Genomic DNA, 46,755 nt, shown 5'->3' on the forward strand with positions numbered 1-46,755 from the left:
TATGTGAGATCTTCTACTTCTATATCGATGAAATCGAGTGAACTAAATCCAGGTGTATCCGCCACAAGCCCACTCCCTACTTCAATTAATTCTACATGTCTTGTCGTATGCTTACCTCGTCCTAAATGAGCTGAAATCTCATTCGTTTTTAGCGCCAAATCTGGACGTAATACATTTAAAAGCGAAGATTTCCCTACACCAGATTGACCTGCTACAACGGAAACACACCCTTCTAAAAACGGCTTTAACACTTCTATACTTTCTGATGTTGTCGTTGAAGTGAATACAACATCATATCCAATTGCCATGTAATCTTTTGCATATACCTCAATCATTTCACGTGTTTTCGCATCTACTAAATCCATCTTACTAATACATATAATCGGCTTAATATTATGAAACTCAATTAAAACTAAAAACCGATCTAATAGTAATGGATTGAATTCTGGCTCAACAGCTGAAAACACAAGAAGTGCTTGATCAATATTCGCAATCGGCGGACGCACAAGCTCATTTTTTCGTTCTAATATTTCTAGAACATATCCTTCACTCGGATTATCAGCTTGAAATACAACTTGATCACCAACAAGCGGTGTAATCTTATGCTTACGAAATACACCACGTCCTCGGCACTGTGTGATTCCTTCTTCATGCTGCACATAGTAGAACCCACTTAAAGCTTTTATAATTTTCCCTTCTGGCATACATTCTCTCCTTTATTTATCTTGTTCTAAAAGACATAAAAATAGCTATTCATAATAGACTTTAGAACGAGATTCGTTCAACTCACCATTTATCATTATTTTTAATAGGAATTTCACTTTATTGCGTTGGGTACAAAACTTCTTTTTCAATTAAGGTCGTTCCATCACGAACAATTTTGTAACGCCCTTTTTTTCCTTCTTGAATAATAAACTCAAGAGAGACTGTCGTTGACTCCGTTATTGTTCTCGCTTCAAACGGTTTATCCATAGTGGTTTGCATATCTTCTTTATATATTTCAATCTTTTGCGGTGTTTTCTCTCCAGTTGCTGGCCCTTGATACTGAATTGGAATATTGTCAACTTTTACAATTTTTGTTGGTTTTTCTTTCTGTCCTTCAGAGACAGTAATTGTTACTTTTGCGCCTTCTTTTAAATTCGTCTCTGGCTTTGGTGATTGTGAAATAACAAGCCCCTTATCCACTGTATTGGAATACTCTCTCTTTATTTCTGGCACAAGCTTTTTCTCACTTAAATAGCTGTTCACGCTACTTTCTGTCCAACCAGTAAAATCAGCGAGTCGAATTTGTTTCGGCCCTTTACTAATCCACACCTTTACCTCTTGCTCTTCTTCTACAATAGATTGTCCTTCTTCTGGACTTTGTACTACAATTTCATCTTGCGGCTTTTCACTTTCAATATAATAAGGAACAACCCCTTTATATGGAGTCAATTCGTCTTTAATCTTTTCATAATCTTTCCCTATTAAATTGGGCATTTTTTTCTTTTGCTTTCCACCTGATTGAAAAATCGTAATTTTTGTATTTTCTCGTACAACTCGCCCTGCTGCTGGACTTGTTTTAATAACCTTACCTTCTTCCACTTCATTTGTATATATAACTTGCGGCGGCGATGTCAATTCGAATCCTTTATTCACGAGCGTATTCACTGCTTTTTCATATGTCATACCAGACACATCTGGCACTTTGACTTCCTTTGGAATAAAGAAACCTGGAATAACCGTCACTGCCAGTATTCCACAAACAACTAAAAATAGGAAGGTCGTCAACAAAATTTTAAGCCAACGATTACTTTTTTTCTTTTTTTGTTCTTTTTCTGATTCGTCCTGCTGCTTTTTTTCTTTCGACTTTCCAGATAAAATAATTGTTTCTTCAGTATTTGTATTTAATAACTGTTCCTGCTGAATGATAGGAATCGCTTTTGTCGCTTCCATATCTTCTGGTATATGAAAAGGTTGTTCATTTATTCGCTCTGGATATAATGCAGTTTCAATATCACGTCTCATTGCATTTACAGACTGATAACGATGAAACGGATCTTTCGCTGTTGCTTTTAAAATAATATTTTCTACACTTTGCGGAATATCAGGATTCCACCTTTTTGGAGATGGTGTTTCATTTTGTAAATGTTTAAGTGCAATAGAAACAGCAGATTCTCCGGAAAATGGCGGCCTTCCAGTTAATAGTTCAAACATTACAATTCCAAGAGAATAAATGTCTGATTGTTTATTTGCAACACCACCTCTTGCCTGTTCAGGAGATAAATAATGAACAGAACCAAGAACAGAATTTGTGTGTGTTATAGTGGTTGCACTTGTCGCAGTTGCGATTCCAAAATCTGTAACCTTTACAACACCATCATTTCGAATTAAAATATTGTGAGGCTTAATATCACGGTGGACAATTTCAAAATGATGCGCATGAGCCATCGCAGCAGTTAACTGTTCCATAATAGCAATCGCTTCTTCTACAGGAAGAAGCCCTCGCTGTTGTATGTATTGTTTTAACGTTTGACCTGGTACATATTCCATAACAAGATAATAGATTCCATCTTCTTCTCCAACATCATACATATTCACAATATTTGGATGCGATAACGTTGTAACCGACTGTGCTTCTCGATGGAAACGCTTAATAAATTCCTCATTATTTGAATAGTCAAGCCGCAACATTTTTACAGCTACATCGCGATCGAGTATGTCATCATGCGCCAAATATACATTGGCCATTCCCCCGCCGCCAATCATTTTAAGTAGCTTGTAACGGTCATTTAGGCGTCTTCCAATCATCACGTTGTCATTCACCTACTTTCGTTCGCCGAGTCCGCATAATCAATAATGACAAGAGTAATATTGTCTTCTCCTCCAAAATCATTTGCAAGCTGCACAAGTTGTTGACTTTTTGTTTGCAAAGACTCATCAGCTTGTAAAATTTCTTGCATATTACTCATTGCAACTTTATTAGATAACCCATCCGAACAGAGCAACAACTGATCTCCCTCTTCTAATACTAAGGTTTTCACATCTAATATAACGGTTTTTTCCGTTCCAAGCGCTCTAAGTAAAACATTTTTTCTTGGATGATATTCAGCGTCTTCTTTGGAAATTTCCCCATGCCGAACGAGTTCATTTACAAGGGAATGATCTTCTGTAACAAGTGACATATAATCATCTGATAGCATATAACAGCGACTATCTCCAATATGACCAATCGTCACAAAAGTATCCGTACATATAGCAGCAACGATTGTTGTTCCCATCCCACTACATTCTGGATGTTCTCCAGAATATTTGTATACTCGTTCATTAATAATTTGCGCATGATTATGTAACCATTGTTCTGCTTTTTTAGGCGTATTCATATTATACGTTTGTTTCCAGTAGTCATGGAACAATTGGATTGCCATCGAGCTAGCAACATCGCCTGCTCGATGACCTCCCATTCCATCTGCTACAACCGCTAAAATATCTCCATCTAAATTATGAAATACTCCTGCACTATCTTCATTATGTTGACGAACTTTTCCTTTATCTGATAGAAACACGGTTTTCATCATCTCACCTCGTCTCTTCTTTGCGCTCCTTTGCACGCAATTGACCGCAGGCTGCATCAATATCATGACCTTGTTCGCGACGAATTGTTACGTTAACACCACGATCTTTTAATGTTTTTTCAAACAAGAAAATTTGTTCACGCGGCGTTCTCACATAGTCACGTTCTGGTACATAGTTAACTGGAATTAAGTTAACATGACATTTCACACCTTTTAACAGCTGAGCTAACTCTTCAGCATGTTCGACTTGGTCGTTTTCTCCTCCAAATAAGCCATACTCAAATGTAACGCGGCGTCCTGTTTTTTCAATGTAGTATTTAATAGCTTCCATTAAATCTGGCAGCTTGTACGCTCGGTTAATTGGCATTAATTTTGAGCGCAGCTCTGTATTTGGAGCATGTAAAGAAACCGCAAAGTTAATTTGTATATTTTCTTCAGCAAACTTATAAATTTTCGGGATAATTCCACTCGTTGATACCGTCATATGACGCGCTCCAATGTGAAGTCCTTTTTCATGATTCACGATGCGTAAAAACGCCATTAAACTGTCATAATTATCAAATGGTTCTCCGATTCCCATCACAACAAGAGAGCTAACACGCTCATCTGTAGCGTCTAACTCACGTTGTACTTCGACAACTTGCGCAACAATCTCACCTGCTTCTAAATTACGTTTTAAGCCGCCAAGTGTTGATGCGCAAAACGTACAGCCAATTCGGCACCCAACTTGCGTTGTCACACAAATTGAATTTCCGTACTCATGGCGCATTAATACTGTTTCAATAGAATAACCATCATGCAGTTGAAATAAAAATTTAATCGTTCCATCTGAAGATGTTTGTTTTACTAATGTTTTTAAAGTTGTAATATCAAAGGAATTCGACAATTTTTCACGCAATCCTTTAGAAAGGTTGGACATATCCTCAAAAGTTGTTACTCTTTTTTTGTATAGCCAATCAAAAATTTGACCAGCACGGAATTTCGGTTCCCCTTGTTCTTTTAACCATTGTTCCATATCATGAAGCTGCAAGGAATAAATAGATGGCTTTTTTTCTTCCAATTCTTTTTTTTGTTTTTTTACAGTAGTTTCCATGATGCTACACCTTCTTTCTTAAACAAGCAATATAAAATCCATCCGTTGCAAAGTAATGCGGCAAAATTTGCACTCCACCTTTTCCTACATATGGATGCACAGCTTTTGGCAATCGGTCTTTCATTGTTGTATCCCATTCAAATTCAGAATGTGATTGTAAAAACTGCTCTATTACTTGTTCATTTTCTACTTTCTCAATTGTACACGTACTATAAACAAGGCGTCCTCCCTTTTTCAACAAAGGAGCTACCTTTTCTAAAATAGATAGTTGAATATTGGCAAGTCTTTCACTATCTTCTTTTTGTTTTCCCATTTTAATATCTGGCTTACGGCGAATTACCCCAAATCCAGAACACGGCGCATCTACTAATACTTTATCAAAGCTCTCCTTTTCAAAATGCTCTTGCACTTTCCGTGCATCAAGTGCTTTTGCTTCGACATTTTCTAGTTGAAGGCGCTTTGCTTGCTGCTGAATTAAACGCACTTTGTGCGGGTGTAAATCAAGAGAAATAACTTTCCCCGTTCCTCCCAAACGTTCTGCAATATGCGTTGTCTTCCCGCCAGGAGCAGCGCAGCTATCTAGAATAATATCTCCTGCTTCCGGATCAAGCGCGCGAGCCACAAGCATAGAACTTTCATCTTGAATAGATAGCAATCCTTCTTGAAATGCTTCTGTATGAGCTAGATTCCCTTTTTCAATTTGAATCGCATCTTCCGACAAATCGCCATGCTTTGCTTGAATTCCTTCTGTTTCTAACATTTTGAGCACATCTTCTACAGACGTTTTCGCTACATTAACTCTAGCTGTCGGAACTGGCGGGAGTAAGGTTACTTCACACATTTGTCTTGCCGTTTCAATTCCGTATGCTTCTATCCACTCTTTTACAAGCCATTCTGGATGGCTTGTTGCAATAGCAAGGCGCTTTTCCGGACTTTTAATCTCATCTAGCGATGGAACTCCTTCACGCTGAATCGAACGAAGTACCCCATTCACAAGCCCAGCGATTCCTTTATGACCACGACGCTTCGCAATTTCAACTGCTTCATGAATGGCAGCACGCTCTGGAACACGATCTAAATATAGCATTTGATATAAAGAGAGACGAAGGAGTACTTTCACCCACAGTTCAATCTTTTTTCGTAAAAACGGCTGTAAATAATAATCAAGTGTATCACGTCGCTGAATTGTTCCGTATACAATTTCAGTTAACAAGCCAACATCTTTTTTATCAATGCTACTCTTTTCAATCAGGTTGTTTAAAAGCAAGTTGCTATATGCACCGCTTTTTTCAACTTGTACTAAACCGTCAAGAGCTAATTCGCGAACATTTTGTTTCATGCGTCTTCTCCTAACTTCGTACCTATTTCAGGTTTTGTTCCACGTAAAAATTGTGAACAGTCCATGCGTTTTTTACCGGATGGTTGCAACTCCGTGATTTTAATTGCTGTTTCATTTCCTGTTGCCACAACGAAACCATCTTCTTCAATTGCAACAACTGTCCCTGCTTCGGCTTTCACTGTTACAGGAACTTTTTCTCCCCACCATACTTTTGCAACTTGTCCTGCTAACGTCGTGTAAGCAACTGGCCACGGATTTAAACCACGAATGTGATTGTAAATCTCTTCTCCTGTTTTCGTCCAATCAATCTTTTCCTGCTCACGTTTAATATTATAAGCAAATGTTGCTTCTTCCTCATTCTGTTTAATTGGTTCTAATTTTCCTTGTATTAGCATTGGAACAGTTTCCGATAATAAATGAGCTCCAGCCACGCTTAATTTATCAAATAACAAGCCGGTTGTTTCGCGTTCTGTAATTTCCACTTCTACTTGCGTTAAAATATCACCAGCATCTAATTTTTCAACCATATACATAATCGTAATGCCCGTTTTTTCTTTTCCTTGCATAATCGAATAATGAATAGGTGCACCGCCGCGAAGTTCTGGAAGTAACGAAGCATGGACATTAATACATCCATATTTCGGTGCTTCTAAAATTTCATTTGGTACGATTTGTCCAAATGCAGCTGTCACTATCAAATCCGGTTCTAATGCCAACACCTTTTCATATTCATCTTTTTCACGAATCTTTAATGGTTGTAACACCGGAATACCATGTTTTTCTGCTTCAACTTTCACAGGCGTTGGGGTTAACACCTTTTTTCTACCTACCGGACGATCAGGCTGCGTCACAACCCCAATCACATCATATCCATCTTCAATAAGACGACGAAGCACCGGCACTGAAAAGTCCGGTGTTCCCATAAATACAACTTTCACCATTTGAAAAACTCTCCTTTTACATCTCTTCTAATTCATTTTCCTCATAATATCGCGTTACTTTAGATGTAAATAACACACCGTGTAAATGATCGATTTCATGTTGGATTGCACGGGCCAAAAAGCCGTCTGCTTCTAATAAATACACTTTCCCGCGGCGATTTTGGGCACGTACTTTAATATACTCAGCACGTGTTACATCACCAAAAAGCCCCGGAAAACTTAAGCAGCCTTCGGGACCTACTTGTTCACCACGTTGTTCTAAAATAACAGGATTAATTAATTCAATTTTCCCGTTATCATCATCAATGTCTACAACAGCAACTTGCAGACTTACACCAACTTGCGGTGCTGCTAATCCAACGCCATCTGCAATTAACATTGTTTCGTGCATATCTTTTAAAAGCTTCACTAACTTTTTATCAAAATTTATAACACGGTCACATGGCGTTTCTAATACTTCATTTGGATGTTTTACAATTTCTAATGTTGCCATACTGCTCTCCTTTTCAACATACAATCAGATTGAAATAAAGTGAAACTTCCATCAATGGTGGCATTCTCCACTGATGGTTAGCCTGCCTAATCAAGTACAAGCCAACAGTAAGAGTCTGGGTAACGAGACTCTCCTTCCTACTTGTAAAAGTTCCACTTTATTTTATCCATTTGCCTCTAAATTCAGCTCTACTACATCAACATAGTTGGATTAAAATCAATTGAGATTTGCAAATCTTTTTGCATTTCTGCTTGATAATGTTCATTTACCATTTTAAGCACGTACTGTAAGTTTGGTTCCCGTTTGTATTTTATCATGCATTGGTAGCGATATCTATCTTTTATACGAGGAATTGCCGAAGCAACCGGACCTAAGATCATCGTTTGCTGTGAACAATGTTGTCGTAAAAAACCAACAATTTTCTCTGTTACCTGCACTGCTTTTAATAATTCTGGATGAGATACTGTAACTAATGCGACATAATAATAAGGTGGATATTGCCGCATTTTCCTCATATACATCTCACGTTCAAAAAACACATCATACTTCTGTTGTTTTGCTAATTCTATACTATAGTGTTCAGGTGTATACGTTTGAATGACTACTTCTCCTGGAAGTTCGTGACGTCCAGCTCGGCCGCTTACTTGCGTTAAAAGCTGATATGTTTTTTCACTTGCCCGGAAATCCGGCAAATGCAGCATTGTATCTGCTGTCAATACACCTACAAGCGTCACATTTGGAAAATCAAGACCTTTAGCAATCATTTGCGTTCCAAGTAAAATATCTGCCTCTCCTGCCCCAAATGACTTCAGGAGCTTTTCATGCATCCCTTTACGACTTGTCGTATCCACATCCATTCGAATCACACGTGCTTCTGGAAACAATTTTGTAATTTCTTCTTCAACCTTTTGTGTCCCTGTCCCAAAGAAGCGGATATAGGTACTATTACAAGCAGGACAAGCATTCGGTAAATTTTCCTCATAACTACAATAATGACATTTCATGCGGTTATTCATTCTGTGATATGTAAGTGAAATATCACAGTGTGGGCATTGCACGACATATCCGCAATCACGGCACATAACAAATGTCGAATGCCCTCTTCGGTTTAAAAAAAGCACCATTTGTTCTTTTTTCTCTAATCGATCCGCTATCTTCTCATGAAGAAGCTGAGAAAACATAGAACGATTGCCACCCCTAAGCTCTTCTCTCATATCAATAATCTCAACTGCCGGCAAATCCCTTTCATTCATCCGCTTTGTCATTGTAAGCAGTTTATATACACCTTTTTTGGCACGAGCGAACGATTCTAGTGTAGGTGTAGCACTTCCTAATACAACAGGACAATTGTGATATTCTCCCCGCCGAATTGCAACAGAACGTGCGTGGTAGCGTGGATTGTCCTCTTGTTTGTAACTCGATTCATGTTCTTCATCAATAATAATAATTCCTAAATTCTCAAATGGTGCAAAAATTGCTGAACGCGCCCCTACAACTACTTTGACTTCTTTCCGTAAGATTTTACGCCATTCATCATATTTTTCCCCAACAGACAATGCACTATGAAGAACTGCAACTTGTGAGCCAAAACGCCCTTTAAAACGATCCACCATTTGCGGCGTTAACGAAATTTCAGGTACAAGTACAATGGCTTCTTTTCCTTTTCTAAGCACTTCTTCAATTGACTGTAAATAAACTTCTGTTTTTCCGCTACCTGTGACACCGTACAGTAAAAACGTCTCATGCTGCTCTTCTGTAATGGAGGTTAAGATCGGTGCAATAACCTGTCGTTGCTCTTCTGTAAGCGGGAATGGTTTTGTACGCTCAAAAGCATCATCATCATACGGATTTCGATATACTTCCACATATTTTTCAGCTAACCAACCTTTTTTCACAAGAGATTTAATGGGAGCATCCGTCATTTGCAATTCTTCCATTACTATTTTTAACGGTACGGACTGATAGTGTTCCATGAAATAATACAATACATCTTGCTGCTTTTTACTCTTTAGATGAAAGGCTGTTTCCTCTAATTCTTCATACGGCAAAACAGGTTGAATCATTTTTTGTTTTTTCTTTTGCGCCTTATCCTTTACTTCATAAACAACTTCTACAGTCCCTTTTGCAATTTCTGTTTGCACTGCACGGTACATCTGTGGTTGTTCATCAAGCACATTCCAGTCGATGCTTTCTTTTCCTTGAAAGAGCAATTTCACATTGGCCGCTACGTCTTCTGGTCTATGAAGACGTAGCTGTTTTTTATATGTCGCTTTAATTGCTGTTGGCAACATAACTTGGAATGCTGAAATTGTGAAACAAAGCGTTTCGTCTGTAAGCCAACTTCCAAGCTGCAACAATTCCTCATTTAATACAGGTGTAACATCTAACAATTCATGCAATGTTTTTAACTTATTTACATTTACATCTACTGTATCTTTTATCCCGATGACAAATCCTTGTAATTTTCGCGGTCCAAATGGAACAACGACTCGCATACCCGTTTGAACAAGATCTTCCCAACGTTTAGGAATAATATAATCGAATGGCCTATCCGTTTGCCTTGCTGGAACATCGACAATTACACTTGCAAATTTCATGCAGGATCCTCTTCCAGCATTTTTTCAACATGTAGTAAAATTTCTCTCGCTACTTCCTGCTTTGTTAATAGCGGCAATTCAACCACGGCGCCATTTCGTTTATACATTGTCACAATATTTGTGTCCGTACCAAATCCTGCCCCTTCTGCTTTTACATCATTCGCAACAATCATGTCAGCATTTTTTTCGCGTAATTTTTTCGTTGCATACTCTTCAACGTTCGTTGTTTCTGCTGCAAAACCAATGAGTAATTGACGTTCTTTTCGCTCACCTAATGTTTTAAGAATATCTATCGTACGTTCCAATTCGATGATTGTATCGCCATTTTTCTTTTTCATTTTTTCATCATAAACGATTTTCGGCCGATAATCTGCAACGGCAGCTGTTTTAATCACAACATCCATACGAGAATAATGATGTAAAACTGCCTCTAACATATCTTGTGCTGATTGCACTTGTATTGTCGTTACATTCGCAGGCGGCGTTAGCGCCGTTGGACCAGAAATAAGAATGACTTCCGCACCAAGACTTGCCGCAACTTCCGCAAGTGCATATCCCATTTTCCCAGAAGAAAAATTCGTCATAAAACGAACTGGGTCAATTTTTTCACGTGTCGGTCCCGCCGTCACCAATATTCGTTTTCCTTGCAGCGGCTTCTCTTCTGAAAGATGCTTCTCTAACATTGCTACAATGTTTTCTGGTTCTTGTAACCGGCCTTTGGCAACATATCCGCAAGCTAAAAAGCCTTCTCCAGGCTCGATAAATGTATATCCTAACTGTTTTAACGTTTGCATATTTTTTTGGACAACTGGATTTTCGTACATATGAACATTCATCGCAGGTGCAATCCACACTGGTGCTGTTGTTGCCAGAAGAGTCGTTGAAATCATATCATCTGCAAGACCATTTGCGAATTTGCCAATGATGTTTGCGGTCGCCGGTGCTACAAGTACAAGATCAGCCCAGTCTGCTAAATCAATATGAGCAATGACTGCTGAATCTTTTTCATCAAATGTATCTGTGTATACATCATGGCGAGAAAGTGCTTGAAATGTAAGTGGTGTAACAAACTTCATTGCCGACTCGCTCATTATTACTTTTACAAGCGCACCTGCCTGTGTTAACTTACTTGTTAGTGCAGCTGCTTTAAATACAGCAATGCCTCCTGTAACACATAAAAGTATTTTTTTCCCTTTTAGCATAAGTTTCGTCCTCTTTCTTTCATGACTCCTATTCGAACTTCAAGTCATTCTTCATCACAGCATACAAATACAAGCTGTCGTTATTCTCTATCCTTTATGAATCCATTTTGATTTCTCGACATATAGATTGCTTCTATGCATGACCAGATGCTCTTTCCCGCCTAAAAAGAAAGCCTTTATGTCGTTTTTAAATTTCAATTTATCTATATCGTAAAAAAATAACAACCTACTTGTAAATAGGTTGTTACTGTTACATAGAAAAGTATAGTATCTATGCCTCTATTTGTCGAAAAGAAAGCTTTACTTTTGGTCGTTATCTTCACTTGGTTCGTAGTTTAATAATTGTGCATTAATTTCTTCTAATGCTTTACCTACAAATTTATGAGATACTGGTTGCTCAACACTACAATCGTCATGCTCTTGCATTTCACGAGCGCGCTTTGCAGCTACTGTTACTAGCGTATATTTAGAATCAATTTTTTGTAACAATGAATCAATAGATGGGTTTAACATATTACATTTCCTCCGTCATTTCTTTATAATATTTTGCTACTCGCTCACGGCGACAATGTTCACCTATCACAATTGCATTAATACGTTCGCAAGCAAGTTCTACTTCATCGTTTTCTACTACGTAGTCATAAGCATCCATCATTTCGATTTCTTCTTTTGCTACTGTTAAACGATTTTGAATTACTTCTTCTGTTTCTGTACCACGGCCCACAATTCGGTTTTTTAGTTCCGATAAACTTGGAGGAGCTAAAAAGATAAATACGCCTTCTGGAAAAGCTTTCTTTACTTGAATTGCACCTTGCACTTCAATTTCTAAGAAAACGTCTTTCCCTTGTTGTAATGTTTGCTCTACATAATCAATTGGTGTTCCGTAATAGTTTCCAACAAACTCCGCCCATTCAAGCAGTTTATTATTTTGAATCATCTCTTCAAACTCTTCTCTCGGTTTAAAGAAATAATCAACACCGTCTACTTCTCCTTCACGCGGTTTACGCGTTGTTACAGAAATAGAATATTGTAAATTTGTATCTTCTTGACTGAACAATTCCTTTCGAACTGTTCCTTTTCCAACACCAGAAGGCCCTGAAAGAACAATGAGCAACCCTCTTCTACTTCTCATATATATGTTAAACCTACCCTTCGTCACTTAAATCTTCTTTATTGTTTAACCGATGTGCAATTGTTTCCGGTTGTATTGGACTTAATACAATATGCCCATCATCCATAACAATCACCGCTCGAGTTTTTCGACCATAGGTAGCATCAAGCAGCACATTTTGTTCGCGAGCTTCCTGTACTAACCTTTTAATCGGTGCTGATTCCGGACTTACAATGGAAATAATTCGATGTGCAGATACGATATTTCCATATCCAATATTTAAAAACCGCATGGCCATAATTTGCGCCTCCTAGTAAGTCTATCCGATTTCTCCCTCTCGTATAACTTCGTATACAATTGACAGCTACTCAATATTTTGTACTTGTTCACGAATTTTTTCAAGATTATTTTTCATTTCAACAACATATTTTGAAATTGTTAAGTCATTTGCTTTTGAACCAATTGTATTAATTTCACGATGCATTTCTTGTACGATGAAATCCAATTTTCTTCCAATTGGCTCTTTACTTTGCAGCGTCTCTTGAAATTGTTCTAAATGACTTTGCAAACGAACTAATTCTTCATGAATATCACAGCGGTCTGCAAATACCGCTATCTCTGTAAGTAATCGCTGTTCTTCTAATTCTTGATTATGTAATTCTTTCAAACGGTTTTCTAAGCGTTCACGATATTTTTGAATAACTGACGGCGCATATGGGACAATGGAACGCACACACGTGTAAATGCCTTGTAAACGATGCTCCAAATCTTTATGTAGTCGTTCCCCTTCACCATCACGCATCGTTTTTAACATACTAGCTGCGCGGCGAACCGCTTCATACAAACTATGTTCAAACGCTTCATTTACATTTTCAACTTCTTCAATTGCTGTCACTTCCGGCATAGCAATAAGCTGCTGTAATGTAATCGAATCCTGTAATTGAAATTTCCCCTTTGCTTCTTCCATAATGAGCTTATATTGCTCTAAAAGGGACCAATCCACGCGTAATTTTCGTTCAACGAGTCCTTCCCCTTCAACAATAATCGATACTTCAATACGTCCACGGTCTACTTGTTCTGCAATTAATTTGCGGATTTTATCCTCGAACACCATCATTTGCTTTGGAAGACGAATATTCATCTCTAAAAAACGATGGTTGACCGACTTCATTTCTACTGTAATTTGAAACGCATCACTTTCTACTTTTGCGCGTCCAAAACCTGTCATACTCGAAATCATTTTATCACATCCAAGCCATGATCTTACTCAATGAAAAAGGTAATAGAGACTCTACTCTACTACCTTCTCAAATTATAGCACACTTTTATGTCATTTACTATTTCAAGTTTACCCCTCTTTTATATACAATTGTTTTCTTCTTTTCTGACTTCCCAGTTAGTAAAGATCCTACTAATAAAAATGTTGGAATAGAAGAAAGCCCAACAATTAAGAGCCAATCTTTCGCTTGAATTGGCATCGTACTAAAAATCGGTTGCAACGGCGGATAATAGATCACTACTAGCATGAGTAAAATCGAAAGAATTACCGCTCCTACTAAGTACATATTTCCAAATGGATTACGGTGAAAGACAGAATGCTCACTGCGGCAGTCAAACACATGAATAAGCTGAGCTAACACAAGTGTTGCAAAGGCAACTGTTTGCGCATACTTTAATTCATTTGGATGTTGATTGTATGCAATGATAAATGCTAAGAGTGTCATCGCACCGATTAAAAAGCCTCGACTCACAATTTTCCATGCAAGCCCTCTTGCAAATACCCCTTCTTTTGGATGACGTGGTTTTCTTCGCATCACATCACCTTCTGCCGCATCAAGTCCGAGCGCCATTGCCGGCAAACCATCTGTTACTAAATTCACCCATAAGATTTGAATGGGTACGAGCGGCAATGGCAATGCTAATATCATTGCAAATAGCATAACTAAAATTTCGCCAACATTAGACGCTAGTAAATAACGAATAAACTTACGAATGTTTTCGTAAATATTTCTTCCTTCTTTAATTGCCGCTTTTATAGTAGCAAAATTGTCATCTAATAACACAAGAGATGATGCTTCTTTCGCAACATCCGTCCCAGTAACCCCCATCGCCACACCAATATCAGCTGCTTTTATAGCAGGCGCATCATTCACGCCGTCGCCGGTCATTGCCACAATATGATCTTTATTTTGCAGCGCCTTCACAATTTTTAATTTATGTTCTGGAGAAACACGTGCAAAGACATATGTTTCATCGACAATATCTTCTAATTCTTCAACCGACATGTTTGCAAGTTCGATTCCCTCTACAACGCGACCACCATGTGGTAAAATCCCAAGCTGCTCAGCGATCGCCATCGCTGTTACTTTATGGTCTCCTGTAATCATAATTGTTTTAATACCCGCATCTTTACATTCTTGCACCGCTTGTTTCACTTCCGGTCTTGGCGGATCAATCATTCCTTGCAATCCAATAAACATTAAATCTTGTTCTGCTTCTCGTTCACTTTGCAGATGATCTGTTGTTTTTAATGGTTTAAAAGCAATTGCAATTGTACGAAGTGCTTGACTTCCTAAATGATGAATCGTCGTTTGTACTTCATTTCGATACAATTCTGTTAACGGCTGCTGCTTATTTCCCCATAAAATAGTTTGACTCATTTGTAATAAAACATCAGGTGCTCCCTTGGTTACTACAAATTTTTTCCCTGCCTTGTCACGAACGATTACACTCATCATTTTCCTCGTTGAATCAAATGGAAATTCGTGAATGACCTCAAATTGATCCTTTATCCCTTCTCTTGAAATACCAGCCTTCATCGCTGCCACAACGAGTGCACCTTCTGTCGGGTCACCGTCTAATACATATGTTTTTTTCTTTTTCACGATATTTGCGTTGTTACATAGGCATCCAAATGTGAGAAGCTGATATAAAGAACGAGCCGCTGGTGGATTTATTTTCTTATCATCTTTCATAAATTCGCCTTTTGGTTCATAGCCTTGCCCCGTTACATTCCACGTTTCACCACTCGACCATACATGTGTGACCATCATTTTATTTTGCGTCATTGTCCCTGTTTTGTCTGAACAAATGACAGATGCGCATCCTAAAGTTTCAACCGCAGGTAGCTTTCTTACAATTGCTTTTTTCTTAATCATCCGCTGCACACCGAGTGAGAGTGCTACTGTCACAATGGCTGGCAATCCTTCAGGAATCGCTGCAACGGCAAGCGAAACACCCGCTAAAAACATATGATACATTTCATTTCCTTGATAAACACCAACTAATACAACGAGTGCCGTTAAAATTAATGCAACGATAATTAAAATTTTGCCTAGCTGCTCAAGTCTTCTCTGCAGTGGCGTTTCATTTTGCTCTGCATTTTGCAGCATATTTGCAATTTGTCCCATTGCCGTATTCATTCCTGTCCCAATAACAACTCCAATACCGGATCCCCTCGTAATCATCGTTCCCATGAATGCCATATTTGTTTGATCACCAATTGAAACATCAACACCTTGCAGAACATCAATTCTCTTTTGGACCGGCACTGATTCTCCAGTTAATGCTGACTCTTCAATATATAGACTTGAAGCTTCAATGAGACGTACATCCGCACCGATACGATCCCCGCTTGAAAATTTAATAATATCTCCAAGCACAAGACCTTTCGAAGGAATCTTCATCCACTTCCCATTTCGAAGTACAGTTACTTGCGGGGCGGCAAGCTCTTTTAATGCTTCCAGTGATTTTTCTGCTTTTCTCTCTTGAAAAAAGCCAAGAATTCCATTGATAATGACAATTGCCACAATCGCAATTGCATCCACATATTCTCCTAAAAAAGCAGAAATAATCGTTGCTCCAAACAAAACAAGTACCATAAAATCTTTAAATTGCGCCAAGAACACAACAAGTGCAGAAGGCCGCTTTGCTTCTTGCAATTCGTTTGGGCCAAGTTTTTTCAGCCGAATTTCCACCTCTTGCTCCGTCAATCCTGTTTTTACATTTGTATTCGCTCGCTCTTCTACTTCATGTGCACGCAGTTCATACCAATTCATCTCGCCACCTACCTCCTGATTGCAGACATGCTCTAATGAAAGCTTATTCAGCCTCGTCCGAAAAAATGCTATAATTAACTTTTAGTAAGAAAGGAGTGTTTGGCGTGGCATTTGATGGATTATTTACAAGAGCAATCACACATGAAATTGCAAATTCTCTTCAAAAAGGAAGAATTTCAAAAATATATCAACCGTCAAAATATGAAATTTTATTACATATTCGGGCAAACGGAAAAAATCAAAAATTACTTCTTTCCGCACACCCAACATATGCACGGATGCATCTAACAACACAAAATTATGACTCCCCTGCATTACCACCAATGTTTTGCATGCTTCTTCGCAAACATTTAGAAGGTGGATTCATTGAAAAGATTGAACAAATTGATTTAGAACGAATGATTCAAATTACCATTCGCAGCCGTAATGAAATTGGTGATGAATCATTAAAAACATTAATCATTGAAATCATGGGGCGTCATAGCAATATCATTTTAGTAGACTCTAAAACAAATATCATTTTGGATAGCTTGAAACACGTTTCTTTAGCGGTAAACCGTCACCGCACTGTATATGCCGGGGCTGAATATGTTGCACCACCAACGCAACAGAAAATCAATCCCCTGCAAATTGAAACGCAAGAAGAATTTATTCGACCGCTCGACTTTTTATCAGGAAATATGGATAAACAACTAGTAGGTGCTTATATAGGAATCTCTCCATTATTTGCAAAAGAAGTAGTTACAAAGGCTGGCATGGTAAATGAACATGCATTATCTGAAGCATTTTTCACATTACAAAAACCGCTCTTACAACATCAGTATACGCCTTCAATGATTACAGCAAATGGGAAAGAATTCTTTTATTTATTCACACTTTCACACTTAAAAGGTGAAGAGAAAACATTTTCATCTGTCAGCGAATTACTAGATCGATTCTTCTTCGGAAAAGCAGAGCGTGACCGCGTAAAGCAACAGGCTCATGATTTAGAACGTTTTATGCAAAATGAAAAAGCAAAAAATGAAAAGAAATTAATTAAATTGCACAAAACGTTAGAAGACGCGGGCAAAGCAGATAAATATCAACTGTTTGGTGAATTGCTTACAGCTAATATGTACGCAACGAAAAAAGGCGACAAAGAAATTGAAGTTATCAATTATTATGATGAAAATAGCGGCACTGTAAAGATTACTTTAGATCCACTGCGCACACCATCAGAAAATGCACAGCGGTACTTCCAAAAATATCAAAAAGCAAAAAATTCTATCGCAATCGTTGAAGAGCAAATCGAAAAAACAAACGAAGAAATCTTTTACTTTGACAGCTTACTCCAACAAATGGAAGCTGCTTCTTCTAAAGATATTGCAGAAATTCGCGAAGAACTAGCTGAAGAAGGATATATGCGGAATCGCAAGGCGAAAAATGTAAAGAAAAAACCAGCGAAACCTATATTAGACAAATATATTGCAAGTGACGGAACAGAGATTTTAGTCGGGAAAAATAACAAACAAAACGATTATTTAACGAATAAACTTGCACGCCGGGATGAAATTTGGCTTCATACGAAAGACATTCCAGGATCACACGTAGTCATCCGCTCATTAGAGCCAAGTGACGAAACATTACTTGAAGCTGCAAAGCTCGCTGCTTACTTTAGTAAAGCAAAAGAATCGAGCTCAGTTCCAGTCGATTATACGAAAATTCGTCATGTGAAAAAGCCGAGCGGAGCAAAGCTTGGGTTTGTGACGTACGATAATCAGCAAACGGTATATGTAACATCAGATGCAGACACAGTGATGAAATTAAAGGCGTGAACTCCCCCCCACTTAACGTCCTTACGGACTGTTTGAAGTGGGGGCTTCTCGGTTAGTCGTTACTTTTGGTAGCTAACGAATTAGTCTAAGACCGCCGAGCTAACTCCCTCGTTCCAAAGGTTTTTGGTATTATTTATGCTAATTCTAATAAGCGTATTGCTTCATTTTTGATGTTAATTGCCGAATTATGGTCACGACCTATTTTTAGTCCGCAAGAACACTCATAAGTACGTTCAGATAATGACATGTCTTTTATGTTTCCACAACTACTACACATCTTTGTAGAGGGAAACCACTTATCTATTTTTACAAGTTGTTTTCCTTGTTCTTGTAGCTTATACGCTAAAAAGGTCGTGAACATCCCCCAACCATTGTCACAAGCACTTTTACCAAAGTTAAGTGCTTGTGACATACTTTTCATATTTAAGTCTTCTATTGCTACAGCATCAAAATTAGTAGCTAATTCTTTAGACTTGTGATGAAGGAAATTCTTACGTTGATTTGCAACCTTTTCATGTAATTTAGCTACACGAATCCGTTGTTTTTTCCAACGCTCAGATCCTTTGGCACGTCTCGCTAATACTTGTTGTGCTTTTGCTAATCGGTCTAATATTTGACGATAAAAGCGAGGATAATTGGCTTTCTCATCTTCGCTACTAACATACAATTCAGCCATTGCAAAGTCCAATCCAACAACGGTTTTCATTTCTTTTTGAATGATTTCTTTTTCATACTCAGTCAAGATAGACACATAATATTTACCAGTTGGTGTCATAGAAATAGTGCATGACTTGATGATATGGTTTTGTGGTATCTCTCTATGTTGCTTGATACGAACCATTTTAAGTTTCGGTAATTTGATATGACCATGAAGAAGCATAATATTTCCGTTTACCATATTTGTTGTATACGATTTTCTACCTTTTTTACTTTTGAATGCAGGAAAATCATTTTGACCGCTAAAGAAATTCTTGTAGGCAGTTTGCAAGTTTAATTGAGCATTTGCCAAAGCTAATGAATCAACTTCCTTCAACCATTCAAACTCTGCTTTGTATTTCGCTGGGGTAGGGAACTTCTGCTTCTTTAGTTCTCCCTTGTTCCCTTTGTATTCTTCATACATTTCTTTTCGTTCTGCTAACATCTTGTTATATACAAATCTCACACAACCGAAAGTTTTACGTATAAGATGCGCTTGTTCTTCTGTTGGATACAAACGGAATTTATATGCTTTATTATGCTTTGTCATATCATTTCACCTCACTTTTCACCTTGTTTTTCAATATACTGTTTCACTACTTCTATTGACGAACCACCTGTGGTAATCAAACAAAAACTTCTAGACCAAAACATCTCTTTCCAAAGGTTCTTTTTCACTTGTGAGAATTCCTTTTTTATTAATCGAGAACTCGCACTCTTATATGCATTAATGAACTTTGTCATTTCTGTATTAGGATGTGCCTTGAACAAGATATGTACATGGTCAACATCGTGATTCTATTCTACTAACGTTATATTGCAGTTTTCTGAAGGTCTTACAAACATATCTTTTGCATAGTCAGATATGGTATCATCAAATACTTTCCTTCTGTATTTCACGACTAATACAAGATGATAATACAATAAGAATACTGAATGGTTATTACTATTTAATTTCATTATTATACCAATCTTTATTGTTTATAAGACTGATAATAAAAAAACAAAAAATAAAAAGCAAAGAACTTTTTGGCTATGCCAAACCGAAATTCATCTCCCACCTACCGTTGGGCTATCGCCCTTCACACGCTTGAGGAAGGAGAATTCTTTCAGAAATGTCGTTAAAAACACGAAAAGAAGTTGTCCCCAAAAGTAGTAATTTGAGGCGACTTCTTTTTGATAAAAACCTCTTTCTTTTTAGACGGGCAAGAGCATCTAGTCATGCATAGAAGCGGTCAGGTCCTTTTCCTGCCACATGCAAAGGTTAAAACAAAGGGAGAAAGCAAGGTACAGGTCATGTTGTATTCTGCATAGCAGCGACCTACATGTTGAAAAATCTTAATGAAACTCTAAAGATTTTCTATATTCCCTTACAAAAAAGATAGTTATTCCATTCATTTTTTACACAATCATTTTTCTGTCAAATAAAATAGACACAACATCATCTTGTGTGTCTATTTTATTTAACAGAGATATAACAAAACTTTTTTCTTAGTAGAGATTAACTCCCTATTCATGCTAGATAAATAATTTGTCTCTTGATACAAATTGTTGGCATTATTCTTGCTTTATATTAAGGAGATGAAAGGGAGGAATTAAAATGAATGCAAGAATTAAAAAAATTCAAGAACAGCTACATCAAAATGGAATAGACGGATTACTTATTACAAAAAAAGAAAACCGCAGGTATGCAACTGGATTTACAGGTACGGCTGGAGTTGTCTTAATCTCTCCGACAAACGCCGTATTTATTACAGACTTCCGTTATACTGATCAAGCGAAGGAACAAGTACACGAAGCAGAAATTATTATGCATAAAGGAAACATAGAACAAGAAATTGCAGCTCAAGTAGACAGATTACAAATTAAAAAACTCGGTATAGAAGAAAATAATATGACGCTAAAACAATACACAGCGTTAAAAAAATATACAAATATCGAACTTGTTCATGTAAATGAACTAATCGAGACGATTCGTACTGTAAAGGAAGACTTCGAAATCGAAATGATTAAAATTGCAGCTCGCATCGTAGATGATGCTTTTGAGCATATTACAGCTTTTCTAAAACCTGGCGTATCCGAACGTGATGTAAGAGATGAATTAGAATTTTTCATGCGCAAACAAGGAGCTTCCTCATCATCATTTGACATTATCGTAGCTTCCGGTACTCGCTCTTCTCTCCCGCACGGGGTAGCTACAAGTAAAACCATTGAAGACGGGGACATTGTTACGTTAGATTTTGGCGCTCTTTATAACGGATATTGCTCTGATTTAACGCGCACTGTCGCAATTGGCAGTTGTTCTGAAGAATTCATAAAGATATACAACGTTGTACTCGAAGCTTTAAAACGCGGCACTGAAGCAATCCGTCCGGGTGAATCAGCAAAAACAATCGATGATATTACAAGAAATTACATTACTGAACATGGCTACGGTGAATACTTCGGTCATTCAACAGGTCATGGACTTGGATTAGAAATTCACGAACCTCTTCGATTATCAAAAGACAGTAAAGACACACTGCAAGAAGGAATGGTTGTAACAGTAGAACCAGGCATTTATATCCCAAACTTTGGCGGATGCAGAATTGAAGATGATATTGTTGTGACGAAAACTGGGCATGAAGTGATTACAAATGCGAATAGAGAACTTATCGTTTTGGGATAAATCGCTTTTTCCATTTATATTTATATAAATGGAAAAAGCGACATAAAAACCTTTTCTTTTTAGGTGGGCGTGAGCATCTGGCCATGCATAGCAGCGGTCAGGGTCTTTTCCTGCCACGTGCTATGGTAATAGCGTATCATCTTTTCCCTTGACGTTTGAGAATCAGTTGCTTAATTGTTCCTTCGAGTGGCCTGTGGAGTAGGATCTCTATTTCTCCCAGCTTTGTATTGTATAATTTACCGTTATCAGAAAAAGACATGGCATAGCGATGCTTTCCGTTTCGTTTGAACCCAAATTGCGGAAATGTCATACTCGTGTAGTCTTTATACTTTTTCTGTTTTGGATACTTTGCATCTTTACGAAAGAAATGATCAAACTGATTTGAGGAAATTCCTTTGGCTTACATCACCCAAATAGTTAGATTAAGCCTAATGAGAGTTGTATTCAAACTTCTTCATGCCACTTACTCCTTCTGCTATAATCCCTTCATGAATATAATTTTACAGTTGTGAAGGGATTGATTTTTCTGAAAAATACGTAATCTTCATCTTATTCATGGTAATATAAACCATATACAATGCCAGAAAGGAGTAATACTCATGCCTCACATCATTTCCCTTAATATCGGAACACCGCAAAAATTACAGTTTCAAGGAAAAGAAATTGAAACTGGTCTGTTTAAAGAAAAAGTTAACAGACCGTTATATTTATCGACACTTAACTTCGAAGGCGACGGTCAAGCTGATTTAAAACACCACGGCGGGAAAGATAAAGCTGTTTGTGTATATGCCTTTAAACATTATCCATATTGGGAACAAGAGCTGGCGCAGCAACTTCCATACGGCGCATTCGGAGAAAACTTAACAGTAACCGGATTACTGGAATCTGATGTATGTATTGGTGATATATATAAAATAGGTGAAGCGCTCGTTCAAGTAACGCAGCCGAGACAACCTTGCTATAAGTTATCTTATCGCTACGATCGAAAAGATTTCCCGCTTCTTGTTCAAAATACAGGATTTACTGGTTTTTACGTACGAGTATTAGAGGAAGGAACTGTTTCCCCTTCTGATGAAATTAAGTTAATAGAACAAAATGAGCATCACATAACAATTACCTCCGCAAATAAAATGATGCACCACGATAAACATAATATAAAAGGAATACAACGCATATTAGCAGTTGATTCTTTATCAGAAAGCTGGCGAAATACATTTACGAAGCGATTAGAAGGAAAAGAGACGAATATAGAAAAGCGTTTAACGGGAAAAGAATAAATTGATAGAAAAGAGGACAGCGCATGAATGAATTTATATTCGCATTACTTGTTTGTCCATTGCTTGTCTTTATTTTCTCTGTTATTGGTACACGAATTACAAAAACGTATTACGTGATGCCTATTATTACGTTTGCGATTTTTCTTATTTTAGCAGTAACCTTGTTTAATCGTTCATTTTTCTTTTGGATCGGGATGTATAGTATTTTTTCATTTCTTGTTTCTTATATAACGCTATTATTTGTAAAAGGTGAAAAGGAAGTAGATAAAAAGCAATGACTATATGAATCCATTTTAATTTTTCTACATATAGATTGCGGCTATGTAGAAAAAAGGAGTCTACACTCACTTTCTCCTTTTGTTTGAACTTCGCATGTGACAGAAAAAGGCCCTGACCGCTTCTATACACGGCTAGATGCACTCGCCCACTGAAAAAGAATGGTTTTATGTCGCTTTTTTATTTGGATTTATATATAACTTTTATTCCATTTTCTTTAAGGAGTATTATTCATGATTTTCTTTGATATTGATGGTACTTTACTTGATTATGAACTTGCTGAAAAAAATGGTATTCTTGACTTCTTTCGTAAGCATAATTCTATTTTTTCCGGCAACGAACTCGAAGCTAGCAAACTATGGAATCAACTCTCAGAACGATACTTCAATCAATTTTTATCTAATGAATTATCGTTTAAACATCTTACATTATTTTAACCCAGTCATCGCCTCTAGTAGGGTAGGGGTCGCAAAACCAAATATAGCTATCTTTCAAGCAGCTAGTATGACAGCAAAATGCCCAATTCAAGATTGCTATTATATAGGAGACAGGTTAGACACAGATGCTCTTAGCAGTAAAAATGCTGGTATGCATGGAATATGGTTAGATCGATGTAATAAAAAACACAAATGTAGTGTTCCTACTATACAATCGTTGTATGAGTTAATTCATATACTTACATAAATAACACTAGTAGAGTTAATACAATTGTTGAATACTTAAACTATCTATTATAAAACAATAAAAGAAAGGAATAAGCAGATGTCCTTATTAATACAATTTCTAGTCACTCTCATTTTTGTTTGTTGCATCTTCTTTTTAGCATTTGCGTGGGATAAAACCGAGCAACTTCTTAACACAACTATTTTTAAAAATTTTAGTGAAAAGTGGAGAAAGGTTATCTTAACAGTCATGACCATCTTATTCGAGTTACTTGTAATCTGGCGCTTCTCAATTTCTTTCAAAGTATCTACTTTAGAAAGTTTAGTTATGGGAAGTATTTTATTGTTATGTTGCATATGGCTCATTCCCTATTTCATTACGATTCAAAGAAATAATGCTAAAATTGCAGATAAATATCATAGCGGTGGTGTAGATTTAGGATTAGTAGCAGTATTCCGACTTTCTTTCAATCCACCTGTATTAGGAACGATTATTTTATCAACTGTAAGTATAGCTATCGGCATATTTTATTACCTACCTTATTTTTTATAATAAGATAGATAATAATCTTTACACCTCTCCTTTATATTATCTGAATTTTGAGATTGATGATTTTACAGTCCGCAAATAGAAGATAAAAAAACACGACCGAGTTTCCCCCCGCGGTCGTGTTTTCTTTATCATTACGCTGTAATCCAAGCCTCATCAGCTGGATTTTTGCGCCATTCTTGTAGTTTCTTCGTTTCAGCTTCGCCGATCATACCTTTTTCTGCTGCTACTTCTGTAAGTGCTGTGTAGTCGCTTAAAGAGTATGATGCAACGTTTGCTGCTGCTAATTTTTCTTTTCCTGCTTCTAGTTCGTATGTGAAGATTGATACGATTCCTAATACTTCACAACCAGCTTCGCGAAGTGCTTCTACACAAGTGATTGCACTGCCGCCAGTTGAGATTAAATCTTCTACTACGACAACTTTTTGGCCTGTTTCTGCTTTACCTTCGATCTGGTTTCCTTTACCATGACCTTTTGCCTTGCTGCGTACATAGCACATTGGTAAGTTCATACGATCGCTTACCCAAGCAGCGTGCGCAATACCTGCTGTTGCTGTTCCTGCGATAACTTCTACAGCCCCGAAGTGCTCTTTGATTAACTTCTCTAATCCTGAAGCAATCGCCTGACGTACTTTTGGATAAGATAATGTTAAACGGTTATCACAATAAATTGGTGATTTCATACCAGAAGACCACGTAAATGGATCATTTGGTTGTAAAAATACTGCTCCAATTTCTAATAGATGAGCTGCGATTTCTTTTTTCATATTGTTACACCTTCCCACTGTTGTTTTACTGTTTTATAAGCTTCAAGCGGATTTTCTGCCTTTGTAATACTACGTCCTACTACGATGTAGCTTGAACCAAGTTCGCGAGCACGTTTTGGCGTTGCAACGCGCACTTGATCATTCACATCATCACTTGCAAGACGAATCCCCGGTGTTACTGTTACAATTGCCGATCCGCATACTTCGCGTAATTTTGGTACTTCTAGTGTTGAACATACAACACCATCAAGTCCACTTTCTTTCGTTAATTTTGCATAATGAGCAACCGCTTCTTCTAACGTTTTCTCAATGCCGATCTCTTTTTTCATTACTTCTTCCGATGTACTTGTTAGTTGTGTAACTGCAATACAAATCGGTCTCTCTTTTCCTTCTTGTTTACCTTCCTCTAATCCCTCAAGCGCAGCTTTCATCATACTGCTTCCCCCAGCAGCATGAATATTTACCATATCAACGTCTAGACTAGCTAGGCTGCGCATTGCGCTTTTTACTGTATTCGGAATATCATGAAGTTTTAAATCTAGAAAAATTTTATGTCCTTTTTCTTTTAAGTACGTAATGATAGCAGGTCCCTCTTTATAAAACAGTTCCATACCAACTTTGACAAATAATTGTTCCCCTTCAAAGTGACTTAAAAACTGGTCTACCTCTGCTTTACCTGGGAAATCCAGTGCAACAATTAAAGATTGTGACATGTTTACTTCCAGCTCCTTCCTTGACATTCCGAAATGTGTTCAAATCCTAATTCATCTAAAAGCGCTGGTAATTCTTCAATAATTGTTGGACATACAAACGGATCAACGAAGTTTGCTGTCCCAACTGCTACTGCACTTGCACCAGCGTAGAAGAACTCAATTACATCTTCCGCCGATTCAATACCGCCCATTCCGATAATCGGAATGTTAACAGCTTGACTCACTTCGTACACCATGCGAATTGCCACTGGCTTAATCGCTGGTCCAGATAATCCCCCTGTACGGTTTGCTAAAATTGGTTTTGCTGTTTTTAAATCTAAACGCATGCCAAGCAATGTATTAATCATCGTTAATCCGTCTGCACCCGCGTTTTCAATTGCTTTTGCAATCTCAACAATGTTTGCCACGTTCGGTGACAATTTCACATATACCGGCACTTCAGAAACCTCTTTTACTCGCTTCGTTAAATCAGCAGCAATTTCTGGGACTGTACCAAAAGCGATACCTCCCGTTTTTACGTTTGGACAAGAAATATTTAATTCTAGTGCATGAACATTTGGTGCTTTCGAAATTTCCTTTGCAACTGCTACATAATCTTCAGCTTGTGACCCAGCAACATTCGCAATAATAGGAAGATCGAATTGCTCTAGAAAAGGTAATTCGGAAGTCATTACCTTTTCTAGACCAGGATTTTGAAGTCCAATTGCATTTAACATTCCACCTGGTGTTTCAGCAACGCGAGGCGTTGGATTTCCATAACGAGGTTGCTCTGTCGTTGCTTTAATCATGATTGATCCAAGTACACTTAAATCATAAAATTGTGCATACTCACGACCAAACCCGAAGCAACCAGAAGCCGGGATGATTGGATTTTTCAATGATAATCCTGGTAATTCAACTTGCAATCTGTTCATAGTACAACCTCCCCGATTGGAAATACTGGCCCGTCGCTACACACCTTCTTGTAAGAATGTCCGCTTGGATCTTCTTGCAAGTGGCATACACATGCGAAACACGCCCCAATACCACAGCCCATACGTTCTTCTAGTGAAATATAGGCTTTTTTCTCTTTATAACGGCCTTCTAATGCACGTAGCATCGCTAAAGGTCCACATGAGTATAAAATGTCAAAGTCAATTCCATACGCATCAATCACATCTGTTACAAATCCTTTTGTACCATGTGTGCCATCGACTGTTGCAACATACGTATCACCAAGCTCTGCAAATTTCTCTTCGTAGAAGACGACATCTTTCGTTTGGAAGCCTAAGATGTGAATGACACGTACACCTTTTGCAACAAGGCGTTGTGATAATTCATAAAGTGGTGGCACACCAATCCCGCCTCCAACTAATAAAGCTGTTTGTCCTGCCTCTGCTTCTTCTACTGGAAATCCATGACCTAATGGCCCTAATACGTCTACAAGGTCACCTTGTTTTCTCTTTGCTAATGTTTTTGTTCCTTGTCCTTCCGCACGATATAACATTGTAAATTCGTTCTTATCTTGATCGACATTACAAATACTAATTGGGCGGCGCAAGAGGGGCGTAATGCCCTCTGCTACCTTAATGTGTACAAACTGCCCAGGTTCGTTCATTTGCTGTACAAGATCACCTTGAAGCACTAATTCGTAAATATTTTTTGCGATTTCTTTTTGGTTAACGACAATCATATTTTGCTTTTGCATCATGCATGTACCACCTCGTGACGCTCAGCTCCCGAAAATTCTTTCATAGCGTGAGCTGAAAATGTCATAGATTCTAGTACGCGTAAAATTGCTCTTGTTGTATCTAGTGACGTTAAGCATGCTACACCATTTTCTACAGACTCACGACGAATACGGAAACCATCACGCGCTGGTTGTTTTCCTTTTGTTAATGTGTTAATAACAAAGTGTGCTTTTCCTTGGCGAATAATATCAAGCAAGTTGTAGTCTTCAGAATCAATTTTGTTTACAACTTGAACTGGAACACCTTGGTCTGTTAATGACTTCGCAGTTCCTGCTGTCGCTAATAAGTTATAGCCAATTTCATGGAATCGTTTAGCGATTTCTAGCGCTTCTTCTTTATCTTTATCTGCTACTGTGATGATTACAGATCCGTGCGTTGGAATATTGATTCCAGCAGCAACAAGTCCTTTATATAATGCTTTTTCAAGTGTTAAGTCTTTACCCATTACTTCCCCTGTTGATTTCATTTCAGGTCCTAATGTTGTATCTACAGAACGTAGTTTTGCAAAAGAGAATACCGGCGCTTTTACATATACTTCGTTATTTTCTGGGTGATAGCCAGTTTCATATCCTTGCTCTACTAATGATTTTCCTAAAATAACTTTCGTTGCGATATTCGCCATTGGTACACCTGTAATCTTGCTTAAGAATGGTACTGTACGGCTCGCACGTGGGTTTACTTCAATTACATACACTTCATCTTTGAATACGACAAACTGGATATTTAGCAATCCAACAATGTTTAATCCTCTTCCAAGTGCAATTGTATTTTCAATGATTTGTTCTTTCAGTTTTGCAGATAAACTTTGTGGTGGATATACTCCAATTGAGTCACCAGAGTGAACTCCAGCGCGTTCAATATGCTCCATGATACCTGGAATGAATACATTTTCACCGTCTGAAATTGCATCTACTTCAATTTCTTTACCAACCATATAGCGGTCAATTAATACTGGGTGATCTGCATGAACTTTAACTGCGTTTTTCATGTAATGCAGTAATTCTTCTTGACGATATACAATTTCCATTGCACGTCCACCAAGTACGTAAGATGGTCTTACTAATACTGGGTAACCAATTTCTTCAGCAATTGCTACCGCTTGCTCTACAGTTGTTGCTGTTTTACCAACTGGTTGAGGAATACCAAGCTTTGTTAATGCTGCTTCAAATTTATCGCGATCTTCCGCACGGTCTAAATCTTCAAGAGATGTTCCTAAAATTTTCACACCATGCGCTTCTAATTTTGCAGCTAAGTTAATTGCCGTTTGTCCACCGAACTGAACGATAACACCTTCTGGTTTCTCTAAATCGATGATGTGCATCACATCTTCAATTGTTAATGGCTCAAAGTATAACTTATCAGAGATACTGAAGTCTGTTGAAACTGTTTCTGGGTTGTTATTGACAATAATTGCTTCATACCCAGCTTCTTTAATTGCCCATACAGAGTGAACTGTTGCATAGTCAAATTCAACACCTTGACCGATACGGATTGGACCAGACCCAAGTACAACTACGCTTTTACGATCTGTAACGATTGATTCATTTTCATCGCCATATGTGCTGTAGTAGTAAGGCGTTGCAGATTCGAATTCTGCCGCACAAGTATCTACCATTTTGAATACTGGCGTCATATTATTTTCTTTGCGCATATCGTAAATTTCACGCTCAGTTTTATTCCAAGCTGCTGCGATATAATGATCACTGAAGCCCTTTTCTTTCGCGGATTGTAATACTTCCATATTTCCTACATTCGCTTTTACAACACGTTCCATATTTACGATGTTCTCAACTTTTTGTAAGAAGAAGAAGTCCATTTCACACCATTCGTTAATTTCTTCTTTCGTTACACCTTGACGAATTGCTTCTGCTACAACGAACAGGCGCTCATCATCTGCTTTTATAATACGTTTTTTCATCGTTTCTTTATCAAGTTCTTTTAAGTGATCTAGTTCTAAGTGATAAATACCAAGCTCTAGAGAACGAACTGCTTTTAGTAATGATTCTTCTAGGTTACGTCCGATAGACATTACTTCACCAGTTGCTTTCATCTGTGTACCCAGTGTTCTGTTTGCTGATTCAAACTTATCAAATGGCCAACGTGGAATTTTAGAAACAACATAATCTAGTGCTGGTTCGAAACATGCATATGTTTTTTGCGTCACTGGGTTTACGATTTCATCTAATGTTAAACCGACTGCAATTTTTGCTGCTAACTTCGCAATTGGGTATCCAGTTGCTTTTGATGCTAGTGCAGATGAACGGCTTACACGTGGGTTTACTTCGATTACATAGTACTGGAAGCTATGTGGGTCAAGTGCAAGCTGAACGTTACATCCACCTTCAATTCCTAATGCACGAATAATTCGTAATGAAGTGTTACGTAACATTTGATATTCACGGTCACTTAATGTTTGGCTAGGCGCTATAACGATAGAATCCCCTGTATGCACACCAACTGGGTCGATGTTTTCCATGTTACATACTACAATCGCATTATCATTTGCATCACGCATTACTTCATATTCAATCTCTTTAAAGCCTGCAATACTTTTTTCTAATAAGCATTGCGTTACTGGGCTATGTTTTAAGCCGCTTGTTACAATCTCAATTAATTCTTCTTCATTATGGCAAATACCGCCACCAGTTCCACCTAGCGTAAATGCAGGACGAACAATTACCGGATAGCCAATTTCTTTTACAAATTCATATGCTTCATCAAGCGTATGGATAATTTCACTTGACGGTACTGGTTCGTTTAAGTCTTGCATTAATGTACGGAATAAATCACGATCTTCCGCTTGCTCAATTGCTGATAATTTCGTTCCTAAAATTTCAACTCCGCACTCGTCAAGCACACCTGATTTCGCAAGTTCAACCGCCATGTTTAAGCCCGTTTGACCACCTAAGGTTGGTAAGATAGCATCTGGACGTTCTTTACGAATAATACGGCTTACGAATTCTAATGTTAATGGCTCAATGTATACTTTATCTGCTGTTGCAGTATCCGTCATAATTGTTGCTGGGTTAGAGTTAACAAGGATTACTTTGTAACCTTCCTCTTTAAGAGATTGACAAGCTTGTGTACCAGAGTAGTCAAACTCCGCTGCTTGCCCAATTACAATTGGTCCTGATCCGATTACTAAAATTGTGTTAATGTCTAGGCGTTTTGGCATAACTCTTCCCCTTCTTTCTTGAAGTTTTCAATCATTGTTAAGAAATCTTCGAATAAATCATTTGCATCTTCTGGTCCTGCTGAAGCTTCTGGATGGTATTGTACTGTAAATGCTGGGAACTTCTTATGACGAAGACCTTCTACTGTTCCATCATTTAAAGCTACATGTGTAATTTCAAGCTCTGTATTTTCAACTGATGCTTCTTCTACTGCGTAACCATGGTTTTGAGAAGTAATTGCTACTTTTCCAGTTGCAAGATGTTTTACTGGATGGTTTAAACCACGATGACCGAATTTCAACTTACTTGTATTTGCACCAGATGCTAGCGCGAATAATTGATGCCCAAGGCAAATTCCAAATAATGGTACCTTCCCGATGATACCTTGTAACATTTCGATTGCTTCTGGCACATCTTTTGGATCTCCAGGTCCGTTACTTAGCATAATTCCATCTGGGCTTAAGCGTAGAATTTCTTCTGCTGATGTATTGTAAGGTACAACGATTACATCACAGTCACGTTTATTTAGTTCGCGTAAAATACCATGTTTCATGCCAAAGTCCACAAGTACAACACGATGACCACGGCCTGGGCTTGGGTATGGATCTTTTGTTGATACCCGTTTTACATGATCTGTAAATACTGTCGCTTTTAATTGGCTAACGATGTACTCTACATCCGCATCCATGTTACAAAGACGTCCGCGTAGTGTTCCATATTGACGAATTTTTCTTGTTAGTTTTCGTGTATCAATACCAGCTAAACCTGGAATATTTCTTTCTTTTAAATATTGATCTAACGTTAACTCATTACGGAAGTTAGATGGATAATCGCATATTTCATTTACGATTAATCCGTGTACAGATGGTTGAATAGATTCAAAATCGTCACGGTTAATACCGTAGTTTCCAATTAACGGATACGTAAATGTTACGATTTGACCGCAGTAAGATGGATCAGATAATGTCTCTTGGTATCCTGTCATTCCTGTTGTGAATACCACTTCACCTGATTTTTCAATTTCTCCGCCGAAACCTTTTCCAATTAAAATTGTTCCATCTTCTAAGATAAGCTGTCTTTTCATACTAATGCACTCTCCTTTTGCCATGCGATCTTACCGCCAACTAATGTCATAACCGGCCATCCTTGGCACTTCCAGCCTGCAAATGGCGTATTTTTTCCTTTTGATAAGAATGTTGCTGGGTCAATCTCTTCTTCTTGTTCCAAATCGATAATTGCAATATCAGCGGCTCTTCCTTCTTGCAGTCGGCCAGCTTCTAAACCAAATGTGTCAGCTGGTTTTTCTGTTAAGAATTGAATTAACTGTTCTAATGTGATAATTCCCTTTTTCACAAGATTTGTATATAGTAGTGGGAATGCTGTTTCAAAACCAGTAATTCCAAATGGCGCTCTTTCAATACCTTGTGCTTTTTCTTCTGCTGCATGCGGTGCATGATCTGTTGCAATTATGTCGATTGTTCCATCTAATAACCCTTCAATTAAAGCCTCATAATCTTCTTTTCCTCGAAGCGGTGGGTTCATTTTAAAGTTTGGATCCATACCTGGGATATCATCTTCACATAATACTAAGTGATGCGGTGTTACTTCTGCTGTTACTTTAATTCCTGCACGTTTTGCATCACGAATCACACGTACAGATCCTTTTGTACTTACGTGACAAACGTGATAGTGACAACCTGCTGCTTCTGCAAGTAATATGTCCCGGGCAATATGTACGGACTCACATACTGATGGGATACCGTTTAATCCATGTTTCTCAGAAAACTTCCCTTCATGTACACATCCTTTATTTATAAGCGTATTTTCTTCGCAGTGTGCAACAACTGCCATATTTAATTTTGCTGCACGCTTCATTGCTGCCAGCATCATACTTGCATCTTGCACGCCTACTCCATCATCGGTAAATGCAAATGCACCTAATTCTTTTAATGTTTCAAAGTCTGTCATTTCAGAACCTGCTTGGCGTACTGTAATCGCTCCATATGGGAGTACATTTACATGTGCTTTTTCTTTAATTCGTTTTTGTAAATCTTCCATATGTTCTCTGCTGTCTGGTACTGGACGTGTATTTGGCATTGCGCAAATTGTTGTAAATCCACCTTTTGCTGCTGCAAGTGTACCTGTTTCGATTGTTTCTTTATGTTCACCACCTGGTTCGCGAAGATGGACGTGTACATCTACTAATCCAGGTGCAATTAATTTTCCATTTATATCGATTACTTCAGCATTATCCGCTGTAATATTTTCTGCTACTTTCGCAATTTTACCGTCTTGTACAAGAAGATCTGTTGCTACGATTTTTCCTTCTTCATTCAAATAACGTCCATTTTTAAATAAATAATTCATGTTTCATTCCTCCTAATACATTTGGTAATGCGCGTTTTAGTACAGCCATTCTTACATAAACACCGTTTTCCATCTGTTTAAAGATACGTGAACGCTCACACTCGACAAGTTCACTCGCAATTTCTACATCACGATTCACAGGCGCTGGGTGCATAATAATGCTACCTGGCTTCATGCGTTTCTCACGTTCAATTGTTAAACCGTGCTCTTCATGATACTCTTTCATAATGTCTGTTTCATAATGATCATGACGCTCATGCTGCACGCGTAGTAACATCATTACATCAACTTCTGGAACTAGTTCGTCTAATCTTTTGAACGTTCCATATGTGTTCGTTTCATCTTTCCATTCTTCTGGACTTGCAAAATAAACGGTTGCTCCTAATTTCGTTAACGCCTCTGCATTTGAACGTGCTACTCGGCTATGACGGATATCTCCAACAATTGCTATCTTCAGTCCTTCAAATGTTCCAAATTCTTGTTTTATCGTTAGTAGATCAAGCAAACATTGTGTTGGATGATTTCCACATCCATCACCTGCATTTAAGATTGGAATATTCACTTTCTCTCTAAGCTCATCGAAATAGCGATCTTGCCCGTGGCGGATGACAACAGCTCTTGTTCCTATCGATTCAAGTGTTTTTACCGTATCGTACAATGTTTCTCCTTTTTGTACGCTAGAAGACTCTGCTGAGAAGTTGAGAACATCAAGTCCTAAACGTTTCTCTGCTACTTCAAAGCTAAAACGTGTTCTCGTACTATTCTCAAAGAATAAGTTTGCGACAAACGTTTGCTCTGTCGTCTTTATACCCTTTCCGCTTGCGAAATCTTCTGCATCTTTCAGGATTTCTGAAATCTCCTGCTCCGATAACTCACTCATCGTTAACAAATGGTTCATTGTCATCCCTCTTTCTGATTTTTATGATAACACCTGTGAATTTATATAAGATTAACTGCATAAAAACACCCTAGCTATGTGAGACTAGGGTGTAACAAACTACACACCCTTTTCCGTCTCACAGGACTGAATTAAAAGGCTGTCTTTATGAAGCAACTTGCTTTGATTGTTTTTTCGTTTTCATTTCAGGTAAAACTAGGTTTAACAGTACTCCCACGATTGCTGCAAGAGCCATACCTTCTACTTGGAATGATTGACCTATATGAAGTACTGCACCGCCGATTCCGATAACTAGTATGACTGATGCAATCATTAGATTACGTTTATCTCCGAAATCGATTTTCTCATCTACTAACATACGTAAACCGCTTGATGCAATAACACCGAAGAGCAAGATTGATACACCGCCCATTACCGGCGTTGGAATCGAATGGATCAGTGCTGAGATTTTCCCAATAAATCCGAAGATGATTGCAAATATTGCAGATCCGACGAACAAGTACACACTGTATGCTCTAGTAATCGCAAGTACCCCAATATTTTCACCATACGTTGTATTTGGCGGCCCTCCAATTGTGGACGCGATAAATGTTGCAATGCCGTCTCCCATAATAGAGCGATGCAAGCCTGGTTTTTCAATCAAGTCTCTATTTACAACATTTCCAAGTACAATTTGATGTCCGATATGTTCTGAAATTGTTACGACTGCTACTGGTACCATCACTAGTACGATTTTCCACGAGAACTCCGGTGTATATGTGACAAATGGTACTACGAAGTCTGGTACATCAAACCATTTTGCTTCTACTATTGGTTTCAAGTTAACTAAGCCTTGGAAGTAAGCAAAGATATAACCACCTATGATTCCAATTAAAACTGGTATGATGCTAAGAAACCCTCTTCCAAAAATCGAGCATATGATTGTAATTGCTAATGTTACGAGTGCAACTGAAAAGTGTGTAAAGCTATATTTTCCATCTGCGCTATTCATTGCCATATTTACTGCTGTATGTGCAAGACCAAGCCCAATTACCATAACAACTGGACCAACTACAATTGGCGGTAAGAGATTCATAATCCAATTTGACCCAGACTTTTTAATTCCCAGTGCAATCAACATGTAGACAAGTCCTGCCATCATTCCGCCAAGCATTGCTGCTCCTGGTCCACCTGCTGCTTTTGCTGTAATAATCGGCGCAATGAACGCAAACGATGATCCGAGGTAAGCTGGTACTTGCCCTTTCGTCACAAGTAAGAATGCTAGCGTTCCTAATCCACTTGAAATTAAAGCAACTGCTGGACTTAATCCTGTTAAGAATGGCACAAGCACCGTTGCCCCAAACATTGCGAATAAATGTTGTATACTTAACAATAACCATTTTCCTGGTTTCGGTACTTCATGAATGTCTAACACTGGCTTTTGTTCCATTGTTATCTCCTCCTCCAATGTTAAAAACTTGCAATAAAAAAACTCTTTGCGCCCTATGCACAAAGAGTCCTATACTTTCATATGTCAAATTAGACATATGAAAGTCAAGACCCTTTGGCAGCCTCGCAGGACTACATTTAAAAGGGCTTTATTTTTCGTATATGCTTACTCGATCTTGTTTATCAGTTTCTTGAAGGTCTACTTCAATACGTTCTTCGCTTGATGTTGGAATGTTTTTCCCTACATAATCAGCGCGAACTGGCAGTTCACGGTGACCTCTATCTACGAGAACAGCTAGCTGAATTTGCGATGGTCTACCGATGTCCATTAATGCATCCATAGCAGCTCGCACTGTTCTTCCTGTATACAATACGTCATCAACAAGAATAACTTTTTTATTTGTAATATCAACTGGAATGTCTGAACCTTTTACAAGTGGTTCTTTGTTTTTAGATTGTAAAGTCAAGTCATCACGATATAACGTAATATCTAACTCACCAACAGCCATTTCTTTTCCTTCAATTTGAGCAATTCGTTCTGCTAAGCGCTGTGCGATGAAAATACCGCGTGTTTTAATTCCAACTAGAACACAATTTTCAACACCCTTATTGCGTTCTACAATTTCATGACTAATGCGTGTTAAAGCACGGCGAATCATTTGATCGTCTAGTACCACTGCTTTTTCTTTCATATTCTTCACCTCCAGGCTTATTTCTTGCGTGAGAGGAATGGTATAAAAAAACCCTCTCGTCGTGTACGAGAGGGTTTTCTGAAAAAAGGGTATACGTATACCCTATGTATTTCAAACCGTTACCTTCTCAACCTCACGGGGTTGTGTTAAAGGACTTATTCAACTGCTGTTATTATGTCAGTTTTTATAACGATTGTCAATATTATTTTCGCAAATCATTTAAAAGATCTACAAAAATTTGTGGAACTGGTGCTTCAAACTCTAAATATTCACCTGTACGTGGGTGAATGAAACCTAAAATACCTGCATGTAAAGCTTGACCATTTATATCAAATGTTTTCTTTGGTCCATATTTGGGGTCACCTGCAAGTGGATACCCAATATACTTCATATGTACACGAATTTGGTGCGTACGGCCGGTTTCTAATTGACACTCTACATGGGTAAAGTTATTAAACCGTTCTAATACACGGAAATGAGTCACAGCATGTTTTCCGTTTTCCTCAACGGTCATACTTTGACGGTCTTGTTTATCACGACCAATTGGCGCATCAATCGTTCCTTTATCATGCGGAATAACACCATGAACAATTGCTTGATAACGTCTCGTTACCGTTTTCTCTACAAGCTGGTTGACAAGCGCCTCATGTGCCATATCATTTTTTGCCACCATCAATAACCCAGATGTATCTTTATCTATGCGATGTACAATCCCCGGGCGCATTACACCGTTAATACCTGATAAATCTTTACAATGATACATTAAGCCATTTACTAACGTACCGCTCGTATGCCCTGGTGCAGGATGTACAACCATGCCACGTGGCTTGTTTACAACAAGTACATCACTATCCTCATAATGAATCTCTAAATTCATATCTTCTGGAAGGATATCTAATGATTCTGGCTCTGGAATGGTAACTGTAATTTCATCATTTGTTTTTACTTTATAATTCCCTTTGATGTCTTTTCCATTTACCGTTACAACACCATCTTTAATCCATTGCTGTACTTGTGAACGAGACCATTCATTGTTCACACCTGCAAGAAACTTATCAATCCGTTCACTTTTGTTCTCTTCTGTAACTGTTACTTGTACTACTTCGCTCATTATTTACTCCTTTGTTTTCTTTCCTTCTAGTAATGTTTGAATAATAATTAACGCCACACCCACACATAATGCCGAATCTGCAACGTTAAATACAGGGAAGTTGTATGAAAAAATATACGTATGAATAAAATCAACAACTTCTTTTCGTACGACACGATCAATAAAATTACCAATTGCCCCGCCTAGAATAAGACCAAGCGAAATGCCGAGAAGCTTGTCTGTCTTTGCGTATTTCTTCATATAAAACAGAATAAAAATAACAAAGATGACTGTGATAACGTAGAAGAACCACATTTTATTTTCTAAAATGCCCCATGCAGCTCCGCGATTGCGGTGAGACGTTATATACAGCACATTATCAATAATTGGAATGCTCTCACCTAACTCCATTTCCTTCACGATAATCCATTTTGATACTTGATCAATGGCGATCACAAATAACGCTATTAAATAATATATCATTTTCGTTTCCCCCACAATGACAGTGTACCTCAAAATTTTAGCATAGCTGCTATGTTTTCACAATGAAGCATCGCATGGGAGCATAAAATAAAATGAATTAGGTAATATAATATTGTTGTCTTTAAGGTGTTTTTACTTTTCCATAGAAACATTCATGGACTGTACGTGCTGTTGGCATCCCCTTTAATTGTCTAAGTGTCATTCTTTGTCCGGTTTCTTCACAAATTCCATACATCCCAATTTCCATTTTCCAAAGTGCTCGCTCTACATCTTTTAAATCTTCTCTCATATCATGCAATAATAATTTATTTTTCACATCTGTTTTAACTATACCTAACAATTCCTGACCAAATTCTACATTATACGCATACAACTCTTCCTTCGCTAATCTTTCCTGTAATTCGCGCTGCATTAATTGTAGTTCTGCTTGAATCTCCATGTATGTGTCAGTCACAAGTGCGTCCCTCCCGGCTGGAATGTATCGTTAGTTTATCCGAAACGCACACGATTACCGCACACACATTTTTCCTTCCAAGGAAGAAAAAAATCGACTGCAGATAAGACAGCCGATTTTTTCATTTCATTATTTTACATAATGTTCTGTTACAACTTCTCCGCAACGCTTACATAATGTTGGATGGTCCGCATTGCTTCCTACTGTTTCAGAGACAACCCAGCAACGTTCACACGTTTCACCAGTTGCTTGCGCTACAACAACAGCTGTATGTTCATATTTCGGTGCATCAGCTGGTGCTTCTTCCATCGTTCCACCAAGGTGGTACTCAGAAACGATAAATAATTGTTTTACATCTTCTGTAATGGATTGTAATAATTCTTTCATTTCTGCTGTTGGATAAAGTGTGATACTTGCATTTAATGATTTACCAATCACTTTTGCATTACGTGCATCTTCTAACGCTTTTAATACATCATCGCGAAGTGTCATAAATGCATCCCATTTTCCTTTTAACTCTTCAGCATCTTCTACTTCTACAGCTTCTGGCATGTCAGTTAATTGGACGCTTTCTTCTACAGCGCCAGGGATATATGGCCATACTTCATCTGCTGTATGCGGTAAAATTGGCGTTACAAGTTTTGTTAATGCAACAAGTACATCATATAGTACCGTTTGAATTGCACGACGGTCATGATTATTTTCTGATTCGATATATAAAATATCTTTTGCAAAATCTAAATAGAATGAACTTAAATCAATTGTACAGAAGTTATGAATCGCATGATATACAGCAGCAAATTCATAAGTTTCATAAGCATCTTTTACTTTTGTAATTAAGTCATTTAATTTCACTAACATGTAACAGTCTACTTCACGAAGCTTCGCAGCAGATACCGCATCTTTACTTGGATCAAAATCAGCTAAGTTTCCTAATAAGAAACGGAATGTATTACGAATTTTACGATATACTTCTGCTACTTGTTTTAAAATATCATCAGAAATACGTACATCAGATTGATAATCAACTGAAGATACCCATAAACGTAAAATATCGCCGCCTAATTGGTCCATAATTTTCTTCGGTACAACAATGTTTCCAATAGACTTACTCATCTTACGACCATCACCATCTAGTACGAAACCGTGACTTAAAACACCCTTATACGGTGCTTTACCTGTTACCGCAACCGCTGTTGATAATGAAGAGTTAAACCAACCACGATATTGGTCAGATCCTTCTAAATACAAATCAGCTGGACGTTGCAGATCATCACGCTCTTCTAGCACTGCTTGATGGGAAGAACCAGAATCAAACCATACATCCATAATGTCTGTTTCTTTACGGAATTCACCATTTGGACTAGATGGGTGTGTAAAGCCCTCTGGTAGTAAATCTTTCGCTTCACGTTCAAACCATACGTTTGAACCATGTTCACGGAATAACGCTGCTACATGATTAATTGTCTCATCTGTAATAATTGGATCACCATTTTCTGCATAGAATACAGGAATCGGAACACCCCATGCACGTTGACGAGAAATACACCAGTCACCGCGGTCACGAACCATGTTATGAAGACGAGTTTCCCCCCAAGCTGGTACCCATTTTGTTTCCTCTACAGCTTGTAATAATTCTTTGCGGAATGCTTCAATAGATGCAAACCACTGTGCAGTTGCACGGAAAATAATTGGTTGTTTCGTTCTCCAGTCATGCGGATAAGAATGCGTAATAAATGTTAATTTTAATAACGCACCAACCTCTCCTAATTTTTCTGTAATTGGTTTATTTGCTTTATCGTAGAATAATCCTTCAAATCCAGGAGCTTCGCTTGTTAATACACCTTTATCATCAACTGGACAAAGAACTTCTAAACCGTATTGCTTTCCAACTAGGAAGTCATCTTCCCCATGTCCAGGTGCTGTATGTACACACCCTGTACCAGCATCTGTTGTAACATGCTCACCAAGCATAACAAGAGAATCACGGTCATAGAATGGATGTTTCGCCGTTGTATATTCCAGTTCGCTACCTTTTACTGTTTTCACAACTTCAGCATTTTCCCACTCTAATGTTTTCGCAACTGTTTCAAATAACTCAGAAGCAATGATATACTTCGCATCTGCCACTTTCACAATGCTGTATTCAAGTTCTGGATGAACAGAAATACCTAAGTTAGCTGGCAACGTCCAAGGTGTCGTTGTCCAAATAATGAATTTTTCGTCGCCTTCTAAAACATTCTTTCCATCTTTTACAGGGAATGCCACATAAATAGACGCAGATTTTTTATCTTTATATTCAATTTCCGCTTCAGCTAATGCAGATTCACTCGTTGGAGACCAGTAAACAGGTTTTTGTCCTTTATAGATATAACCTTTTTTCGCCATTTCACCAAATACTTTAATTTGCTGTGCTTCATATGCTGGCTCTAATGTAATGTATGGATGATCCCAATCACCGCGTACACCTAAACGTTTAAATTGCTCGCGCTGACGATTTACTTGCTCGTATGCATATTCTTCACAAAGTTTACGGAATTCAGCAACTGTCATTTCTTTACGCTTAACACCTTTATTTGTTAAAGCTTGCTCAATTGGTAATCCGTGTGTATCCCAACCTGGTACATATGGTGCACTGTATCCTGTCATTGATTTGTAACGAACAATAAAGTCTTTTAATACTTTATTTAATGCATGTCCCATATGAATGTCGCCGTTCGCATATGGCGGTCCATCATGAAGCACAAATAGCGGGCGTCCTTTTGTACGTTCTTGCACTTTTTCATAAATGTTCATTTCAGCCCATGTTTCTTGCATGACAGGCTCACGTTTCGGTAAATTTCCACGCATTGGAAATTCTGTTTTTGGCATTAATAATGTATCTTTATACTCCATGCTCAAATTCCTCCTTGAATATATAAAAGAATGACATTTTTTCTAGATAAATGGAATAAAAAAGAGACCTTCTCATCCCCAAAAAGGGACGAGAAGGTCTCCCGCGGTACCACCCTAGTAGACTACTACATATAGTAATCCTCTTTATATTCTTAACGCGAATACACGCCTCTGCTTACTTTGTTGTTCAGCGAGGAACTCCAGGGTGATATTCCCCATTCTCTCCTTATCCTGAGCTTCCACCGTCCTCAGTTCGCTATATAAGGTATGAAAAAAGTACTTATCCCTATCTTCGTTTTTCTAAAAAATTATGTTGTATAGAATTATATGTAATAACGCGAAAAACGTCAAGTTTACACTGTTTCTTCTTTCTTAAGAAGCTCATCTACTTCTTCTTCTAACTCAATTAACTTGTCCCAATCATCATTGTTTAGCATTTCAAGCTGTGCTTCTAATAGCATACGGAAACGTGTACGGAACACTTTTGCTTGCTTTTTCAATTCTTCAATATCAAATGCCACTTTTCTTGATTTTACGAGCGCTTCATTAATAATACGGTCCGCATTTTTCTCTGCTTCACGAACAATTAATTTTGCTTCTTTTTGAGCATTACGTTTGACTTCTTCTGCTGCTTCTTGCGCTACAACGATAGATTTATTCAATGTATCTTCAATATTAGAGAAATGTTCTAATTTCCCTTCTAGTTGTGCGACTTTTTCTTCTAACGCCTTCTTCTCACGAATTACTAATTCATAATCTTTGATGACTTGATCAAGAAATTCATTTACTTGATCCTCATCATAGCCACGAAAACCACGACTAAATTCTTTATTATGAATATCTAACGGTGTTAACGGCACAAACGCCACCTCCAAGTAGGTTATCTAAAATTTCCTTTTTTAATTATATCTTTTCTTCGACAAAATGGGAGACTTTCCTTCTAAAAAAAGAAATCATTTTAAGATTCCATACAAAATTATCCATTTATCGCGCTTTGTTTTTCCCTCAACAGTGAGTAATTTACTTCTGCCATAACCTCTCACAGAAAATACGTCTCCTGGAAAGCATTCGTAAGCAGATTGCTCAACGACTTTCCAATTCACTTTCACAAGACCATTTTTAATGAATGGTTGAACCTTTTGACGAGATATATGAAACATTTCTGCTAGCAATACATCTAATCGCAGGGATGATACTGTCCCTGACTTTTCATTCCACTGATCTTCTATATGTATTGCAAGATCAGTGGACACAGGTGATAAAGATACTTTTGTTTTTCCAATTGATTGTAAATTCATTCCTATATACGATACAACTTCTTTTGCAACTACAATTTGGGCACGATCGTTTTGGAGCCAAATATCTCCGCATTTCTCTCGCTTTAAACCAAGTGACATAAATGCTCCTAATATTTGACGATGCTCCAGTGAATAAAATTTAGAAGGATAGTCAATTTCTAATATTTCTATTTGAAATTCTTCTGTATTCGGCATAAGGTAATCGGGATAAATTAAAGCCCGTTTTCTTTCTGCACTGGGAGCAGCTCCATATAACTGAAACGCTGCATCTCCTTGATTTCCAACAATCATCGAAACAATTTGTTGTTCACGCGGGTCAAGAAAATCAGTAAGTTTCACTTGATGATATTCTTCCGCTGCATGCTTCCATTCTAATACTTTATCAACGAAAACCGTTTCTTCAGGCCTAAAATGTTCATAAATGCTCATCTATATTGTCTTACCTCATGAAAAATTCAAATACACGTACTAATCCTGAACTCGCTAAATTCAGTACAAGGATTGCCACAATTGGAGAAATATCAATTACACCAATTGATGGGATAAATCTCCGGAACGGTTCTAAATACGGCTCACAAATACGGGCAAGGAAATCACCAAATGTTGACTCTCTTGCTCCTGGAACCCAAGATAAAAGGATATAAACAATAAGCGCATATGAATAAAACCTGAATAGATAGAGCAAAATTGTTAAAATCATTGTCATAGTGCACTACCACCTTTTTATATTTGTATCTTCCTCTTCACCAAATAGTTCAGAAATTGCACCAACAATATCTACATTATCTGGCGTACATATAAATGTTTTTGGACCTAATTTTTGAATATCTCCACCTATTGCATATACAGTTCCACTTAAAAAGTCAACAATACGCAGCGCTTGATCTGTAGACATGCGTTGTAAATTAATTACAACTGCACGGCGACCTTTCAAATGATCAGCAATCCCCTGTGCTTCTGAATACGTACGCGGCTCTAATAAAACAACTTTTGAAGGTTGTTTGGCTGTTTCAATACTTACCACGTTTTGTTTCGGTTGTACCTTTGCAAGAGGAATATCCTGCTCTGGTTCCTGCTGTTTTTTCATTACATTTTGCTCCTTTTCGTAAGCATATTGTGCTTCTCGCTCTTCTGGTGTGTCAAAAAAGAAATACTTTACTTTTGACCAACTCATATTAAAATTCTCCTTCCTTCTATTCTTTTCCCACTAAAATCGTCCCCAAACGAATAAATGTAGCGCCCTCTTCAATTGCAATTGTATAATCATTTGACATCCCCATTGATAACTCCAGACACGGAGCATTCGATAGGTTTAAATCTTGTACTTGCTTTTGCAGTTTACGCAACATTTGAAAACAACTGCGAATTTGCATTTCATCGTCTGTGAAAGGTGCCATTGTCATCAATCCGACAACTTCAATTTTATCAAATTGTTGTAAGTTGTAAATAAAGTCAATTGTCTCATCTATGTCTAGCCCTTGTTTAGACTCTTCCGCTGAGGTTTTTACCTGAACAAAGCAGCGAATGGGTTTGGTTGCTTGTTTTTGAATTTCTTTTGCAAGTGAAAGACGATCAAGTGAATGTAAATAATCAATCTCATTTATGATCTCTTTTACTTTTCTAGATTGCAATGATCCGATAAAGTGCCATGTCGCTTTGCTTCCAAAATACTCATACTTCTGTAAAAAACCTTCATTGCGATTTTCACCAAGATGTACAAGCCCAGCTTGTAACACTTCATTTGTCTTTTCAATACCTACTGTTTTTGTAACAGCAACAAGTGTAATTTCGTCTAAGGATCGATTCACTCGCTGACATGCTCTTTCAACTTCTTGCCCGACATATGCTAAATTCCCTTGTACTGTCACTGCTTTCCATCCTCCTTAAAACCAATAAAACTAAGCATTCTTCCCGTCTTTCCCTGGTCGCGGCGATGTGAGAAAAATAATTGCGGTTCACAGCTTGTACAAAAAGATGACATCGCAATATTTTCTTCTTTAATCCCAGCTTGTAAACATAGCAAACGATTTATTTCCTTTAAATCTATTGCATATTGTCCCTCAGAAATCATTTCATATGGAACAGAACCATGAAGCACTTGTTTAGCAGCAGATAATACGCGATCATCTACAACATAACAACACGCGCCAATAGACGGACCAATAGCAACATGTATATCATCAAGCGGTATACCTTCCTCTTTCCACTTGTCGATCATTTCACTCGCAATTCCTTTTACAGTTCCTTTCCAGCCAGCATGTGCAAGTCCAATCATTCTATAAGATGGCGCATAAAAATAGATTGGCACACAATCCGCATAACAAGATGTTAACAACACCTCTGCATCTTTCGTGTATATGCCATCCGTATTAGGGATACCATCTTCATAAGAAAAGACACCTTTTCCTGTCTCTTGCTTGCCCACTTTTACAACATGACGATCATGAATTTGTTCCGAACAAACCCAAGTTTCTAATGGAACGTGTAACTTTTCTGCTAAAAGCCGCCGATTTTCATGAACATCTTCTACATTGTCATGAACGTGTAACCCTAGATTCATTGTATGAAAGGGGCCGGTACTCACTCCACCTTCTTTTGTAGTAAATCCAGCTTTAATGTTTCCAAGTTCTTCCCACATATGTAAATGTAACATACCGTCCTTATATGTAAATGGTTCTCTCATAAAAAGGCTCCTTATAATAAAATAACATAAAAAGTATGGTACTTCCTGTCTATTTTACCATACTTTTATTTTTCCATAATGACAACATAAAAAAAAGAGAAATTTGTAATATTCTTTAAGAAGTTGTCGGTGTTTGTATTGTTTCTGTAACAGTAGGAACGTGATCCGCTCGAACTAAAATAACATCTTCCCCTATTTTTACAATTTGTTTCCAAGGAATTACAAATTCCTCTTCTTTTCCGAATAACCCTAACATTTTTCCTTGCTTTGTAATTATAACTGCCTGAATCTTCCCTGTTCTCATATCAATGTCGATATCTCCAATGTTTCCAAGTCTTTTTCCATCAGATACATTGACAACATCTTTCATTTGAAATTCTGAAATACGTAGCATTGTCATCCTCTCCTTTGTCTCATCCTTAACTAACACCACAATTTCACCTCAATGAAAAATAATAAAAAACCTATCAATAGGTACTTTTTCCTTTCCACATCTTCTTCGCCCTCTCTAAATCTTGGGATGAAGATTCTATCGTTTACCAATGATGAGATAAAGCAGAACTTCTATTTTAGAGAATACATCCTTCACGTACAAAATCTTTTCTTTATAGTTATTATATGAGCAGGGCATCTTTCCTATGAACAGAATCTCAAAACGCTAAAAGGCCTCATCTTTAATGATGAGACCTTAGCCTTGAATTGTTTTATTCATTTGTTTAATTGCTGATTTTTCAAGACGTGACACTTGTGCTTGAGAAATCCCAATTTCCTCGGCCACTTCCATTTGCGTTTTCCCTTGAAAGAAACGTTTACGAATAATCATCTTTTCTCGTTCATTTAATCGCTTCATTCCTTCTTTTAATGCCAGTTCTTCAACCCATTGCTCGTCCCTTTGTTTATCATCACTTAACTGATCCATAACAAAAATAGGGTCCCCACCATCGTTGTATATTGGCTCAAATAATGAAACTGGGTCTTGAATTGCATCAAGTGCAAACACAATTTCTTCGTGCGTCACATCAAGTACTTTTGCTATATCCATCGCTGTTGGTTCCTTTGAATTTTCAGCAATGAGTTTTTCGCGTACTTGCAACGCTTTATACGCAATATCTCGCAAGGAACGCGATACTCGTATTGGATTATTATCACGTAAATATCTTCGAATCTCTCCGATAATCATCGGTACAGCATATGTTGAAAATTTAACGTTTTGGCCTAAATCAAAATTATCAATGGATTTCATAAGTCCAATGCAGCCAACTTGAAATAAATCATCAACAAACTCCCCTCTGTTGTTAAATCTTTGGATGACGCTCAGTACAAGACGTAAGTTTCCGTTTACTAGTTTCTCTCTTGCGCTTATATCACCGCTTTGCATTTCTCGAAATAACCGTCGCATTTCTTCGTTTTTTAGTACTGGAAGTTTAGATGTATCAACACCGCAAATTTCTACTTTGTTTCTCGTCAAAGTGTTCCCTCCTATCGGGAGTTGCTGTACAGTGTAAAGTATCTCCTTGGGAGGGAATTTTATGCATATATTCATTTATCGAACTTTTTCAAATGAGACTTACATTATTTATCCCGCTATTCGTGGACAGTAATACTCCCACCACAAAATTCGGCGAAAGCATTGTCCAGTTCCAGTGGCTAGAATGTTCGGTGGCTTCGCTTCACATTCTGGACGAGCCACTTCCGCTTTTCTAAAGAAGTTAGGTGGGAGATAAACTGCTGACATGCGCCCGATTGGTGAGGG

At 37.8% G+C, this 46,755-nt stretch carries 44 protein-coding genes, 1 pseudogene and 1 other annotated feature (1 of these 46 cut by a window edge); of the genes and pseudogenes, 7 read left to right on the forward strand and 38 right to left on the reverse strand.

Going from position 1 to position 46,755, the window contains the following annotated elements; all coding sequences use genetic code 11:
* The 14 genes from rsgA to V7024_RS09755 form a co-directional block, all read right to left on the reverse strand.
* Nucleotides 1-704, reverse strand: partial view of a ribosome small subunit-dependent GTPase A gene (rsgA, locus tag V7024_RS09690; protein ID WP_335518879.1) — the 5' portion only. Its footprint begins 178 nt before the window's first position; only the first 704 of its 882 coding nucleotides appear in the window; its start codon is at nt 702-704; the stop codon falls past the left edge of the window.
* Nucleotides 705-822: 118 nt separating this feature from the next.
* Nucleotides 823-2,793 carry a Stk1 family PASTA domain-containing Ser/Thr kinase gene (gene pknB, locus V7024_RS09695; RefSeq protein ID WP_335518881.1) on the reverse strand — a complete coding sequence of 657 codons (1,971 nt, stop codon included), beginning with the start codon at nt 2,791-2,793 and terminating at the stop codon, nt 823-825.
* Between the two features lie 8 nt (nt 2,794-2,801).
* Nucleotides 2,802-3,554, reverse strand: a complete 753-nt coding sequence (locus V7024_RS09700) for a Stp1/IreP family PP2C-type Ser/Thr phosphatase (RefSeq protein WP_335518883.1) — start codon at nt 3,552-3,554, stop codon at nt 2,802-2,804.
* A 4-nt stretch (nt 3,555-3,558) separates the two neighbouring features.
* Complete coding sequence (gene rlmN, locus V7024_RS09705) at nt 3,559-4,647, reverse strand: 23S rRNA (adenine(2503)-C(2))-methyltransferase RlmN (RefSeq protein ID WP_098916243.1); 1,089 nt, start codon at nt 4,645-4,647, stop codon at nt 3,559-3,561.
* A 4-nt stretch (nt 4,648-4,651) separates the two neighbouring features.
* Entirely contained in the window at nt 4,652-5,986 is a 1,335-nt protein-coding gene (gene rsmB, locus V7024_RS09710; protein ID WP_335518888.1) for a 16S rRNA (cytosine(967)-C(5))-methyltransferase RsmB, read from the reverse strand.
* Nucleotides 5,983-6,927 (reverse strand): methionyl-tRNA formyltransferase, encoded by a 945-nt coding sequence (gene fmt, locus V7024_RS09715; RefSeq protein WP_335518891.1) that lies wholly within the window; start codon nt 6,925-6,927, stop codon nt 5,983-5,985. Before fmt ends, rsmB begins: the two co-directional genes overlap by 4 nt.
* A 16-nt stretch (nt 6,928-6,943) precedes the next feature.
* Complete coding sequence (gene def / locus V7024_RS09720) at nt 6,944-7,420, reverse strand: peptide deformylase (protein WP_335518894.1); 477 nt, start codon at nt 7,418-7,420, stop codon at nt 6,944-6,946.
* A gap of 191 nt (nt 7,421-7,611) precedes the next feature.
* Entirely contained in the window at nt 7,612-10,017 is a 2,406-nt protein-coding gene (priA, locus tag V7024_RS09725; RefSeq protein ID WP_335518897.1) for a primosomal protein N', read from the reverse strand.
* Nucleotides 10,014-11,219, reverse strand: coding sequence for a bifunctional phosphopantothenoylcysteine decarboxylase/phosphopantothenate--cysteine ligase CoaBC (gene coaBC / locus V7024_RS09730; protein WP_335518900.1), 1,206 nt, complete (start codon nt 11,217-11,219; stop codon nt 10,014-10,016). Before coaBC ends, priA begins: the two co-directional genes overlap by 4 nt.
* A gap of 300 nt (nt 11,220-11,519) precedes the next feature.
* Nucleotides 11,520-11,732, reverse strand: coding sequence for a DNA-directed RNA polymerase subunit omega (gene rpoZ / locus V7024_RS09735; protein ID WP_335518903.1), 213 nt, complete (start codon nt 11,730-11,732; stop codon nt 11,520-11,522).
* 1 nt (nt 11,733) lies between these two features.
* Nucleotides 11,734-12,351 (reverse strand): guanylate kinase, encoded by a 618-nt coding sequence (gene gmk, locus V7024_RS09740; RefSeq protein ID WP_335518906.1) that lies wholly within the window; start codon nt 12,349-12,351, stop codon nt 11,734-11,736.
* 13 nt (nt 12,352-12,364) lie between these two features.
* Complete coding sequence (remA, locus tag V7024_RS09745) at nt 12,365-12,628, reverse strand: extracellular matrix/biofilm regulator RemA (RefSeq protein ID WP_020059206.1); 264 nt, start codon at nt 12,626-12,628, stop codon at nt 12,365-12,367.
* 66 nt (nt 12,629-12,694) lie between these two features.
* A complete protein-coding gene (locus V7024_RS09750; protein WP_335518909.1) occupies nt 12,695-13,570 on the reverse strand; it encodes a YicC/YloC family endoribonuclease in 876 nt (291 codons plus the stop codon).
* A gap of 97 nt (nt 13,571-13,667) precedes the next feature.
* The gene (locus V7024_RS09755; protein ID WP_335518911.1) at nt 13,668-16,388 is read right to left on the reverse strand and encodes a calcium-translocating P-type ATPase, SERCA-type; all 2,721 of its coding nucleotides are present in this window, start codon (nt 16,386-16,388) and stop codon (nt 13,668-13,670) included.
* Nucleotides 16,389-16,492: 104 nt separating this feature from the next.
* Here V7024_RS09755 and V7024_RS09760 point away from each other — a divergent pair, with 104 nt between their 5' ends.
* Complete coding sequence (locus tag V7024_RS09760; RefSeq protein ID WP_335518915.1) at nt 16,493-18,202, forward strand: Rqc2 family fibronectin-binding protein; 1,710 nt, start codon at nt 16,493-16,495, stop codon at nt 18,200-18,202.
* Nucleotides 18,203-18,335: 133 nt separating this feature from the next.
* Here V7024_RS09760 and V7024_RS09765 read toward each other — a convergent pair whose 3' ends face one another.
* Together V7024_RS09765 and tnpA are read right to left on the reverse strand one after the other, a co-directional pair.
* Nucleotides 18,336-19,448: an RNA-guided endonuclease TnpB family protein gene (locus tag V7024_RS09765; RefSeq protein WP_335518917.1), complete on the reverse strand. Its 1,113-nt coding sequence runs from the start codon at nt 19,446-19,448 to the stop codon at nt 18,336-18,338.
* An 11-nt stretch (nt 19,449-19,459) separates the two neighbouring features.
* A pseudogene (gene tnpA / locus V7024_RS09770) lies at nt 19,460-19,858 on the reverse strand (IS200/IS605 family transposase).
* A 640-nt stretch (nt 19,859-20,498) separates the two neighbouring features.
* Between tnpA and V7024_RS09775 the strand changes: the two are divergent.
* The 6 genes from V7024_RS09775 (at nt 20,499) to V7024_RS09795 (ending at nt 24,334) form a co-directional block, all read left to right on the forward strand.
* Nucleotides 20,499-21,566, forward strand: a complete 1,068-nt coding sequence (locus V7024_RS09775) for a M24 family metallopeptidase (protein WP_335518920.1) — start codon at nt 20,499-20,501, stop codon at nt 21,564-21,566.
* Between the two features lie 599 nt (nt 21,567-22,165).
* On the forward strand, nt 22,166-22,843 hold the full coding sequence (locus tag V7024_RS09780) for an MOSC domain-containing protein (protein ID WP_335518923.1): 678 nt from the start codon (nt 22,166-22,168) through the stop codon (nt 22,841-22,843).
* Nucleotides 22,844-22,866: 23 nt separating this feature from the next.
* Complete coding sequence (locus tag V7024_RS09785) at nt 22,867-23,121, forward strand: YbeF family protein (protein WP_335518926.1); 255 nt, start codon at nt 22,867-22,869, stop codon at nt 23,119-23,121.
* Nucleotides 23,122-23,352: 231 nt separating this feature from the next.
* Nucleotides 23,353-23,556 (forward strand): hypothetical protein, encoded by a 204-nt coding sequence (locus tag V7024_RS24405; protein WP_438824457.1) that lies wholly within the window; start codon nt 23,353-23,355, stop codon nt 23,554-23,556.
* Nucleotides 23,522-23,803: an HAD family hydrolase gene (locus V7024_RS24410; protein ID WP_438824458.1), complete on the forward strand. Its 282-nt coding sequence runs from the start codon at nt 23,522-23,524 to the stop codon at nt 23,801-23,803. Before V7024_RS24405 ends, V7024_RS24410 begins: the two co-directional genes overlap by 35 nt.
* A gap of 78 nt (nt 23,804-23,881) precedes the next feature.
* A complete protein-coding gene (locus V7024_RS09795; protein WP_335518929.1) occupies nt 23,882-24,334 on the forward strand; it encodes a hypothetical protein in 453 nt (150 codons plus the stop codon).
* A 131-nt stretch (nt 24,335-24,465) separates the two neighbouring features.
* On the opposite strand, the gene pyrE is transcribed toward V7024_RS09795, so the two are convergent.
* The 22 genes from pyrE to sigG form a co-directional block, all read right to left on the reverse strand.
* Nucleotides 24,466-25,098 (reverse strand): orotate phosphoribosyltransferase, encoded by a 633-nt coding sequence (gene pyrE, locus V7024_RS09800; protein WP_335518930.1) that lies wholly within the window; start codon nt 25,096-25,098, stop codon nt 24,466-24,468.
* A complete protein-coding gene (gene pyrF / locus V7024_RS09805; protein WP_335518933.1) occupies nt 25,095-25,811 on the reverse strand; it encodes an orotidine-5'-phosphate decarboxylase in 717 nt (238 codons plus the stop codon). Before pyrF ends, pyrE begins: the two co-directional genes overlap by 4 nt.
* A gap of 2 nt (nt 25,812-25,813) precedes the next feature.
* Nucleotides 25,814-26,725, reverse strand: a complete 912-nt coding sequence (gene pyrD / locus V7024_RS09810; RefSeq protein ID WP_335518937.1) for a dihydroorotate oxidase B catalytic subunit — start codon at nt 26,723-26,725, stop codon at nt 25,814-25,816.
* Complete coding sequence (gene pyrK / locus V7024_RS09815) at nt 26,722-27,501, reverse strand: dihydroorotate oxidase B electron transfer subunit (protein WP_335518941.1); 780 nt, start codon at nt 27,499-27,501, stop codon at nt 26,722-26,724. Before pyrK ends, pyrD begins: the two co-directional genes overlap by 4 nt.
* Complete coding sequence (gene carB / locus V7024_RS09820) at nt 27,498-30,716, reverse strand: carbamoyl-phosphate synthase large subunit (RefSeq protein ID WP_335518943.1); 3,219 nt, start codon at nt 30,714-30,716, stop codon at nt 27,498-27,500. The genes pyrK and carB overlap by 4 nt, the downstream gene beginning before the upstream one ends.
* A complete protein-coding gene (locus tag V7024_RS09825) occupies nt 30,701-31,798 on the reverse strand; it encodes a carbamoyl phosphate synthase small subunit (RefSeq protein ID WP_335518946.1) in 1,098 nt (365 codons plus the stop codon). The genes carB and V7024_RS09825 overlap by 16 nt, the downstream gene beginning before the upstream one ends.
* The gene (gene pyrC, locus V7024_RS09830; RefSeq protein WP_335518949.1) at nt 31,795-33,081 is read right to left on the reverse strand and encodes a dihydroorotase; all 1,287 of its coding nucleotides are present in this window, start codon (nt 33,079-33,081) and stop codon (nt 31,795-31,797) included. Before pyrC ends, V7024_RS09825 begins: the two co-directional genes overlap by 4 nt.
* Complete coding sequence (locus tag V7024_RS09835) at nt 33,065-33,979, reverse strand: aspartate carbamoyltransferase catalytic subunit (protein WP_335518951.1); 915 nt, start codon at nt 33,977-33,979, stop codon at nt 33,065-33,067. The genes pyrC and V7024_RS09835 overlap by 17 nt, the downstream gene beginning before the upstream one ends.
* A gap of 145 nt (nt 33,980-34,124) precedes the next feature.
* Nucleotides 34,125-35,408, reverse strand: a complete 1,284-nt coding sequence (locus tag V7024_RS09840; protein WP_098916269.1) for a solute carrier family 23 protein — start codon at nt 35,406-35,408, stop codon at nt 34,125-34,127.
* Between the two features lie 148 nt (nt 35,409-35,556).
* The gene (pyrR, locus tag V7024_RS09845) at nt 35,557-36,099 is read right to left on the reverse strand and encodes a bifunctional pyrimidine operon transcriptional regulator/uracil phosphoribosyltransferase (protein WP_335518955.1); all 543 of its coding nucleotides are present in this window, start codon (nt 36,097-36,099) and stop codon (nt 35,557-35,559) included.
* Between the two features lie 202 nt (nt 36,100-36,301).
* Complete coding sequence (locus V7024_RS09850) at nt 36,302-37,210, reverse strand: RluA family pseudouridine synthase (protein ID WP_335518957.1); 909 nt, start codon at nt 37,208-37,210, stop codon at nt 36,302-36,304.
* 3 nt (nt 37,211-37,213) lie between these two features.
* Nucleotides 37,214-37,672 (reverse strand): signal peptidase II, encoded by a 459-nt coding sequence (lspA, locus tag V7024_RS09855; protein ID WP_098916272.1) that lies wholly within the window; start codon nt 37,670-37,672, stop codon nt 37,214-37,216.
* A gap of 121 nt (nt 37,673-37,793) precedes the next feature.
* Nucleotides 37,794-38,126: a molecular chaperone DnaK gene (locus V7024_RS09860; protein WP_335518960.1), complete on the reverse strand. Its 333-nt coding sequence runs from the start codon at nt 38,124-38,126 to the stop codon at nt 37,794-37,796.
* 129 nt (nt 38,127-38,255) lie between these two features.
* Nucleotides 38,256-41,021, reverse strand: coding sequence for an isoleucine--tRNA ligase (ileS, locus tag V7024_RS09865; protein ID WP_335518963.1), 2,766 nt, complete (start codon nt 41,019-41,021; stop codon nt 38,256-38,258).
* A gap of 81 nt (nt 41,022-41,102) precedes the next feature.
* Nucleotides 41,103-41,323, reverse strand: a binding site (T-box leader).
* A gap of 51 nt (nt 41,324-41,374) precedes the next feature.
* Nucleotides 41,375-41,881: a septum site-determining protein DivIVA gene (gene divIVA / locus V7024_RS09870; protein ID WP_098916275.1), complete on the reverse strand. Its 507-nt coding sequence runs from the start codon at nt 41,879-41,881 to the stop codon at nt 41,375-41,377.
* A gap of 93 nt (nt 41,882-41,974) precedes the next feature.
* Nucleotides 41,975-42,748, reverse strand: a complete 774-nt coding sequence (locus tag V7024_RS09875) for an RNA-binding protein (protein WP_335518966.1) — start codon at nt 42,746-42,748, stop codon at nt 41,975-41,977.
* Nucleotides 42,749-42,758: 10 nt separating this feature from the next.
* Nucleotides 42,759-43,025 carry a YggT family protein gene (locus V7024_RS09880; RefSeq protein ID WP_335518968.1) on the reverse strand — a complete coding sequence of 89 codons (267 nt, stop codon included), beginning with the start codon at nt 43,023-43,025 and terminating at the stop codon, nt 42,759-42,761.
* A gap of 6 nt (nt 43,026-43,031) precedes the next feature.
* Nucleotides 43,032-43,493, reverse strand: a complete 462-nt coding sequence (locus V7024_RS09885; protein ID WP_335518970.1) for a cell division protein SepF — start codon at nt 43,491-43,493, stop codon at nt 43,032-43,034.
* Between the two features lie 19 nt (nt 43,494-43,512).
* Entirely contained in the window at nt 43,513-44,187 is a 675-nt protein-coding gene (locus V7024_RS09890; RefSeq protein ID WP_098916279.1) for a YggS family pyridoxal phosphate-dependent enzyme, read from the reverse strand.
* The gene (pgeF, locus tag V7024_RS09895) at nt 44,184-45,002 is read right to left on the reverse strand and encodes a peptidoglycan editing factor PgeF (protein WP_335518974.1); all 819 of its coding nucleotides are present in this window, start codon (nt 45,000-45,002) and stop codon (nt 44,184-44,186) included. Before pgeF ends, V7024_RS09890 begins: the two co-directional genes overlap by 4 nt.
* Nucleotides 45,003-45,117: 115 nt before the next feature.
* On the reverse strand, nt 45,118-45,396 hold the full coding sequence (locus V7024_RS09900) for a YlmC/YmxH family sporulation protein (RefSeq protein ID WP_020059241.1): 279 nt from the start codon (nt 45,394-45,396) through the stop codon (nt 45,118-45,120).
* Between the two features lie 294 nt (nt 45,397-45,690).
* Complete coding sequence (gene sigG / locus V7024_RS09905) at nt 45,691-46,470, reverse strand: RNA polymerase sporulation sigma factor SigG (RefSeq protein ID WP_020059243.1); 780 nt, start codon at nt 46,468-46,470, stop codon at nt 45,691-45,693.
* Nucleotides 46,471-46,755: the final 285 nt, after the last annotated feature.

It is taken from the genome of Bacillus sp. JJ864, assembly GCF_036963045.1.
Lineage (GTDB): Bacteria > Bacillota > Bacilli > Bacillales > Bacillaceae_G > Bacillus_A > Bacillus_A pseudomycoides_C.

Excerpts from the sequence above, each read along its gene's own strand:
- V7024_RS09700 (WP_335518883.1), bottom strand. The coding sequence starts at position 3,554 with ATGAAAACCGTGTTTCTATCAGATAAAGGAAAAGTTCGTCAACATAAT.
- rlmN (WP_098916243.1), bottom strand. The coding sequence starts at position 4,647 with ATGGAAACTACTGTAAAAAAACAAAAAAAAGAATTGGAAGAAAAAAAG.
- rsmB (WP_335518888.1), bottom strand. The coding sequence starts at position 5,986 with ATGAAACAAAATGTTCGCGAATTAGCTCTTGACGGTTTAGTACAAGTT.
- fmt (WP_335518891.1), bottom strand. The coding sequence starts at position 6,927 with ATGGTGAAAGTTGTATTTATGGGAACACCGGACTTTTCAGTGCCGGTG.
- def (WP_335518894.1), bottom strand. The coding sequence starts at position 7,420 with ATGGCAACATTAGAAATTGTAAAACATCCAAATGAAGTATTAGAAACG.
- priA (WP_335518897.1), bottom strand. The coding sequence starts at position 10,017 with ATGAAATTTGCAAGTGTAATTGTCGATGTTCCAGCAAGGCAAACGGAT.
- coaBC (WP_335518900.1), bottom strand. The coding sequence starts at position 11,219 with ATGCTAAAAGGGAAAAAAATACTTTTATGTGTTACAGGAGGCATTGCT.
- rpoZ (WP_335518903.1), bottom strand. The coding sequence starts at position 11,732 with ATGTTAAACCCATCTATTGATTCATTGTTACAAAAAATTGATTCTAAA.
- gmk (WP_335518906.1), bottom strand. The coding sequence starts at position 12,351 with ATGAGAAGTAGAAGAGGGTTGCTCATTGTTCTTTCAGGGCCTTCTGGT.
- remA (WP_020059206.1), bottom strand. The coding sequence starts at position 12,628 with ATGGCCATGCGGTTTTTAAATATTGGATATGGAAATATCGTATCTGCA.
- V7024_RS09750 (WP_335518909.1), bottom strand. The coding sequence starts at position 13,570 with ATGATTTCGAGTATGACAGGTTTTGGACGCGCAAAAGTAGAAAGTGAT.
- V7024_RS09755 (WP_335518911.1), bottom strand. The coding sequence starts at position 16,388 with ATGAATTGGTATGAACTGCGTGCACATGAAGTAGAAGAGCGAGCGAAT.
- V7024_RS09765 (WP_335518917.1), bottom strand. The coding sequence starts at position 19,448 with ATGACAAAGCATAATAAAGCATATAAATTCCGTTTGTATCCAACAGAA.
- V7024_RS09775 (WP_335518920.1), top strand. The coding sequence starts at position 20,499 with ATGAATGCAAGAATTAAAAAAATTCAAGAACAGCTACATCAAAATGGA.
- V7024_RS09780 (WP_335518923.1), top strand. The coding sequence starts at position 22,166 with ATGCCTCACATCATTTCCCTTAATATCGGAACACCGCAAAAATTACAG.
- V7024_RS09785 (WP_335518926.1), top strand. The coding sequence starts at position 22,867 with ATGAATGAATTTATATTCGCATTACTTGTTTGTCCATTGCTTGTCTTT.
- V7024_RS24405 (WP_438824457.1), top strand. The coding sequence starts at position 23,353 with ATGATTTTCTTTGATATTGATGGTACTTTACTTGATTATGAACTTGCT.
- V7024_RS24410 (WP_438824458.1), top strand. The coding sequence starts at position 23,522 with ATGAATTATCGTTTAAACATCTTACATTATTTTAACCCAGTCATCGCC.
- V7024_RS09795 (WP_335518929.1), top strand. The coding sequence starts at position 23,882 with ATGTCCTTATTAATACAATTTCTAGTCACTCTCATTTTTGTTTGTTGC.
- pyrE (WP_335518930.1), bottom strand. The coding sequence starts at position 25,098 with ATGAAAAAAGAAATCGCAGCTCATCTATTAGAAATTGGAGCAGTATTT.
- pyrF (WP_335518933.1), bottom strand. The coding sequence starts at position 25,811 with ATGTCACAATCTTTAATTGTTGCACTGGATTTCCCAGGTAAAGCAGAG.
- pyrD (WP_335518937.1), bottom strand. The coding sequence starts at position 26,725 with ATGAACAGATTGCAAGTTGAATTACCAGGATTATCATTGAAAAATCCA.
- pyrK (WP_335518941.1), bottom strand. The coding sequence starts at position 27,501 with ATGATGCAAAAGCAAAATATGATTGTCGTTAACCAAAAAGAAATCGCA.
- carB (WP_335518943.1), bottom strand. The coding sequence starts at position 30,716 with ATGCCAAAACGCCTAGACATTAACACAATTTTAGTAATCGGATCAGGA.
- V7024_RS09825 (WP_335518946.1), bottom strand. The coding sequence starts at position 31,798 with ATGAAAAGACAGCTTATCTTAGAAGATGGAACAATTTTAATTGGAAAA.
- pyrC (WP_335518949.1), bottom strand. The coding sequence starts at position 33,081 with ATGAATTATTTATTTAAAAATGGACGTTATTTGAATGAAGAAGGAAAA.
- V7024_RS09835 (WP_335518951.1), bottom strand. The coding sequence starts at position 33,979 with ATGAACCATTTGTTAACGATGAGTGAGTTATCGGAGCAGGAGATTTCA.
- V7024_RS09840 (WP_098916269.1), bottom strand. The coding sequence starts at position 35,408 with ATGGAACAAAAGCCAGTGTTAGACATTCATGAAGTACCGAAACCAGGA.
- pyrR (WP_335518955.1), bottom strand. The coding sequence starts at position 36,099 with ATGAAAGAAAAAGCAGTGGTACTAGACGATCAAATGATTCGCCGTGCT.
- V7024_RS09850 (WP_335518957.1), bottom strand. The coding sequence starts at position 37,210 with ATGAGCGAAGTAGTACAAGTAACAGTTACAGAAGAGAACAAAAGTGAA.
- lspA (WP_098916272.1), bottom strand. The coding sequence starts at position 37,672 with ATGATATATTATTTAATAGCGTTATTTGTGATCGCCATTGATCAAGTA.
- ileS (WP_335518963.1), bottom strand. The coding sequence starts at position 41,021 with ATGGAGTATAAAGATACATTATTAATGCCAAAAACAGAATTTCCAATG.
- V7024_RS09875 (WP_335518966.1), bottom strand. The coding sequence starts at position 42,748 with ATGAGCATTTATGAACATTTTAGGCCTGAAGAAACGGTTTTCGTTGAT.
- V7024_RS09880 (WP_335518968.1), bottom strand. The coding sequence starts at position 43,025 with ATGACAATGATTTTAACAATTTTGCTCTATCTATTCAGGTTTTATTCA.
- V7024_RS09885 (WP_335518970.1), bottom strand. The coding sequence starts at position 43,493 with ATGAGTTGGTCAAAAGTAAAGTATTTCTTTTTTGACACACCAGAAGAG.
- pgeF (WP_335518974.1), bottom strand. The coding sequence starts at position 45,002 with ATGAGAGAACCATTTACATATAAGGACGGTATGTTACATTTACATATG.
- V7024_RS09900 (WP_020059241.1), bottom strand. The coding sequence starts at position 45,396 with ATGCTACGTATTTCAGAATTTCAAATGAAAGATGTTGTCAATGTATCT.